The 54,900-nt window shown below is 48.8% G+C and carries 40 protein-coding genes and 13 pseudogenes; 3 read left to right on the forward strand and 50 right to left on the reverse strand.

Features of this window, described 5'->3' with window-relative positions; all coding sequences use genetic code 11:
- Positions 1 to 316: 316 nt before the first annotated feature.
- The 11 genes and pseudogenes from P378_RS21090 to P378_RS05540 form a co-directional block, all read right to left on the reverse strand.
- Complete coding sequence (locus tag P378_RS21090) at positions 317 to 616, reverse strand: translation initiation factor IF-2 N-terminal domain-containing protein (RefSeq protein ID WP_238472922.1); 300 nt, start codon at positions 614 to 616, stop codon at positions 317 to 319.
- A 69-nt stretch (positions 617 to 685) separates the two neighbouring features.
- Complete coding sequence (locus P378_RS05510) at positions 686 to 913, reverse strand: L7Ae/L30e/S12e/Gadd45 family ribosomal protein (RefSeq protein ID WP_238472923.1); 228 nt, start codon at positions 911 to 913, stop codon at positions 686 to 688.
- A 56-nt stretch (positions 914 to 969) separates the two neighbouring features.
- On the reverse strand, positions 970 to 1,086 hold the full coding sequence (locus tag P378_RS24020; RefSeq protein WP_420795974.1) for a YlxR family protein: 117 nt from the start codon (positions 1,084 to 1,086) through the stop codon (positions 970 to 972).
- A pseudogene (gene rnpM / locus P378_RS24025) lies at positions 1,059 to 1,205 on the reverse strand (RNase P modulator RnpM); the annotation flags it as partial. The pseudogene rnpM and the gene P378_RS24020, both read right to left, overlap by 28 nt.
- A 42-nt stretch (positions 1,206 to 1,247) precedes the next feature.
- On the reverse strand, positions 1,248 to 2,411 hold the full coding sequence (nusA, locus tag P378_RS05520; RefSeq protein ID WP_099082551.1) for a transcription termination factor NusA: 1,164 nt from the start codon (positions 2,409 to 2,411) through the stop codon (positions 1,248 to 1,250).
- 22 nt (positions 2,412 to 2,433) lie between these two features.
- A complete protein-coding gene (rimP, locus tag P378_RS05525) occupies positions 2,434 to 2,895 on the reverse strand; it encodes a ribosome maturation factor RimP (RefSeq protein WP_099082552.1) in 462 nt (153 codons plus the stop codon).
- 222 nt (positions 2,896 to 3,117) lie between these two features.
- Positions 3,118 to 3,423 carry a LapA family protein gene (locus tag P378_RS05530; protein ID WP_099082553.1) on the reverse strand — a complete coding sequence of 102 codons (306 nt, stop codon included), beginning with the start codon at positions 3,421 to 3,423 and terminating at the stop codon, positions 3,118 to 3,120.
- An 87-nt stretch (positions 3,424 to 3,510) separates the two neighbouring features.
- Positions 3,511 to 4,545: a CehA/McbA family metallohydrolase domain-containing protein gene (locus tag P378_RS05535; protein ID WP_099082554.1), complete on the reverse strand. Its 1,035-nt coding sequence runs from the start codon at positions 4,543 to 4,545 to the stop codon at positions 3,511 to 3,513.
- A 383-nt stretch (positions 4,546 to 4,928) separates the two neighbouring features.
- On the reverse strand, positions 4,929 to 5,159 hold the full coding sequence (locus tag P378_RS18900; RefSeq protein WP_143338419.1) for a hypothetical protein: 231 nt from the start codon (positions 5,157 to 5,159) through the stop codon (positions 4,929 to 4,931).
- A 314-nt stretch (positions 5,160 to 5,473) separates the two neighbouring features.
- Positions 5,474 to 5,734 carry a polysaccharide deacetylase family protein gene (locus P378_RS21095; protein ID WP_238472924.1) on the reverse strand — a complete coding sequence of 87 codons (261 nt, stop codon included), beginning with the start codon at positions 5,732 to 5,734 and terminating at the stop codon, positions 5,474 to 5,476.
- A complete protein-coding gene (locus P378_RS05540) occupies positions 5,707 to 6,423 on the reverse strand; it encodes a polysaccharide deacetylase family protein (protein ID WP_238472925.1) in 717 nt (238 codons plus the stop codon). The genes P378_RS21095 and P378_RS05540 overlap by 28 nt, the downstream gene beginning before the upstream one ends.
- Before the next feature lie 184 nt (positions 6,424 to 6,607).
- Between P378_RS05540 and P378_RS05545 the strand changes: the two genes are divergently transcribed.
- Positions 6,608 to 7,909, forward strand: a complete 1,302-nt coding sequence (locus P378_RS05545; protein WP_099082555.1) for a hypothetical protein — start codon at positions 6,608 to 6,610, stop codon at positions 7,907 to 7,909.
- A gap of 70 nt (positions 7,910 to 7,979) precedes the next feature.
- On the opposite strand, the pseudogene P378_RS05550 reads toward P378_RS05545, so the two are convergent.
- The 36 genes and pseudogenes from P378_RS05550 to P378_RS05725 all read right to left on the reverse strand — a co-directional run bounded on the left by P378_RS05550 (position 7,980) and on the right by P378_RS05725 (position 47,970).
- A pseudogene (locus P378_RS05550) lies at positions 7,980 to 12,245 on the reverse strand (PolC-type DNA polymerase III).
- A 122-nt stretch (positions 12,246 to 12,367) separates the two neighbouring features.
- Positions 12,368 to 13,536, reverse strand: a pseudogene (locus tag P378_RS21100) (MGDG synthase family glycosyltransferase).
- 9 nt (positions 13,537 to 13,545) lie between these two features.
- On the reverse strand, positions 13,546 to 15,255 hold the full coding sequence (locus P378_RS05560) for a proline--tRNA ligase (RefSeq protein ID WP_099082556.1): 1,710 nt from the start codon (positions 15,253 to 15,255) through the stop codon (positions 13,546 to 13,548).
- A 116-nt stretch (positions 15,256 to 15,371) separates the two neighbouring features.
- Positions 15,372 to 16,420 (reverse strand): annotated as a pseudogene (gene ispG, locus P378_RS05565) (flavodoxin-dependent (E)-4-hydroxy-3-methylbut-2-enyl-diphosphate synthase).
- Positions 16,421 to 16,431: 11 nt separating this feature from the next.
- A pseudogene (gene rseP, locus P378_RS05570) lies at positions 16,432 to 17,468 on the reverse strand (RIP metalloprotease RseP).
- Between the two features lie 10 nt (positions 17,469 to 17,478).
- Positions 17,479 to 18,638: pseudogene (locus P378_RS05575) on the reverse strand (1-deoxy-D-xylulose-5-phosphate reductoisomerase).
- A 20-nt stretch (positions 18,639 to 18,658) separates the two neighbouring features.
- Positions 18,659 to 19,689, reverse strand: a pseudogene (gene ytvI, locus P378_RS05580) (sporulation integral membrane protein YtvI).
- An 82-nt stretch (positions 19,690 to 19,771) separates the two neighbouring features.
- Positions 19,772 to 20,566: a phosphatidate cytidylyltransferase gene (locus tag P378_RS05585; protein ID WP_338013845.1), complete on the reverse strand. Its 795-nt coding sequence runs from the start codon at positions 20,564 to 20,566 to the stop codon at positions 19,772 to 19,774.
- Positions 20,567 to 20,570: 4 nt separating this feature from the next.
- On the reverse strand, positions 20,571 to 21,359 hold the full coding sequence (locus P378_RS05590; RefSeq protein ID WP_099082557.1) for an isoprenyl transferase: 789 nt from the start codon (positions 21,357 to 21,359) through the stop codon (positions 20,571 to 20,573).
- Positions 21,360 to 21,414: 55 nt separating this feature from the next.
- Positions 21,415 to 21,579 carry a 4Fe-4S binding protein gene (locus tag P378_RS05595; protein WP_099082558.1) on the reverse strand — a complete coding sequence of 55 codons (165 nt, stop codon included), beginning with the start codon at positions 21,577 to 21,579 and terminating at the stop codon, positions 21,415 to 21,417.
- Positions 21,569 to 21,784 carry a hypothetical protein gene (locus P378_RS05600; RefSeq protein WP_099082559.1) on the reverse strand — a complete coding sequence of 72 codons (216 nt, stop codon included), beginning with the start codon at positions 21,782 to 21,784 and terminating at the stop codon, positions 21,569 to 21,571. The genes P378_RS05595 and P378_RS05600 overlap by 11 nt, the downstream gene beginning before the upstream one ends.
- Complete coding sequence (gene frr / locus P378_RS05605; protein ID WP_099082560.1) at positions 21,785 to 22,339, reverse strand: ribosome recycling factor; 555 nt, start codon at positions 22,337 to 22,339, stop codon at positions 21,785 to 21,787.
- Positions 22,332 to 23,060 carry a UMP kinase gene (gene pyrH, locus P378_RS05610; RefSeq protein WP_099082561.1) on the reverse strand — a complete coding sequence of 243 codons (729 nt, stop codon included), beginning with the start codon at positions 23,058 to 23,060 and terminating at the stop codon, positions 22,332 to 22,334. Before pyrH ends, frr begins: the two co-directional genes overlap by 8 nt.
- Positions 23,061 to 23,140: 80 nt before the next feature.
- On the reverse strand, positions 23,141 to 23,794 hold the full coding sequence (tsf, locus tag P378_RS05615) for a translation elongation factor Ts (RefSeq protein WP_099082562.1): 654 nt from the start codon (positions 23,792 to 23,794) through the stop codon (positions 23,141 to 23,143).
- A gap of 162 nt (positions 23,795 to 23,956) precedes the next feature.
- The gene (gene rpsB, locus P378_RS05620) at positions 23,957 to 24,655 is read right to left on the reverse strand and encodes a 30S ribosomal protein S2 (protein ID WP_099082563.1); all 699 of its coding nucleotides are present in this window, start codon (positions 24,653 to 24,655) and stop codon (positions 23,957 to 23,959) included.
- Between the two features lie 770 nt (positions 24,656 to 25,425).
- Positions 25,426 to 26,211 (reverse strand): GTP-sensing pleiotropic transcriptional regulator CodY, encoded by a 786-nt coding sequence (gene codY / locus P378_RS05625; RefSeq protein WP_099082564.1) that lies wholly within the window; start codon positions 26,209 to 26,211, stop codon positions 25,426 to 25,428.
- Positions 26,212 to 26,233: 22 nt separating this feature from the next.
- Positions 26,234 to 27,633: pseudogene (hslU, locus tag P378_RS05630) on the reverse strand (ATP-dependent protease ATPase subunit HslU).
- Positions 27,634 to 27,659: 26 nt separating this feature from the next.
- Positions 27,660 to 28,189: pseudogene (hslV, locus tag P378_RS05635) on the reverse strand (ATP-dependent protease subunit HslV).
- A gap of 24 nt (positions 28,190 to 28,213) precedes the next feature.
- A pseudogene (gene xerC, locus P378_RS21115) lies at positions 28,214 to 29,108 on the reverse strand (tyrosine recombinase XerC).
- A 116-nt stretch (positions 29,109 to 29,224) separates the two neighbouring features.
- The gene (trmFO, locus tag P378_RS05645; protein ID WP_099082565.1) at positions 29,225 to 30,550 is read right to left on the reverse strand and encodes an FADH(2)-oxidizing methylenetetrahydrofolate--tRNA-(uracil(54)-C(5))-methyltransferase TrmFO; all 1,326 of its coding nucleotides are present in this window, start codon (positions 30,548 to 30,550) and stop codon (positions 29,225 to 29,227) included.
- A gap of 107 nt (positions 30,551 to 30,657) precedes the next feature.
- Entirely contained in the window at positions 30,658 to 32,793 is a 2,136-nt protein-coding gene (gene topA / locus P378_RS05650) for a type I DNA topoisomerase (RefSeq protein ID WP_099082566.1), read from the reverse strand.
- Positions 32,794 to 32,924: 131 nt separating this feature from the next.
- Positions 32,925 to 34,022 carry a DNA-processing protein DprA gene (gene dprA, locus P378_RS05655; RefSeq protein WP_099082567.1) on the reverse strand — a complete coding sequence of 366 codons (1,098 nt, stop codon included), beginning with the start codon at positions 34,020 to 34,022 and terminating at the stop codon, positions 32,925 to 32,927.
- Positions 34,023 to 34,109: 87 nt separating this feature from the next.
- Complete coding sequence (gene ligD / locus P378_RS05660; RefSeq protein WP_099082568.1) at positions 34,110 to 35,018, reverse strand: non-homologous end-joining DNA ligase; 909 nt, start codon at positions 35,016 to 35,018, stop codon at positions 34,110 to 34,112.
- A 102-nt stretch (positions 35,019 to 35,120) separates the two neighbouring features.
- Positions 35,121 to 36,404, reverse strand: coding sequence for an ArsB/NhaD family transporter (locus P378_RS05665; RefSeq protein WP_099082582.1), 1,284 nt, complete (start codon positions 36,402 to 36,404; stop codon positions 35,121 to 35,123).
- A gap of 147 nt (positions 36,405 to 36,551) precedes the next feature.
- Positions 36,552 to 38,000, reverse strand: coding sequence for an SLC13 family permease (locus P378_RS05670; RefSeq protein WP_099082583.1), 1,449 nt, complete (start codon positions 37,998 to 38,000; stop codon positions 36,552 to 36,554).
- Positions 38,001 to 38,296: 296 nt separating this feature from the next.
- Complete coding sequence (locus P378_RS05675) at positions 38,297 to 38,665, reverse strand: Na-translocating system protein MpsC family protein (protein ID WP_099082569.1); 369 nt, start codon at positions 38,663 to 38,665, stop codon at positions 38,297 to 38,299.
- A 416-nt stretch (positions 38,666 to 39,081) separates the two neighbouring features.
- A complete protein-coding gene (locus P378_RS05680) occupies positions 39,082 to 39,525 on the reverse strand; it encodes an HTH domain-containing protein (protein WP_099082570.1) in 444 nt (147 codons plus the stop codon).
- Between the two features lie 39 nt (positions 39,526 to 39,564).
- On the reverse strand, positions 39,565 to 40,848 hold the full coding sequence (locus P378_RS05685) for an ArsB/NhaD family transporter (protein WP_099082571.1): 1,284 nt from the start codon (positions 40,846 to 40,848) through the stop codon (positions 39,565 to 39,567).
- An 81-nt stretch (positions 40,849 to 40,929) separates the two neighbouring features.
- On the reverse strand, positions 40,930 to 42,381 hold the full coding sequence (locus P378_RS05690; protein ID WP_099082572.1) for an SLC13 family permease: 1,452 nt from the start codon (positions 42,379 to 42,381) through the stop codon (positions 40,930 to 40,932).
- Positions 42,382 to 42,585: 204 nt separating this feature from the next.
- On the reverse strand, positions 42,586 to 43,017 hold the full coding sequence (locus P378_RS05695; RefSeq protein ID WP_099082573.1) for a Na-translocating system protein MpsC family protein: 432 nt from the start codon (positions 43,015 to 43,017) through the stop codon (positions 42,586 to 42,588).
- Between the two features lie 299 nt (positions 43,018 to 43,316).
- Positions 43,317 to 43,592, reverse strand: a complete 276-nt coding sequence (locus P378_RS05700; protein WP_099082574.1) for a hypothetical protein — start codon at positions 43,590 to 43,592, stop codon at positions 43,317 to 43,319.
- 455 nt (positions 43,593 to 44,047) lie between these two features.
- Complete coding sequence (locus tag P378_RS05705; protein WP_099082575.1) at positions 44,048 to 45,769, reverse strand: SulP family inorganic anion transporter; 1,722 nt, start codon at positions 45,767 to 45,769, stop codon at positions 44,048 to 44,050.
- 301 nt (positions 45,770 to 46,070) lie between these two features.
- The gene (locus P378_RS05710; RefSeq protein WP_099082584.1) at positions 46,071 to 46,859 is read right to left on the reverse strand and encodes a WYL domain-containing transcriptional regulator; all 789 of its coding nucleotides are present in this window, start codon (positions 46,857 to 46,859) and stop codon (positions 46,071 to 46,073) included.
- Between the two features lie 20 nt (positions 46,860 to 46,879).
- Positions 46,880 to 47,257, reverse strand: a complete 378-nt coding sequence (locus tag P378_RS05715) for a hypothetical protein (RefSeq protein WP_099082576.1) — start codon at positions 47,255 to 47,257, stop codon at positions 46,880 to 46,882.
- A gap of 15 nt (positions 47,258 to 47,272) precedes the next feature.
- A complete protein-coding gene (locus P378_RS05720; RefSeq protein WP_099082577.1) occupies positions 47,273 to 47,770 on the reverse strand; it encodes a CBS domain-containing protein in 498 nt (165 codons plus the stop codon).
- Positions 47,743 to 47,970 (reverse strand): hypothetical protein, encoded by a 228-nt coding sequence (locus P378_RS05725; RefSeq protein ID WP_099082578.1) that lies wholly within the window; start codon positions 47,968 to 47,970, stop codon positions 47,743 to 47,745. The genes P378_RS05720 and P378_RS05725 overlap by 28 nt, the downstream gene beginning before the upstream one ends.
- A gap of 443 nt (positions 47,971 to 48,413) precedes the next feature.
- Between P378_RS05725 and P378_RS05730 the strand changes: the two genes are divergently transcribed.
- Complete coding sequence (locus P378_RS05730) at positions 48,414 to 49,943, forward strand: ATP-binding protein (RefSeq protein WP_099082579.1); 1,530 nt, start codon at positions 48,414 to 48,416, stop codon at positions 49,941 to 49,943.
- A pseudogene (locus tag P378_RS05735) lies at positions 49,940 to 51,294 on the forward strand (sigma-54-dependent transcriptional regulator). Before P378_RS05730 ends, P378_RS05735 begins: the two are co-directional and overlap by 4 nt.
- Before the next feature lie 40 nt (positions 51,295 to 51,334).
- On the opposite strand, the gene ligD (P378_RS05740) reads toward P378_RS05735, so the two are convergent.
- From ligD (P378_RS05740) to P378_RS05750, 3 genes and pseudogenes are all read right to left on the reverse strand, one after another.
- The gene (gene ligD / locus P378_RS05740; RefSeq protein ID WP_099082580.1) at positions 51,335 to 52,249 is read right to left on the reverse strand and encodes a non-homologous end-joining DNA ligase; all 915 of its coding nucleotides are present in this window, start codon (positions 52,247 to 52,249) and stop codon (positions 51,335 to 51,337) included.
- A 60-nt stretch (positions 52,250 to 52,309) separates the two neighbouring features.
- A pseudogene (ku, locus tag P378_RS05745) lies at positions 52,310 to 53,151 on the reverse strand (non-homologous end joining protein Ku).
- A gap of 222 nt (positions 53,152 to 53,373) precedes the next feature.
- Positions 53,374 to 54,602, reverse strand: a pseudogene (locus tag P378_RS05750) (SpoVR family protein); the annotation flags it as partial.
- Positions 54,603 to 54,900: the final 298 nt, after the last annotated feature.

Below are 54,900 nucleotides of genomic sequence, written 5' to 3' on the forward strand. Positions count from 1 at the left end.
CCCTGGGGCGGTCTGCCACCACCGGTGCGGTCGCCATAAGGCGGTCTGCCACCGCCGGCAGGACGGTCTCCCTGGGGCTGGTTGGTACGATCACGCTGGTCGGGTCTCCCCTGTTGACCTTGATAGGGTCGCTCGCCCTGGGGAGGCCTGCCGCCTCCCTGCGGTCTCTGGGGCCGCTGTCCGGCTTCCTTTACTTCTGTTTTGGCAGCGTCCCTGTTGGCTGCCGGTTTCGCTCCCCGTGTATCCTGAGGCGGACGCAGGGGTGCCTTTGGTTTGTCTTCATATCTTCGATCGGGTGGGCGGTTGGGAACCCTGTCTACCAGTCCCGGACCTTGGCATTGTCGGGTCTGAATAATTGATCTCTTTCCTTTTTGCCTTCCATTCCTTGCCCCCTACCCCGTTCATTCGGATTTTGTTTGGTCATCGGCTCCGTTTTATTTTCTCGGACGGGATTTTTCTTTTTCCCGTATTCCATGACGACCTTTTGGATATCATTATCTTCTAAAGCACTCATGTGCGATTTTACGGATATTCCCATTTCAACCAGTTTATTGATAAGATCCTTATTTTCTATGTTAAGCTCTTTAGCCAGTTCATGGACCCGTTTTTTTGCCATATATTCACCTCCATAATTTCAACAAACGCAACCAAATCTTTTATCCCTCTCCCTTCTCCAGCAGGCGTCCTATCCCCTGAGCAAAGTTTGCATCCAAAATCGCCACTGCGGCACGGGGGATTTACCCAGTGCGGACCCCAATTCTTCCTTTGTAAAGGCCAATACCGTAGGGATGTTCTTTGACTGGCCCATGCGAACAAAGTCCTGTTTAATTCTCTCGGAAGTATTGGTGGCAATGATCAGCATCTTTACTTTGCCCCTGGCAATATTTTCCCGTACAGCAAAATCACCCGACACGGCCTTGCCAGCCCGCTGGCTCAAACCCAATAGATGAAAAATTGGCCCATGCACTCCTATTTCACCATTCCCTGCTTAAGAGTTTCAATAATTTCCGGTGAGATGGGACATTCCAACGACCGTTCCAATCTTTTCCCTTTAACGGCCTTTTGCAGGCAGTCAGGTTGGGACAAATATAGGCTCCCCGGCCGGACTTTTTACCGGTGGGGTCAATTTCAACCGTTTCCTGGGGGGTTCGCACCACCCGTGTCAGTTCACGCTTGGGCTTCATTTCCTGACAACCGATACACATCCTGAGCGGAACTTTTTTGACCTTGGGCACTGCAAAACCTCCTTACTTCTCGTCCTTATCGACTGCAGCATCTTCCGCAGGGTATTCATCGTATTTTTCCAAGTACGCTTCCGATGAATAACCCGCCGGGTCTTCCGGCACATCTTCTATCGTATCATATTCAGGATAAAGTTCAGCCATCTGGGACTCACTCTTGATATCAATCTTCCAGCCGGTCAGTTTGGCGGCTAAACGGGCATTTTGCCCCTCTTTGCCGATGGCCAGGGAAAGCTGGTAATCGGGTACAATCACCCTTGCCACCTTCTCATCCTCCCAAACTTCAACGGCCACAACCTTGGCCGGGCTGAGGGAGGAGGCTACATATTTGGAGGGATCCTGATTCCACTTCACAATATCAATTTTTTCCCCGTTCAACTCATTGACAATGTTTTGCACACGCATTCCCTTGGGTCCCACGCAGGCGCCCACCGGGTCAACATTTTCATCCTTTGAATAGACTGCGATCTTCGAGCGGTAGCCCGCTTCCCGGGCAATGGATTTCAATTCAACCACGCCGTCCTGCAGTTCCGGAACTTCCATTTCAAACAGGCGTTTCAGCAGTCCCGGGTGCGTGCGGGAAACCAGAATTTGCGGACCCTTGGTGGTTTTGCGCACCTCAACGATATAAGTTTTTAACCGGTCACCCTGACGGTAGTCTTCATTGGGCATTTGCTCGGAGGGTGTTAAAATGGCCTCGGTTTTACCCAGTTCAATGAATACATTTTTGTTTTCAATGCGCTGGACGATGCCGGTAAGAATATCGCCTTCCCGGTTGGAAAATTCTTCAAAGATAATGTTTCTTTCCGCTTCACGGATGCGCTGGACCACCACCTGTTTGGCAGTTTGGGCTGCAATCCGTCCAAAATTCCGTGGTGTAACCTCGTTTTCCACTACATCTCCCAGGTTGAACCGGGGATCAATTTTTCTTGCCTCCTCCAGGGAGATTTCTACCCGGTCGTCTTCTACCTCTTCCACCACCGTACGCTGGGAATATACTTTATAATCGCCGGTATCCCTGTCGATATGCACCCTGGCGTTTTGCAGAGAGCCGAAGTTCCGCTTGTAAGCCGACAACAGCGCTGCTTCAATGGCTTCCAGAAGTACATCCACGGCAATACCTTTCTCTTTTTCAAGGTCCCTTAAAGCTTCTAAAAACTCACTATTCACTTTTTGCTCCTCCCGTTAAAAATCAAAATTCCACTGCCAGGCGTGATGCTGCAACCTGCTTATGGGGTAAAAGTACCTGCTTCCCTTTCACATCCAGTTGAATCCCTTCATCAGTGTAATCCAGCAATTTGCCGGTAAAGGATTTGGACCCGTCAACCGGGGCAAAGGTGGTAATATGAACCAGCTGGCCTTTAAACCGGTGGAAATCTTCGGGTTTTTTCAACGGCCGTTCCAGTCCCGGTGAGGATACCTCTAAAAAATAGGCCTGGGGAACCGGATCCAAATCATCCAGGATTGTGTCAATCTTTTCCGACACAGCCTGGCAATCATCCAGATCTACACCCCCAAGCTTATCAATGAAGACCCTCAGGTACCAGTTACCGCCTTCTTTGACATACTCAACGTCAACCAGTTCTAAATTTTCTTCTTCAATGGCGGGTTTGATGGCAGCTGTTACTTTTTCTACGACTGTATTTTTAGCCAAAGAACATCCTCCTTACCGTTTCTGCCCAATGTAATACGAAAGAGTGGGAATGACCCACTCCTCTCCTAGCAAAAAAGGTTGAAAACCACAATAACAATCAAAAAGCATAATAAGTATACCATAGAAACCATTTCTTGACAAGGCCTCTGGTTTCTAGTGCTAATCTTTAGTACTATCGTATCTCTTTCCTATTAAATCTATGCACGGGAAATATGAAAAACCTTATGATGGTTGATTGTTTTTCTCCTTTCCGTCGCACCCGGGTTTATATTTGACTAATTCCTGCTCCAACAGCCGGGCATATTCCTTTAGCTCATTCAACTGCCTGGATAATTGATAGCGGCGGGAAAAACCAAAGAAGAAGGCAATAATCATTCCCCCCAGGGCTGCCCCTAAAATGACCATCACCTGGGGAACGCTGGGAAGCTGCCAGAATAAAAAGCGAATGGTCACCAACTCGGAATTTTGTATAGCGAATGCGGCAACGGCCAGGGACAACAGGGTGGCTAGGACAAAATAAACCTGCATTTTCCAACACCTCCGGTTGTTTAATTCGATAACAAACAGCAAATCCCTTCAAAAAACAATGCCAGGGATTTTTCCTTATCCCTGGCATTACGAAGCCCTTAAATAAATATGATTGGAGAAAATCCATGGACGGGGCCAGAATTTACCTTTATATACCTCCACTCTGTAAACGCCGGGTCCCGGGTTGGGCAGTCTCAAGGAGCGGGTGGTGCTCTGGGAAAACAGCCTGCCGTCTTTGATGATCCTGACATGGGCTTTCTCAGGCAATTCAATTTTAAAAATCATGCCCGGGCAGTGTTGGGCTTCCTCTCCCATATGCCAGCAGCGTTCTTGATCCTGCAGGTAAAAAGAAAATTGTTCCACTTTACCGGCAAAGTGGTTCACCAGGTAGCTGCGCCCCTTTTTGATAGCAGATAAAATCATTCGCCGGTCCCTTTGCAGATCCCCCTGTAGGGGTTCCCTGGTCAGCACATGGGTGCGCAGGGTCTTAAACTGGTGTATATAACTGCTGACAATGGTGGGCAGCCAGTTAAACTGCCTGCCACCGTGGGCGTCCACGCCGGCGATGGCGGGGACCGGCCTCACACTTCCCAACCGGTCCCACCGCAGCAGGGTTTCCGGATGAGGAGGCTTCAGCAGGGCCTTGGGAAAGAAAATGCTCTTTAAGAGTCCCTTTACGGTCTTAAAACTTCCCATCCACTGAGAAAAGAAGTTCCATATCTCCACCCCGAAGGGCATGTCCAAATCCCAGTTTTCCCAGTGCATCCGGCCGGGAAACAGGGGATTTTCCTTTTGGTCGGGATGGGCCAGGAAACCAAAACCTCCCTGCCGGTACACTTCCCTTACGTATTGTTCCGGCTTTAAGTCTCTGCTGGGCACCGTGTCAATATCGTAACATAAAAAATGGTTGCGCCTGGGGGTCACCTCCGACCCCACCAGCAACAGAACGCCGTGCATGTAGCATTCCCCTTCAAGGTACAGGCCCTTGAGGGTATCATGGTCGTTGATTAAAACAAAATTGGCGCCGGTTTTATAGGCTGCCCTGGCAATGCCCTTTAAATCCGCCGACCCGTCGGAGTATTTTGTATGAATATGCACAACGCCGGAATAGTTGTAGAGCATGGGACATACCTCAATCAGTCAGTTATGTTAGGAAACACAATTATTTTACAGGAATTTTGCGAAAAAGTATAAAGGTAATATCTTGAAAATATACAAATTTACTCCCAACAACAGTGTCGAAGTTTGTCATTATTTATATATAAATAATTGTTGTAATTTTTTAAAAAAGTAGTATAAAGAAAAAACACTTAGTTCTTAAACTTAATAACTGTAACGTAAAGATCGAGAATTATGGTTATTAGGGAAAGAACCATAATAATACTTTATAAAAAAATATACATTTTCTTAGAGAATAACTTTAAGCTTTTACAATAAAATAAATAAATTTTTTAAGGAGGTTTTTTCTAATGGCTTCATCAGTATATAGACCGGGATTTGGAGACTTAAAAATGATCGAAAGGCGTCAAAAATAAGAGTACTACATTAAATAGGGAGATTTCTAAACAGGTCGGTAATGGATCATCAATATTAAAGAGTGCAAAAGAACAAGCTCTTAAAGAGGCTTCAAAAAATGCAATAACAGGTGCAGCTGTTGGAAGTGTTTTAGGGGGAGCAGCAACTGTTTCAAAGGGGTTTAAAGGGGCTGCTGCTGGGGCTGCTGTCGGGTATTCCATTGGTTTTGCATCTGGTGCTGTAACTGGATACACCAAAGCGGTTGTAAAAGGAACATATAATTATTTTAGGGGCGGAAATCGATAATGTTAGAACGTCTTTACGATACCTCTGTATTTACAGCACTTTCGATAATTGCACTATACATTTTCTATAAATATTACCATAAAGTAAATTTATCACGGAGGAAGCTATTCACTATGGCCGGAATGATAGCAATATTATACTTTATAGTGGATAGTTTATTTGATACCTTTTTATGGAAATGAAAATTGTAAGTTTCTTATTTTGTAAAGATGTTACCAAAGATATGCACCTAAATTTCATCCAGACTCCTAAACTGGTACCCCTTCTCTTTGCACTCTTTTATCAAATCCCCCAGCATATCCGCATTGGCCTTGTTAACGGCGTGCAACAGAACCACCGCCCCGTTATGCAACCGCTCCATGACGGTATTCTTATTTTGCTCCGGGCTGCCGGCATCCGGGCGCCAGTCCACCAGGGCCACACTCCAAAAAACATTGCGATAGCCCATCTCATGGGTTAATTTTAAGGTCCGTTCGCTGTATTCTCCCATGGGGGGCGCAGGTACTTCATTTTAGCCCCGGTTAATTTCTCGAAGCCCTCACTGAGGGACTCAATTTCTTTTTGCACCGTAGCGTCACTTACCTGGGGTAAGCTGGGATGATTATAGGTGTGGTTCCCCACAATATGCCCTTCATTGACCATGCGTTTTACCAGATCCGGGTGCCTGCGCAGGTAATCTCCGGTAATGAAGAAAGCGGCCTTGACATTGGTTTCCTTTAAGGCATCCAGAATTTTTGGCGTATATCCGTTTTCATACCCCTCATCAAAGGTGAGGTAGATATTCTTACCACTGGTATCCCCGTGATAAATGCCGTTATACTTTTCCAACAAAGCCCTTCCCCTGGGGTTTACCTCGGGCAGTTTATGCTGCTTGTTGGGTTTGTAATACCAGCCCATTTTTTCGTTGGCAGAGGTCTGTGCACCGGAACCGGCCTGGTTGTGGGAATTGGTTTGGGTCTGCTCTTTGGCCGGAGAATTATTCTCTACCTTTTCTGCCCCCTGTTTGCCCACTTTCTCCTGGGTTGCCGGCGGTACTGCCGGTGATGGCATGGACTCTGTGGTAACGGACGGCAGTCGGGCCGCCTGTTCCTGAGTATTTTTACTGTACATCAGGGCCCCGGTGCCGAGGGTCAAAGCGGCAGATAAAATGATAGCAGCGGCCATCTTGCCTTTTTTCATATGGATAAACCTCCCAAAGTTTTGCCTGCTTCTATTATTTCCTTTCTTTCGGAATATAGTCATATTCGACCATCATTGGAAATATATAACTTACGAAACAATTCGTAACGTTATCGGTGATTTCTAACGAATCAGGCTCCTCGCAAGTGGTGGACAAAACTTAAACGGTTGGAGGAACGTTTTCATGATTGTCCAAATCAGTCGGACCCGTATTATTCAATACGCAGTCATTTTCTTCGTTACACTGGCCCTCTGGATCGCCATCGGATTTTTTGTCACCCAGCGTATCGAGGACAGTGCTGAAGGGGAAGTGATCGTTACTTTTAAATTTCTGGCGCCTATGAAACCTTTGGCTGCCCGGGACCTTGTTGTAGAACGGGTGGACAACGGCCTGCAGGTCCCCTTTACCTACAATTGGATCACCGCCAGTACCCTGCAGGTTAAGATCCCCGAAAAAAGCTATCCCCGGGGACAGCGATACCATTACAAATTTAAGTCTGCCCCGGCCATGATTTGGCCCTTTTACGTTTGGGCCTCCGGAGAATTTCAATCCCAGGTAAAACTAAGATTTGTAGGGATCGAAGCCAGCGACACCGTCCCCTCCCGGGGACCGGTTATATTACAGTTTAACACCAATGTCAGCCCCCGGGAAATACATAATTATGTAAAGGGGCCAGTACCGGGGAAATTGGAGCCTGTTAAGGCCCATATAGAGGGAAAAGGTTCTATCTTTGATTACAGCCGCTGGCTGTACTGGCCCGGCAAAAAGTTAAGAAACCTGCACCGGTATTCTATAGAGATTAAAAAAGGCCTGCCCGGCGAAAGCGGCACTGTGCTGGAGGAATCCGTAAAGGCAAATTTTAAGACCACACCGGAGTTCTTAATCCAGCAGGTTTTTCCCAAACCCGGTTCGGACAGTGTATGGTTGACCCGGGACATCCTGATCGAGGCCAATCAACAGCTAAAGTCCGGTACTCTTTCAATTAATGGGTTACCCGGCCGGGGCGAGATTAAAAACAACCAGATCAGATTTATTTCCCACCGGGTGCTAATGCCCGGAAAGACCTACAAAGTGAAGGTACATCTTATTTCCACCAGTAATGAAACCCTGGACTATGAGTATTCCTTTACAACCACCAACCTGGGGAACAGCAAATGGCTGGAATTAAAATTGGATAACTCTCCCGCCCTGTGGTTGTTGGAAGGAAATAAAACCGTTAAAAAGATGGAGATCGCTTTAAAGTCCAATCAACTTCCTATAGGAACCCTCTATGAACAAAGCCGTCAAACAGGCACCAGTAAAACAACACCCGGCTGGATGCGGCTCAATGCCGATATCCTGCTGCACAGCGTACCTGATAACATGTCCGATAATCACCAGGCACTGGGCCTCCCGAAAACCTACAGCTGCATTTACCTCAAGGAAGAGGACCTGGCCCTACTTATAAACACGCTTCCCCAGGGATTTATGCTAATTTGCCATTAGTGTAGGATACAAAAAGAGACCCTGCAGTTAAAAAAACAGCAGGGTCCTTTTTCTATTCATTCAATGGTGATTAAAACAGAGCCATTTGATCGGAAGCCTGCAGATTCGCCAGGCAGCCGTGGTTTTGTAACACCTCAATGACGGTTTTCGAGATTTTAGCCCGGTTCCGCAGATCATCGATAGAAGTAAAGGGGGCTTCCTCCCTGGCGGCCACGATGTTTTGGGCTGCGGCTGCGCCTACTCCCTGCAGTCCCCCAAAGGGGGAAAGCAAGCCTTCGGGGGTAATGATAAATTTGGCGGCGTCGGATTTTTCCAAATGCACGGGCAGCAGTTTGATCCCCCGGCAGTTGGCCTCCAGGGCTACTTCTAAAATGGTGAGCATGTTCTTTTCTTTCTGGGAGGCACCGTTTCCCTTCTCTTCGATCTCTTCAATCACCTGCCGGATTTTCTTGGGGCCCTGCACCATGAGCTCCGCATCAAAATCATCGGCCCGCACTGTGAAGTAAGCGGCGTAGAAGGCCTCGGGACGGAAAACCTTAAACCAGGCGATGCGGAATGCCATCATCACATAGGCCGTGGCGTGGGCCTTGGGGAACATGTATTTAATCCTGCGGCAGGACTCGATATACCATTCCGGTACCTTGTGGGCCCGCATGATCTCGGCATCCTCTTCCTTGACGCCCTTTCCTTTGCGCACACCCTCCATAATTTTAAAGGCCTGTTTGGGCTGCAGTCCTTTATAAATCAAGTAAACCATGATATCGTCCCGGGCCGAGATGGCCTCGGACAGTTTGCAGGTGCCGGCCCTGATTAAGTCCTGGGCGTTGTTCAGCCAAACATCGGTGCCGTGGGAAAAGCCTGAAATACGGACCAGTTCCGAAAAAGTCTTGGGCTTGGTATCCACCAGCATCTGGCGCACAAATTTGGTGCCAAATTCAGGAATGGCATAGGTCCCAACCGGGGACCTGATCTCTTCCGGCGTTACCCCCAGGGCTTCGGTGGAGGAAAACAGGCTCATGGTTTTCTGGTCATCCAGGGGAATTTCCCGGGCATTGATCCCCGTTAAATCCTCCAGCATGCGGATGACCGTCGGGTCGTCGTGACCCAGAATATCCAGTTTCACCAAACTGTCGTGAATGGAGTGGTAATCAAAATGGGTGGTGGTGGTATCGGATTTTACATCGTCGGCCGGTCGCTGCACCGGTGTAAACATGTGCACATCCAGATTGTTGGGCACCACCATCAGTCCCCCGGGGTGCTGACCAGTGGTCCTTTTCACACCGGCACAGCCCAAAACCAGCCTTTTCAGCTCGGCATTTCGCTTCTTGATGTTTCTTTCCTCAAAATAGTTTTTCACGAAACCAAAGGCTGTTTTTTCCGCAATGGTGCCAATGGTGCCGGCCCGAAACACGAATTCTTTGCCAAACAGCTCTTCGGTGTATTTATGGGCCCGGGGCTGGTATTCCCCGGAGAAGTTCAAATCAATATCAGGCACCTTGTCCCCGTCAAAGCCAAGGAACACCTCAAAGGGAATGTCGTGGCCCTCTTTCATATAGTTTGTCCCGCAGCGGGGCAGGTTTTATCCGGCATATCCGCGCCGCAGCCGGCGGAACCGTCGGTAATAAACTCACTGTGGCGGCATTGCGGGCACCGGTAATGGGGCGGCAGCGGGTTGACTTCCGTGATGTTGGTAAAGGTTGCCACCAGGGAAGAACCCACCGAACCCCGGGAACCCACCAAGTAGCCGTCATCTAAGGATTTCTTCACCAATTTATGAGCGATCAGGTAAAGCACCGCAAAGCCGTTGCCAATGATGGACTTCAGTTCCTTGTCAACCCTTTGCTGCACCACTTCCGGCAGCGGGTCGCCGTATAACTCCCGGGCCTTCTGTAAAGTCATGTCGGTAATTTGCTGCTCCGCCCCTTCGATATAGGGGGATGCAGTGTATCCGGGATGGGCTTAAAGGACTTTACCCGGGAAGCGATCTGCCGGGGATTTTCTATGACCACCCGGTACGCGGTTTCCTCTCCCAGGTAGGAAAATTCCTGCAGCATTTCGTCGGTGGTTTTAAAGTAAAGGGGGGCCTGGTTGTCGGCATCCTCAAAGCCTTTGCCCGCCATCAAAATTCGCCGGTAAACCTCATCTTCCGGGTCCAGGAAGTGCACGTCGCCGGTTGCCACCACCGGAATGCCCAGCCGATCCCCCAGGTTGACGATCTTGCGGTTCAGTTCTTTTAAATCCTCCAGTGAATTGACCTGGCCGGACCGCACCAGAAATTCATTGTTGCCCAGGGGTTGGATTTCCAGGTAGTCATAAAAGGAAGCGATCGCCTCCAGTTCCTCCCGGGAGGCGCCGGACAGCAGGGCCTGGTAGAGTTCACCAGCCTCGCAGGCGGAGCCCACCAGCAGACCTTCCCTGCGTTTGATCAACTCCCGCCTGGGAATTCGCGGCTGGCGGTGAAAATATTCCAGGTGGGATAAGGTAATAAGCTGGTAGAGATTCTTCAGCCCCACTTCATCTTTCACTAAAATCGTCACGTGCTTGGACCTGAGCTTTTCCTGCTGGACGCCCCTGCCCATTTCAGCGAGGGTTTCTAAATCTCTTACCCCTTGTTCCAGAACCTTTTTCATCAGGATCTGCCACAGTTTGCCCGTGGCAGCCGCATCATCCACCGCCCGGTGGTGATTGGCCAGTTCAATTTTAAATTCTTTGACCAGAGTATCCAGCTTGTGGTTTTTCAGCTGCGGCAGCGCCACCCGGGCGACACCCAATGTATCAATGACCCGGTTCTGTACCTCTTGCTGCAGGTGTTTGCGAAAACCTACTTTAAGGAATCCCAAGTCAAAGGCAGCATTATGGGCCACCAGCACGGTGTCTCCGATAAAATCCCTCAAGGCGGCCAGAGCCTGGGGGCCTGCCGGGGCCTCTCTGAGCATCTCAGACGTAATGCCGGTCAGTTTGGTGACTTCAAAGGGAATCTCCTTTTCAGGCTTCACCAGGGTCCCGTAACGATCCACTTCTTCGCCATTCCTGTACTTTACTGCGCCGATTTCGATGATTTCATCGGTCTGGGGAGAGAATCCGGTGGTTTCAAAATCCAGCACAACGTACTCTAAATCGGTTAAAAACCCGTTATCTTTTAGATTCAATACAGTGGCAATGCCGTCATCGATAAGGTAGCTTCAACGCCGTAAATCAAATGGATGCCTGCTTTTTTGGCTGCGGCATAGGCCTCCGGGAAGGCCTGAACAACTCCGTGGTCGGTGACCGCCACTGCCGGATGACCCCAGGCCGCCGCTTGTTTTATGATGTCAGCGGCGCTGCACACACTGTCCATGGTGCTCATCTTGGTGTGCAAATGAAGCTCTACCCGTTTTTCTTCCGCCTGATCTTGCCGGACGGTTGTCTCAGCCAGGTTGATATCATAGGCCATCAAAGTCAGTTCCTGGGAAAATTTATCGTACTGCACCGGCCCCCGAATGACCACCCACTGGCCGTTTTTTACCCGCTCAGGGGTTTTGGTGTCATCCTCGTCGAGAAACTTTTTCACCTCAATGGAGTCGGTGTAGTCTGTTATATTAAAGGTCAGGATTTGCCTGCCGGATTTCAGCTGCTTTAGCTCAAGATCAAAGACTTTTCCCCGTAGTACAACGGTCCGTTCTTCTTCCTGAATTTCTTTGATGGGTTTGGCATCCCCTTTGATGGCCCGCCCGAGGATAATATTCTCATCGCCGGAGTTGCCGGATGCAGCCCCGGAATTTTCTTTTTGGGCAGGCGCTTGTTCGGCCGCCAGTTTTTCCCACAGTGCCCGTTCCAACTGGTCTTGCATTTCACACCAGGAAGGTTCCGCAGCCGCCTCCTGCTTTATCTCTAAATGAACGGTATAATCAAGTCCAAAGTTGGACTTGATGCAGTTCTGTAAAAACAATTCACACTCCCTGCCCTTTAACAGTTCCAGACTCACCTCGTCCGGCAGGTAAATGGTTAAACAGCCTTCCTCACACTGCCACTGTGTATTGTTTAACCAGCCACGGACCACCGGAAACCTGTGCGCCAGCTCCGCCTTGAGAAACTCGGTATCCGGCTGTTCAAAGGGCATCCTGGATGACTGCAGGTCAATCTCTAACAAAACCGGCCCCGGTGTCAGGGCAGCCAGGGCCGACTTCAGCTTAATAATTTCTTCACTGGTTAGTTGTCGATGATTTTTTAACTGTAATTTCCACTGCCTTCTGGCAACACTGACAACAACACGAACCACCTGGGCATGTTTGAAGATTTCTTGCAAGTCGTTGTTGAATTTGTGTTTATACAGCACATCAAATAACGATACAGCCAAGGTAAACCCTCCAAAGGAAACTTGGCCTGGCAGGCCCTGCGTGCCAGGCGGCAACTTCGGTTGCCCTCAAAAATCCTGGCAAAGGGGTTCAACTCCCGGGGTCCCGACCTGAGTTGACACCCCTAGTTAATCGAACGAAGCGATTCACCGGTATTTTTTTCGATAAGCTCTTCTATCACATCCACCGCGGCGGCGGCGGATTTGGGCCGTCCGATGGCTCTGGCCGCTTCGGTCATCGATTTTTGCAGAGACGGTTGGTTAAGATAGTATTTAACTTGCTGCAGAAGATCCTTCTGACCCCTTACCAACCTGGCCGCGCCCACGCTTTCCAGGAACTCCGCATTGCGTTCCTCCTGCCCGGGAATGGGATCGGTAATAAACATGGGCAGCCCGCTTGCCATGGCTTCCGAAGAAGTAAGCCCGCCGGCCTTGCCGACCATTAAGTCGCAGACGGCCATCAGATCCTGAATGTTGGTGACGTAACCCAATACCTCTACCCTGCCGGGCAATCCGGGCAGCATTTTAAGCAGTTTATTTCTTAATTGTTCATTGCGACCGCAGACCACCACCAGCTGGCAGGGTAAGCCTGCGGAAGCCAATTCTTTTACCACTTCTCCCAGAGGCCCCATGCCCAGGCCACCCCCCATAATCAAGATGGCGGGCAGTTTGGGGTTCAGGTTCCATTGCCGGCGCAGCAAATCCCGGTCTTTGGGAACAGCAAAGCTCGGGTCAATGGGTATGCCGGTGGCTTTGATTTTGCTTAATTTGATGCCATGATCCGCAAAGGCCTTCACCAGGGACTCCGCAGCCACCAAATAGCAGTCCACATCATCGAACAGCCAGAAGGGATGAACCGTAAAGTCGGTAATGGCAGCGATAATGGGCACCTCACATTTTCCCATGTCCGCAAATGGGTTAAGATACCCAGGGGAAAAGGGTGGGTGCAGACAATGGCCTGGGGCTGCATCTGCTCGATAAAAGAGATCAGCTTTGGTGCTGCCAACCGGTTAATAATCCGGTTAAATTCATTCTTGGCAAAACCGGATATGGGTTTTTCCTTCTCTGCCTGCCGGTAAAGATAGCCGTAGATAACCGGAGACATCTTGATAATTTCCATGTAGGTGCCCAGTACCACCTTCTCAATGAAAGGACTGGCATAACGAAAGGTATCAAGAACAATCACTGCGGCATGGGGGTTTCGCTGCAGGACCTCCTGTTTGATGGCCGCCGCTGCCCTCATATGACCGTCTCCGGCCGAGACTGACAGTACCAGAACTTTATTTACAATCATAATTTACTCCTACAGGGTGGGTAAAATTTCTCGTACCTTTTCCACTGCTTCGGATAGGGAAATCAAATCCGTTTGACCGGAACGCCGCCGGCGGATCTCAACTACGCCTTCCTCAACGGCTTTATTTCCCACAACAATTCTCAGCGGGTAACCGATTAAATCGGCATCCTTAAATTTAACACCGGGACGTTCCAGACGGTCATCCAGCACGCTTTCCACCCCTGCCCGGTTAAGTTCCTGATACAGGGTTTCAGCCAGCTTCATCTGGTTTTCATCCTTGGGGGACACCGGAATCACCACTGCATGATAGGGGGCAATGCTGGCAGGCCAGATGATGCCGTCTTGATCGTGGTTCTGCTCAATGGCCGCGGCCATGGTCCGGGTGACCCCGATGCCGTAGCAGCCCATGACAATGGGTTTTTCCTTGCCGTTTTCATCCAGGAAGTTTGCTCCCAGGACCTTGCTGTACTTGGTGCCCAGCTTGAAGATCTGACCCACTTCAATCCCCCGGGCTTCCTGCAGCTGGGCGCCGCATTTCGGGCAGGGCTCCCCTGCCCTGACCATACGGATATCTTCTACCAGATCGGGCTTAAAGTCCCGGTTGGCATTGACGTTGATAAGGTGAGTATCCCGTTTGTTGGCCCCGGCCACTGCATTGGTGAGAGCCATCACTTCGGGGTCCGCCACAATGCGGATGTTCTTTAAGCCAACCGGACCCACGTAACCGGCGGGTGTGCCGGTGGCCTGCTGCACCGTGGCTTCGTCAGCCAGTTCAAGGGTCAGCGCGCCCAGGGTATTTAACAGTTTGATTTCGTTGACATCCCGGTCACCGCGCACCAGTGCCGCCACAACTTCTTGATCGGTTTTATACAACATGGTTTTAATCACATGGAAGGGTTCAATCCCAAAAAAGGCGGCAACCTCCTCGGCGGATTTCTTGCCGGGGGTGCTTGCTTCCTGCAGATCCAATGGTTGAATGCCGGGATCAAGACCGGCCGCCGGCAGGGTTGTGGCTTTTTCCACATTGGCGGCGTAATCGCAAACAGAACAATACAGGATGGCCGCTTCGCCTGATTCCGCCAGCACCATAAATTCATGGGTGGTGCTGCCGCCAATGGCACCGGAATCGGCCTCCACCGGGCGGAACTGCAGCCCGCAGCGACTGAAAACATTGGTGTAAGCTTCATGCATTTTCCGGTAGCTGATCTCCAAACCTTCCTCATCCCGGTCAAAGGAGTAGAGGTCCTTCATGATAAATTCCCTGCCCCGCATAAGACCAAACCTGGGGCGGCGCTCGTCACGGTATTTGTTGGTAATATGATACAAGAGCTGCGGCAGCTGCTTATAGGATTTTACTTCACCACGCACCACCAGGGTAATAACCTCTTCGTGGGTGGGCGCCAAACAAAAATCACGATTGTGCCGGTCCTTCAAACGGAACAGTTCAGGACCATAGACATGCCAGCGCCCTGACTCCAGCCATATTTCAGCCGGTTGGATAATGGGCATTAGCATTTCCTGCCCGCCCTGCCTGTCCATCTCTTCCCTGACAATTTGCATGATTTTCTTAAGCACCCGCTGGGCGAAGGGTAAATATGTATAAATGCCGGAAGCGGTTTTCCGAATAAAACCGGCCCGTAATAATAGCTGGTGGCTGACGACTTCCGCCTCAGCCGGAACCTCTCGTAAAGTAGGTATTAACATTTGAGTGGCACGCATGTTAGATCCTCCTGGTATGCTATTGGGTATTTCTCTGGGGTCTGGCCATTGGCTATTGGCTATTGGAATTGTATCTTTTTACCTTCTTTGTAAGTATAGACTTCTTTTTTGTAGATTTATAACTTCTCTATTTCTTTCAGCAGTTCCGCCAGCAGGTTTTCCTCGGGGACTTGGCGGATGATTTCGCCTTTGCGGAAGATGAGGCCGATGCCTCTGCCGCCGGCGATGCCGACATCGGCCTCCCTGGCCTCGCCGGGTCCGTTGACCGCGCATCCCATGACCGCCACTTTGATAGGCTTGTCTACATTGGCCAGTCTCTCTTCCACCTGCTCGGCAATTTGAATCAGGTTTATCTGGGTTCTGCCGCAGGTGGGGCAGGAAATCAGTTCCACCCCCCGCCGGCGCAAACCCAGCGCCTTGAGGATCTCCCAGGCCACATGTACTTCATGTTTTGGATGGCCCGTCAGGGAAACCCGGATGGTGTCCCCGATCCCTTGGGCCAGCAGGGCACCGATGCCCACGGCGGATTTAATGGTGCCGCTTCTTATTGTACCGGCTTCGGTGACCCCCACATGCATGGGGTAATCCACCCTGGCCGACAGTTTCCGGTATGCTTCCAGCATTAAAGGAATGTTGGAGGCTTTAAGGGAAACCTTAATTTCCGGGTAGTTGAGTTCCTCCAACAGTTGAATGTGGTTTAAAGCGCTTTCCAGCAGGCCATCGGCAGTGACCCCGCCGTATTTTTTTAACAGTTCCTTTTCCAGGGAACCGGCATTTACCCCGATACGGATGGGCACCCTGCGCTCAGCGGCAGCGGCTACAACCTCCCGCACCTTGGCTTTGCCGCCAATATTGCCGGGGTTGATCCTCAACCCGTCCACGCCGGCCTGTAAAGCAGCCAGGGCCAAACGATAATCGAAGTGAATGTCTGCGATAAGGGGAAGGGTAATTCCCGCTTTGATGGCCGGCAAAGCCGCCGCGGCTTCTTGATCCGGCACTGCAACCCGGATCACTTCACAGCCAACCTGAGCCAGTTCATTAATCTGGTGGATGGTAGCGGGAGCATCCCGGGTATCGGTGTTGGTCATGGATTGGACCACAACGGGGCGCCCCCGCCGATCTGTACAGGACCCACCATGACCGGGCGTGTTTTCTTAAAGTTCATACTATCCTCCGTCACCGGTTGTCAAACATGAGAGAAACAATATCGTTGTAAGTGATAACGACCATGAGAAGCAGTAACAACCCAAAGCCCACCATGTGAATGAAGCTTTCCTTGGAGGGTTCCACCGGCCTGCCGGTTATCTTTTCCCAGAGTAAAAACAACACCCGGCTGCCGTCCAGGGCAGGGATGGGCAGCATGTTAAACAGACCCAGGTTAATGCTTAAGAAGGCGGCCAGCTGCATCACCTGAAAGATTCCGAACTCTGCCGCCTTGCCGATTTCACTGACGACTCTGACCGGACCGCCCAAATCCATGGGGGCCTGTTGGGTAAAGATTTGACCAAGGAAAGAAAGAATTAAGCCTGAAATCTGAACTGTAAAGGCGGTGCCTTTGGCCAGCGCCGAGAAAGGATCCATTTTTTTCAATGTCGGCCTGATCCCCATTTTATGTTGGCCGGATTCATCTTTAACGGTGGCGACCGTCAGGTTAAGCTCCTGTGCGTCCCTTAACACTTTTATCCGCAAAGGTTGTCCCGGGTTTTTGTTGGTTTCCGCAACCAGTTGATCCCAGTTTTCAACAGGGCTGTTATTTACGGCAGTGATTACGTCCCCTACTTTTAGGCCGGCCCTTTGGGCAGGAGAGCCAGCGATAATTTCTCCCACTTTCGTGGTTGTGGGGTCGGGAACTCCCTGTAACATTAAGATAAGCGCAAAGAGAACTGCAGCCAGGACAAAGTTCATCAGCGGACCGGCAACAATCACCGCCGCCTCTGCAGGGCGGTTTTATAATTGAAGGTTTTTTCAATGGGGATTCCTTTATCTTCTTCCTCATTGGGGTCCATGCCGGCCATGCGGACAAAACCACCCAGTGGTAACAGGCGAAGATTATACCTGGTTTCGCCCCGGTGGATGCCAAAAATTTTAGGCCCAAACCCCAGTGAAAACTCGTGCACCATAATCCCAACCCTTTTAGCAACCAGGAAATGGCCTAATTCATGGAAGAAAATCAGTAAACCAAAAACAACCACCGAAGCGATAAATGTCTGCATAACTTCACCTCTATAAGTTCCTTATAATTTTATTGGCTGCCGTTCTGGCCCAGCCGTCGATTTCGATGATTTCCTCCAGGCTGGACGGTGTGATTGCCCTGTGTTGATCAAGGGTTCTTTCCACCACTGCAGGAATCTCTAAAAAATTGATTTGGCCTGACAGAAACGCATGTACAGCAATTTCATTGGCGGCGTTCAGCACCGCCGGTGCTGTTCCTCCCTGTCGTCCGGCCTGGTAGCCAGGCCCAGAGAAGGAAACCGCCCGGTATCCGGTTCTTCAAAGGTTAACCCCTTTAGTTCGGTTAAATTCAACCGCGGCAGTTGGTTAAACCAGCGCTCCGGATAACTGAGGGCATATTGAATGGGGGTCCGCATATCCGGCATGCCCAGGTGGGCCAGGATGGAACCGTCACCGTACTCCACCATGGAGTGAATAATGCTCTGGGGATGAATCACCACGTTAATATCATTGAAGTCAAGGTTGAACAGCCACCGGGCTTCGATAACCTCCAGGCCTTTATTCATCAAGGTGGCGGAGTCAATGGTGATCTTTTGTCCCATGGACCAGTTGGGGTGTTTAAGGGCCGCCTGGGGAGTCACTTGTGCCAGGGCGTCCCGGTCATATTGCCGGAAAGGACCGCCGGAGGCGGTTAACAGGATTCTTTTTACGGATTGCCTGTCTTCCCCGTGTAAACACTGCCAGATGGCGGAATGCTCACTGTCCACCGGCAGGATTTGTACCTTATTTTGTTCCGCCAGCCTGGTTACATAATCTCCTGCGGCCACCAGGGTTTCTTTATTGGCCAGGGCAATTTGTTTTTTGGCCTTGATGGCAGCACAGGTGGGGATTAAACCTATGGCGCCGCTTAAAGCGGTTACCACTGTGGAAGCTTCCTGACAGGTGGCTACAGCCACCAAACCATTGACCCCGTGGTAAATATCCGGAAAAAAACCTTCAGCGGCCAAATGTTCTTGCAGCCATTTTGCATCTTCCTCCCCTTCCAGGGACACCACCAGAGGCTTGTATTGAAGGCATTGTCGCAAAAACGCCTGGCGGTTTCGGCCTGCCGCCAGTCCAACCACTTTCAGTTTATCGGGAAAAGAATCCACAACCTCCAGGGTTTGTCTGCCAATGGAGCCTGTACTTCCCAGGATTGCAATCTGCTTCATGCTTTGGCACCTCAGTTATTTTATTTCACCCTTGGAGTTGGAATTCCTGCTTTTATAACGGCTTGAACCGCAATTAACAAGATCGGTCCGGCAATCATCCCCACAAAGCCCAGTACTTTGAAGCCAACGAACAAAGCAACCAGCGTGGCCAGAGGGTGAAGTCCCAGGTTGGTTGCTACCACCTTGGTTTCCAATAATTGCCTGGATACTAAAACTATCAGATACAAAACAAAGAGTTTTATGCCAAAGGCGGCGTTCCCGGAAACAAAGGACCAGCCCACCCAGGGCAAAATGATCGTGCCGGGCCCCAGGACGGGAATGATATCAAAAAACCGATGAGCAGCCCCATGGTCAGGGCATAGTCCGCCCCAATCACGTATAAACCGATAATGCTGATCATCGTACTGATACTTACCAAAATTCCCTGGGCTTTAATATATGAAATAAAGGCCCCAAACACTTCTTTTATAACATGCAGGCTTTGTTCGCCATAGGGAGCCGGCATCAGGCGGACCCACTGCCTGGCTAAACTTCTCCTGTCTTTACTGATAAAATAGGTCGCTAGAAAACTGACAACAATTAGGGTTATGATACCTGGAATAACCGAAAATATATTTAACAAGGAGTCTAATGTAATACTAAGGAAATTTTGCAGGGTTTGCGCAACAGATCTGAAAGATTGCTGGATGTAATCAGTGATACCCGGGGGTAACTCGCCGTAAAGACGCTGAAATTTGGGCAAAGATATTTCAACCCAGCTTTGGATATCGAAAATAATGTAGGGCACCGTTTTGGACAAATGAATTAATTCGGTAATTAACCGCAACAACAACAGGGTAATAATGGTCCCCAAAAAAGAAAACAACGTCAGCATGGATAACGCCACCGCCGATCCCCTGGACAGGCGGGCCTTATTCTGAAGCACACATACCATCGGTTCCAGTAAAAAACTGATGAAAACAGCGATGATAAAAGGAATAATCAGCGGCAGTACAAAGGAAAAACCTCTGATAAAGTACTCCGAAATTTTATCAATGAGAAAGAAAGCCACTAAAAGAAGTAGCCCGGCCAATACATAATTCAGGGCTGTCTTAAGCCAGGATGGCAAACTTTATCACCTCTATGAATTATACTCAAATTATAAACAGTTTAACAGAGTAGTATACCAAAGGCGCCGTAAACAACAGGCTGTCGAAACGGTCCAGCACACCCCCGTGGCCGGGGATCATATGTCCGGAATCTTTGATGTCGGCCTGCCTTTTTAAGGCCGATTCAACCAGGTCTCCCAGTAAAGAAGCAATTCCGATCAGGACTCCTAAAAGTAAAACCGGCAGCAAAGGCAGGGAAGGAACCCACTGTACGAAAAGGAAGGAGACCAGTGCAGAACCAAAGAGTCCTCCCACAGCCCCTTCGACAGTTTTCTTCGGGCTGAGAACCGGCGCCAGCTTGTGCCTGCCAATGGACCGCCCCACAAAATAAGCAAAGGTGTCACTGGCCCAAGTAGCACTTAGTAACAGGAGTATCCAGACGAAACCGTTTTCCAACCCCCGGGTCAGGTAAAAGAAAATGAAGTTGCTTAAATAAAAGATGGCAAACAAATTGCCAAAAATGTCTACAGGCATGGTACGGGGATATAGCAAGGCCATCATTAAAAGATTGGCAATGACCAGGGAGACAAAGGCAAGGCCCAAGGTTTCATCATTATATAGGTATGCGCCCGCAAAGGTAATTAATCCTCCGATTTGGATGATCCATCTAGCGGGTTTCAGGCCCAACCCTTTAAGAATGACAGTGATTTCCCGTGCGGCAAAGAAGAAGAACATAAAGGTTAACAACCAGAGTACCCAACTGCCATACCATGCGGCAACAATGATCACCGGTATTCCTACGATCGCGCTCAGCACTCGTAAGTGCAGCAATTCGTCCACCAACCTACTTTTTGATTAATCCTCCAAAACGTCGTTCCCGACGTTGAAAATCCAGAATGGCTTGCAACAGGTGAATCCTTTTAAAATCCGGCCACATCACATCCGACAGCCAAAATTCCGTATAGGCAAGCTGCCATAGAAGAAAATTGCTGATTCTAAAATCACCGGAGGGTCTGATCAACAGGTCGGGATCCGGCATCCCCGCCGTGTAAAGATGTTCTTTGATCAGGTTTTCGTTAATGTCGCTGACTTCGATCTGGTTGTTTTTTACCAAACGGGCAATCTTAACAACGGCATCGGTCAGTTCCGTGCGGCCTCCGTAATTAAGCGCAAGGTTCAGAAGCAATCCTGAATTATTTTCGGTCTTACGGAAGGCCCTGGCAAGTGCTTCCCGGGCTGGTTGAGGCAGTTCCTCCAGGTGCCCGATGGCATTTATTTTTACCTGATTGCGGTGTAGTTCCTGTATTTCTTTATCCAGGTATTCGATCAGCAAATCCATTAAAAAAGATACTTCTTCCTTTGGGCGTTTCCAGTTCTCGGTTGAGAAGGCATAACAGGTTAAAACTTTAACGCCTAGTTCCGAGCATAATTCAACAATGCTGCGCAGGGACTCTACCCCGGCCCGGTGGCCCAGGGACCTGGGCATACCCCTTCGCAGGGCCCAGCGGCCGTTACCGTCCATAATAATGGCGATATGTTTAGGAAGCCTGTTCCGGTCTATGGATTGCAGAAGCGTGTTCTCGTCCTCCGTAACCTTTTGTCTGTTTAACAGACCGGTTATCTTTTTTAACATCGCATAAGCCTCCAATATAACAACCCCCTTCCGGATCTGAAGGGGGTTTACTGCATTAGTCTTCAATAATGGCTCCGGTAGGGCATATATCCACGCATGCGCCGCAATTTTCGCAGTCCATGGTTATCTTAAAAATGTCACCCTCCTCAATGGCATTGTTGGGACAGGTTTCCAAGCAGGTGCCGCAGGCCATACACTCGTCCGTGATTTTATAGGCCATTGTGTACACCTCCTTTCCCCTTCTCCTCACATACCACTGTCAGCACCAAATTATCAGAGTCCTTTGCTTCCAATTTTACCACTCGCTCGGGTCCGCCGGGGTTGCCCTTGGGCGGCCCGGTGGTGACAACCGTTACCTGATAGCCTGAACTCTCAAGCAGGGAAACTGCATCGTTTAGCCTGTAACCCAGCACACCTGGTATCATCTAAACTTGCATAATCTCCTGTTCTTTGGATTTCACCATTTCATCAATCTCTTTAATAAATTTATCGGTGATTTTTTGCATATCATCCTGTCCCCGTTTTACTTCATCCTCGGGAACACCTTCTTTTTGCTTGGCCTTGAGGTTATCGTTGACATCCCGGCGGATGTTCCGGATTGCCACACGGCCTTCCTCCGCTTTTTTCTTCACAACCTTAACCAGTTCTGTCCGGCGTTCCTGGGTTAACTGGGGAATCACCAGACGAATAACCGTACCGTCACTGGTCGGGGTAATGCCCAAATCAGACTTCATGAGAGATCTTTCAATTTCAGGAATGGCACTCTTATCCCAGGGCTGAATGACCAGCATACGGGCTTCCGGCACAGAAATATTGGCAAGCTGGTTTAGCGGGGTAGGAGTTCCGTAATATGAAACTGTCACCTTATCCAGCAAAGCAGGGGTTGCACGACCAGCCCGTAAAGAAGCGAATTCTTTACGAACAACTTCCACAGTCTTTTTCATATTTTGTTCTGCAGAAGCAATGATTTCTTTAACCATTTAATTCCCCCCCAACAAATGTACCTATCCGTTCCCCTAAAATTGCTCTCTTAATATTGCCCTCTACATTTAAGTTGAAAACTAACAGCGGTATTTTATTATCCATACAAAGCGAAACGGCGGTAGAATCCATCACCTGCAGCCCGCGGTTAAGAACTTCAATATAAGAAAGTTCATCAAATTTCTTGGCATCCGGGTTTTTCAAAGGATCGGCTTCGTAGACCCCGTCCACCTGTTTGGCCATCAGAATAATTTCCGCCTCAACTTCCGCAGCACGCAGGGCTGAGGTTGTGTCGGTGGAGAAATAGGGGTTGCCGGTACCGGCGGCAAAAATAACCACACGGCCCTTTTCCATATGTCTGATGGCCCGGCGACGGATATAGGACTCGGCTACAGCTCTCATTTCAATGGCTGTTTGTACCCGGGTGTCCACGTCAATATTTTCCAGGGCATCTTGCAAAGCCAGGGAATTTATGATGGTGGCGAGCATGCCCATATAATCGGCAGTGGCCCTGTCCATCCCCTTGGTGCTGCCGGAAATGCCCCGCCAGATATTACCGCCGCCGACCACAATGGCCAATTGTACTCTCAGCTCAATAATGTCTTTTATTTGCTTGGCGATTGAGTACACCACTTCAGGGTCGATACCATATCCTTTTTGACCTGCCAGGGCTTCGCCGCTCAGTTTAAGGATGACCCGCCTGAACTTGGGAGTTACCATTAAGGGTGTCCTCCAGTCTGGTAGTTCTGTAATTCTACAATATTTTAAAAAATCCTTTTAGATCTCTGCTTAAAAAGTGCTTAGCACTTAATTTGGGCGGCCACTTCAGCGGCAAAATCTTCTTGACGTTTTTGTAACCCTTCACCCATTTCATAACGGGTAAAACGACGAACGTCAATCTTTTCGCCGATCTTGGCAATGATTTCGTTAACAACCTGCTGGACGCTCTTATCGCTGTCCTTAATAAAGGGCTGTTCAAGCAGGCAAACTTCTTTAAAGTACTTTTCAATGCGGCCTTCCACCATTTTATCAACGATTTTTTCGGGTTTGCCTTCATTTAATGCCTGGGCCCGTAAAATCTCACGCTCTTTTTCAATGGCTTCGGCAGGTACTTCCTCACGGCGTACATACTCTGGTTTTGCAGCGGCAATCTGCATAGCAATGTCCCTGGCCAGGGCACGGAAATCTTCGTTTTTGGCTACGAAGTCGGTCTCACAGTTGATTTCCACCAGAACACCGATACGGCCGCCACCATGTATGTAAGCTTCTACAATGCCTTCAGCGGCAATTCTGCCGGCCTTCTTGGCTGCTGCAGCCAGACCCTTTTCACGCAGAAACTCAATGGCTTTTTCCATATCCCCGGCCACTTCGGCCAGGGCTTTTTTGCAGTCCATCATACCGGCTCCGGTACGTTCTCTTAACTCTTTAACCATGCTTGCAGAGATCTCTGCCATGATCAAATCCTCCTTTATTTAACGATCAGAATAGGTAAATTTTAAGAATGGACAGAATAAGGTACCCTGTTAATCTTGTGGTATTATAACCATAATCTTCCCCTAACAAACATAAAAAAAGGTAGGGGCCTCCCGTGTTGCAAGACGCCCTCTACCTACATTCTACTCTGCGACTTGTTCGCCCTGTTTACCTTCCAAAACAGCGTCAGCCATCTTGGCGGTAAGCAGTTTTACTGCCCGAATAGCGTCATCGTTACCGGGAATTACGTAATCAACCTCGTCAGGATCGCAGTTTGTATCAACAATGGCTACAATTGGAATACCGAGCTTACGAGCTTCTGCCACCGCGATGCGTTCCTTCCGGGGATCGATCACAAACAGAGCCCCCGGCAGACGGCGCATATTCTTAATTCCACCAAGGAACTTATCCAGTTTCTCTTTTTCATGCAGAAGCTGAGCAACTTCCTTTTTGGGCAGAACCTCAAAGGTACCGTCTTCTTCCATACGCTCCAGTTCATGCAGTCGATCGATACGATGACGGATGGTTTGGAAGTTGGTCAGCATACCACCCAGCCAGCGCTGATTGACATAGAACATCCCGCAGCGTTCGGCTTCTTCCTTAACGGCTTCCTGGGCCTGCTTCTTGGTACCAACAAACAGTATGGTACCGCCATCCGCAGCCAGTTGCTTCACAAAGTCATAACACTCTTCCACTTTCTTAACGGTTTTTTGCAGATCAATAATGTAGATACCGTTACGATCGGTGAAGATATAGGGAGCCATTTTGGGGTTCCAGCGACGGGTCTGGTGTCCAAAATGAACGCCTGCTTCCAGTAACTGTTTCATGGAGATAACTGCCATAGCTAGTTACACCTCCTCCCTGCCTTGTTTTTAGTCCTCCGTTACCCTCATCTCCGGCAAGACCTTAAAGATAAGGCAACCTTGCCCGAATCCGACAACGTGTGTAATTAACACCAAGGCATATTTTAGCATAATAAGCCCTATGGTGCAAGTCCCAAGTGCTTATTCTGCATTCCTTTCGGGTCAGGCCGTCGGCCATCAGCCATCGGCCTTTGGCTTTTAGATTTGCGACAAGTGCTACAAGGGAACGGTCCTTAATTCAAGTTGGGACGGTTCTTGACTTGAATTTGACAGGTTGGAATTCAAGTCAAGAAGAACGAAATCGCTCCGCGATGGCCTTCATAATATAAAGTCTAGTGAAATTCCCTTACAAGTGTGTTAAAATGAACATATAGCAAGGAAAAGAGTGCTGATTGAAACCCCGTTTTTTTCGACATAAATCCAAAAAGTCCTTCTTTTTAGAAAAATATTTTCCAGAGAGTACAGAAACGAATAAACCCCATAGCCCGGGAAAGTCGCGACTTCGTTCTTCTGGGGCAATCAAAAATTTTGCGCTTAGTTTTTTGCGTAAGTATTATTAAAGGCTCAACAATCAGCTAATATCTGACGGTTGAGCCTTTTTGCATGCAAAACTTCCGATTGCCCCCTTCAAGAACCGTCCCCGTTTGAATACTTTTTAAATTATTCCTTACAACCTCTCATAAGTTTTACTATAACCAAGCTAAATGCGAATAAACCACAGCATCCTATACTGTGGTTTCTCTTTCATATTAATTATGCTTGAGTCTTTGCAGTTCTTCCAGCAAGCGGTCGTTCAGTACGCGGATGTAGGTGCCCTTCATGCCGAGGGATTTGGATTCGATGACACCGGCGCTCTCGAATTTGCGCAAGGCGTTTACGATGACGGAGCGGGTGATGCCCACACGGTCGGCAATTTTGCTGGCCACCAGGACCCCTTCATCCCCTTCAAGTTGTTCAAAGATATGCTGCACAGCATCCAGTTCGGAGTAGGACAAGGTCCCCAGGGCAATCTGCACGGCTGCCTTTTTGCGGGCTTCTTCTTCCATACGGCCTGCCCGGGCCCGCAGAACTTCCATGGCCACAACGGTGGCGCCGTATTCGGCTAAGATTAGATCTTCGTCGGTGAAGTTCTGGTTAAACTTGGCCAAAACCAGGGTACCCAAGCGGGAACCGGCGCCCACAATGGGAACCACCGTGGTTACTTTGTTTTGACCCTTGCATTTTTCTTCATCGAAGAAAACGCAGGCATCATAGGTTTGGCAGAAATTGGCGTGGGTCTCGTTGATGCTCAATAAGCTTTCATTATACTCTTCCGGGAAACGATTGGAACCTTCAACAATGTCTCTCATGATGTCACAGGTAAATTGGGGCATAAACTTGTAACCAAGGGCACGTCCACGGCGATCGATAATGTAGCAGTTGCAATCAATATTTTCAGACAGCACTTCTGCGATTTCACCGAAATCAACCGGGTATCCTGCGGATTTCTGCAGCAGCTTATTAATTGTGCGAGTTCTTTCCAATAAGCTTCTCAATTCTGTCACTCTCCCCTACTTATTAAAGAATGTAACGACTTAAGTCACGGTTTGCTACGACGTCCTTTAGCTTCTCTTGAACATATTCACTGTCGATAGTGAGTGACTGTCCTTTGAGTTCGGGAGCCTCGAAAGAAATGTCCTCCAGTAGTTTTTCCAGGATGGTGTGTAGACGCCTTGCACCAATATTCTCATTTTGCTCATTTACAGTATAAGCAATATCAGCGATTTGTACAAGTGAATTTTTTGAAAATTCTATCCTAACTCCTTCGGTAAGCAAGAGTTCTGTATACTGTTTTATAAGAGAGTTTTGTGGCTCTATTAAGATTTGCTCAAAATCACTTCTGCTCAGGCTCTCCAGTTCCACACGGATGGGAAAACGTCCCTGCAGTTCGGGAATTAAATCAGAAGGTTTTGAGATATGAAAAGCACCGGCTGCGATAAATAGTATATGGTCTGTCTTGACCGGGCCGTATTTGGTTACCACTGTGGAGCCTTCTACGATGGGCAGGATATCTCTTTGTACCCCGCCCCGGGAGACATCCGCTCCCGCGTGGTTCCCCTCCCGGGTGGCGATTTTGTCTATTTCGTCCAGGAAGATGATCCCGTGGTCCTCTGCCCGTTTTACTGCCTGGGTGGTCAATTCATCCATGTCGATAAGCTTCTGGGCTTCCTGCTGGGTCAGGATTTTACGGGCCTCGCTGACAGTGACTTTGCGCTTGCGTTTTTTCTCGGGAAGATGCTTCCCAAAACGTCCTGCATATTGACGCCCATCTCTTCCACGCCGCTGTTGCTGAATACCTCAAGCATGGGTGGATGATGATCTTCCACCTCAATTTCCAAATACTCATTTTCCAACTCACCGCGGGCCAGCTTTTCCCTTAAGGTTTCCCTTTCAAATTTAATTCGGCTGTTTTGCTGCTCCCAGACCTTGTTGTCTTCCTGGTTGTCTTGTACGCCGCCAAACAGCATTTCAAAGGGGTTCTTTGCCTGCACCGGCCGGCTGGGCAGAGGGGACAAGAGTTCCACAATGCGCTCGTCGGCCATACGCTTGGCCCTTTCCTCAACCTCCTCGATCTTCTCCTGCTTCATCATGCGGATGGAGGTTTCTACCAGATCCCTCACCATGGACTCAACATCGCGTCCCACATAACCCACTTCGGTAAACTTGGTGGCCTCTACCTTGACAAAGGGCGCCTTGACCAGTTTGGCCAGCCGGCGTGCAATTTCAGTCTTCCCAACGCCGGTGGGACCAATCATCAATATATTCTTGGGAACAACTTCGTCGATTAAATCTTCCGGCAGTTTACCGCGGCGGTACCTGTTTCGCAAAGCCACAGCCACTGCTTTTTTCGCTTTGTTCTGTCCGACAATATATTTATCAAGCTCAGCTACGATTTCCCGGGGTGTTAGGGCCTCCATAGGCTCCACTCCTTTAAATCCTGAATTTAAATTTCCTCCACCGAGATATTGTTATTAGTATAAACACAAATATCTGCTGCCAGACTAAGGGCCTCCTGTGCCACTTCTTTGGGCGACAGGTCGGTGTGTTTGACTAAGGCCCTGGCAGCCGCCAGTGCATAGGGTCCCCCGGAACCGATGGCTGTAACTCCTTCGTCTGGTTCAATAACTTCGCCGTTGCCGGACAAGACTAAGAGGTGTTCCTTATTTGCTACAATCAACATGGCTTCCAGGGTCCGCAGGTACTTGTCAGTTCGCCAGTCTTTGGCCAATTCAACCGCAGCCTCATTAAATTGCCATGATATTCTTCCAATTTGCCTTCAAATTTTTCAAACAGGGTAAATGCATCCGCCACCGAACCTGCAAACCCGGCCACCACTTGACCCTGGTGCAGGCGTCTGACCTTGCGGGCGGTATGTTTCATAATGGTATTCTGACCAAAGGTTACCTGCCCGTCACCGGCTACAGCCACTTTGGTTCCTTTTTTCACGGCAACGATGGTTGTCGCATGAAACATAGACATCCCTTCCCTCTAACCAACCTATGCCCTCGGGTGGTTCATCTTGTAAACCTTCTTCAGTTTCTGCTTGGTAACGTGTGTATAAATCTGAGTGGTAGATAACGAAACATGCCCCAACAATTCCTGGACACTGCGCAAATCCGCGCCGTTATCCAGCAGGTGTGTGGCAAAGGAATGACGGATCGCATGGGGACTGATGTTATTTTTAAGCCCCACCTGCCGGCAGTATTTATCGATGATTTTTCGAATGCCCCGGTCACTGAGTCGGGTCCCTGATAATTGACAAATACTGCGGGACAATCCTGTTTAACCAGGCCGGGTCTGACATTTCGTAAATAGTGTTCCAGGGCCGCCACCGCCCGGTCATGAATCGGGACCATTCGTTCCTTGGCCCCCTTGCCCATCACCCTTACGTAACCCCGGTTCAGTTCAAGGTTATTCAGGTCCAGGGAAACTAACTCGGATACCGGGTTCCTGTGGCATAAAGAAACTCCAGCAGCGCCCGGTCCCGGAGGCCCAGGGGAGTGGCATCCGGCGCCTCCACAAGTTGTTTCGCCTCTTCCTGGTGCAGGAATTTGGGCAGCCTTTTTTCCTGCTTCGGGTTGGCCATCCTCAGCATGGGATTGGCTTTGATCAGCCTGTCGTTGTATAAAAACCGGAAAAAGGACCGCCAGGAGGCCAATTTTCTGGCCACCGTGGCCCTGCTCAATTTCCTTTGCTGTAAATTCGCCAAAAAGCCTCGCAGCAGCCTGCCATCAATAACAGACGGCTCGATCTGTTCCACCGGGGTGGAAAGAACGGAAGAAAAAAAGTCCAAGCCGTCAAATAGATCTTTCTGGTAGGCTTCTACGGTACGGTCGGAAAAATTCTTTTGTAGTTTTAAATAACCGATAAAATGATCGATCAGAATATACATAACAACCCGTCGGAGTGTCGAAATATGGCACTTAATAAAGCATATCACAAGCCCACTTTAAATTGCAACTACCTTTCGACAATTTAAAGAAGAAATTGTTATCACATTTTGAAAATTTAAAGATCATTGATTCTTTCCGCTTCTGACCATTCTTTAAGCATGTTCAAAGCCCTTACCGCATGGGCTTGACCCCGTTCCCTTTTCCCTTTGATTCGTACGGGAAGCTCTGGAAACAGCCCGAAGGTAACGTTCATCGGTTGGAAGTTCCCACCGGGGGCGGTGGTAATATAATGGACGAGAGCTCCGTGGGCAGTCTCCACGGGAAATTCTAGCAATTTCCGGCCCGTTGCCAGCCTGGCCGCGTTAAGCCCCGCCATCAACCCTGCCGCGGCGGATTCCACATAGCCTTCCACCCCGGTGATCTGACCGGCGAAAAAGATTGATTCATGTTCTTTCATCTGCAGTGTCGGCTTTAATAAAGCCGGGGAGTTGATATAGGTATTCCGGTGCATAACTCCGTAGCGGACAAATTCTGCATTTTTCAACCCCGGGATCAAACTAAAAACTCTCTTTTGCTCTCCCCATTTGAGGTTTGTTTGAAAACCAACCAGGTTGTAAAGGGTTCCTTCCGCATTGTCCTGCCTTAGCTGGACAACCCCGTGGGGTCTTTTTCCCGTGCGGGGATCTGTCAGGCCCACAGGCTTGAGCGGTCCGTAAAGCAGTGTGTCTTTCCCCCGGGAAGCCAAAACCTCAACGGGCATGCACCCTTCAAAGTGAACTTGTTTCTCGAATTCCTTTAAAGGTGCCCTTTCTGCATGAAGCAGCGCTTCGTAAAAGGTTTCATATTCTTCCCGGTTCATGGGGCAATTTAAATAGGCCTCTTCGCCCTTCCCATACCGGGAAGCCCGAAAAACCTTTGTTATATCCAGGGACTCCAGGGTTACAATGGGAGCGGCCGCATCATAAAAGTATAGGTACTGTTCCCCTGTCAGCCTGGCGATTTCCTGTGACAACGCCTCTGAGGTAAGGGGGCCTGACGCAATGATGACAACTCCCTGCCCAGGCAATTTTGTTACCTCATCCCGGTGCACATCAATCAGCGGGTGCCGCTCCAGGGTGTGGGTAATGAATCTGGCAAACCCTTCCCGGTCCACCGCAAGTGCGCCCCCGGCCGGTACCCTGTGGGCATCTGCGGCAGAAATAATTAAAGAGCCCAGCTGCCGCATTTCTTCTTTCAGCAAACCTACGGCGTTTTCAATGGCAGCGGCTCTCAGGGAATTACTGCAAACCAGTTCTGAAAAGTAAGGAGTGTGGTGGGCCGGCGGGTATTTCCGTGGCCTCATTTCATAAAGATCGACCTTGACTCCCCGGCGGGCCAACTGCCAGGCCGCCTCGGACCCTGCCAACCCGGCGCCGATTACCATAACCCTGGTTTCTGACATTTCTGATTAGCCTCCTGTTTGAGAGGTGAGAAGTGGGAGGTTAGAAGTGAGAAAACCCGGGTCCTTGCTTCGTTACCCCGATCATCTCACCTCCATTTTCTCACATCTTACTTCTTCTTGCTGACAGCCTTTTTCTTCTTTACGGCACCCTTCTTTTCAGAAGTACCGGTTTCTCCTCTAGTTGGACAGTGTTCGTTCACACATTGCAGCAGTTTTTCTCGACTGCGGTTCATTTTTTCTACCATCATTTCGCCGCATTGGGGACACTTCTCCTGTGTGGGCGTATCCCAGGTAACAAATTCACATTCAGGATAACGGCTGCAGCCGTAAAACTTGCGCCCTTTTTTGCTGCGTCTCAATACCATTTCGCCTTCACACCTGGGACAGTTTACTCCCGTTGGCTCCAGCAGCGGCCTGGTGTTGCGGCATTCGGGGAAACCGGGGCAGGCCAGAAATTTTCCGTACCGTCCCAGTTTTATAACCATATTTCTGCCGCACTGTTCGCAGACCTCTTCCGTCACTTCATCGGCAACTTCAACTTTGCCGATTTTTTCCTCGGCCGCTTCCAGGGTCTTGGAGAAGGGTTCGTAGAATTCTTTTAAGACACCCGCCCACCATTGTTCGCCTTCGGCAATCTGGTCCAATTTTTCTTCCATATCGGCCGTAAACTCTATGTTTATGATTTCCGGGAAATGGTGTTTCAGCAGATCCACCACAATCATGCCCAGTTCCGTGGGATAGAATTGTTTGTTTTCCCTCACCACATAGCCGCGCTTTTGAATGGTTTCCACAATGGGCGCATAGGTGCTGGGGCGCCCGATGCCTTTTTCTTCCAATACTTTCACCAGGGTGGCATCGGTATAGCGGGGCGGTGGCTGGGTAAAGTGCTGCTTGGGTGTTAACGACTTGGCCTGTACCTTATCCCCTTCTGCCAGTTCCGGCAGCAGTTTTTCTTCTTCTTTGGTGCCGTCATCATTTCCTTCAATATAGACCTGCATAAATCCTGGAAACTTGACGATGGAGCCGCTGGCCCGGAAAATATAGTCTCCTGCGGCGATGTCCATGCTGGTGGTATCAATGACCGCCGGCGCCATCTGGCTGGCCACAAATCTTGACCAGATCAGTTTATAAAGCTTGTATTGATCGTTGGTTAAAAACTCTTTGATGCTTTCCGGATCACGGTTCACCGATGTGGGGCGGATGGCCTCGTGGGCATCCTGCACCTTGCCCTTGGACGCCACCTGCCTTGGCTGCTTGGGAAGATAAGCCGGTCCAAATCTTTCCAAAATGAATTTTCTGGCCTCTTCCACAGCCGTTTCCGAAACCCTGGTGGAATCGGTGCGAATATACGTGACCAAGCCCACCGGGCCTTCTTTGCCCAGGTCCAGACCTTCGTAGAGCTGCTGGGCCACCACCATGGTTTTGCGGGAAGTAAAATTCAGCTTTCTGGAAGCTTCCTGCTGCAGCGAACTGGTGGTAAAGGGCGCCGCTGGGTGGCGCAGTTTCTCCTTTCTGGTCACGCTGGCAACAACGTAAGAAACTCCCTTGAGGTCAGCCAGAATTTTATCCATGGTCTCCTGGTTGAGTATTTCGATCTTTTTGTTTTGATATTTATGAAGCTTCGCCTCAAAGGGAGATTTTCCAGACTTGACTAATTTAGCCGTAAGGCTCCAGTACTCTTCAGGAGTAAAGGCCTGAATTTCCTCTTCCCGGTCACAAATCAGCCTGACGGCAACGGATTGAACTCTGCCTGCCGACAGTCCCTTTTTTACCTTTCGCCAGAGAAGGGGACTTAGATTATATCCTACCAGGCGATCCAAAATCCTTCTGGCCTGTTGTGCATGCACCCTGTCCAGGTCAATGGGGCGCGGGTGTTTTACTGCCTGTTCAATGGCCTTTGGCGTAATTTCGTTAAACTCAATGCGACAGTGGCTGTCTTCATTAATATCCAGTAACTTGGTCAAGTGCCAGGCAATGGCTTCCCCTTCCCGGTCAGGGTCGGAGGCCAGCAGGACCCGGTCCGCCTTTTTGACGGCGGTGCGAAGTTCCTTGATAATATCCCCTTTGCCCCGGATGGCGATGTACTTGGGAGAAAAATCATTTTCTACATCTACACCGAATTGACTTTTGGGCAGGTCCCGCACATGCCCCATGGAAGCCTTTACGGTATAATTTCTGCCTAGATATTTGCCGATGCTTTTAGCTTTGGCAGGTGATTCAACAATCACAAGTGTTTTACTCAATCGGTACACCCCATTTTACGAAAGCCTAGCAAGCTCTCATGTTAGTAAGGGTTTCCGTTCCTCTTGGAACTATTATTACCGTCCCTTACTTCTTTTACAATGTATCAAAATTCCTAATCTTTTAGAACACTCTATAGTCCGGCAGCCGCATACATCTTCCCCGGCAGTATTCGGGTGAAACCCTTTAGCTCTAAAACGGTCAACGCGGCGGCAACCTCTTTCGGTTCCAAACGGCATTCGTCAATAATCTGCTCCAGTGACATGGGCAGGTGTGTCAGGGCCTGCATGACTTTTTTCTCATTGCCGGTTAAACCGGCGCAATCCAATCCCTTGCCGCAACGATTATGCAGGGAGATGTCTCCCAGACCCAATTCCTCCAGAACATCGGCCGGTCTTGTGATAAGTCTGGCACCCTGCCGGATCAGTTTATTGGCGCCGGCACTTTTGCTACTGTTTATATTTCCCGGAATGGCCAGGACCTCCCGGCCCTGCTCAAGAGCAAAATCGGCGGTGATCAAGGCGCCGCTTTTTTCTGCTGCTTCCACCACCAGCACAGCGCTGCTCAACCCGCTGATGATTCGATTTCGACAGGGAAAATGCCAGGGTTTAGGTGCGGTGCCCGGGGGAAATTCCGTCAGTACAGCTCCCTTTTCCAGGATTTGTTTCATTAATCGCTCATTTTCCCTGGGGTAAACAACATCGGGGCCGCAACCTAAAACAGCGACGGTGCTGCCGTTCACCTTTAAAGCCCCCCGGTGTGCCGCACTGTCAATTCCCCTGGCCATGCCGCTGATGATGGTAAGCCCCGCCCCGGCCAATTCACCGGCCAAGGATTCGGCCGCGGCCAAGCCGTAAGGGGTCGGCTGCCTGGAACCCACCATGGCTAAAGCAGCGTTTTCACCGGAGGGCAATGCGCCCCTGACAAAAATGGCCGGCGGCGGGTCATAAATGGTTTTCAGCAGAGAAGGGTATGCCTCGTCTTCAATGGTGAAGACGGCACAGTTCAACTTCTTCAGGTATTCAACCAGCTTACCGTACTGTAAGCTTTCCCTCCGCTTAACCAATTTTTTTGCGTCGTCCCTTCCGATAAAAGGGATTTCCGACAATTCGGACTCGGCAGCCTCCCAGGCCTGCTTCGGGGAGCCAAAATAATTCACCAAATCCCAGACCCGGCGACCGGCGCCGGGCATCAGCATTTGCCAGTATATCCAATATTGACGGTTCTGCAAACCGACCACCCCTGCAGTTGGATTTCTACCACTTTCGGGATGGCAATTGGTTTTTCCTTCCAAAGTGTTAAATTTTATCGAAATGAATTATGTCATGCTCAGGATTTCTGATAAATCCTGGGGGTTCTTGGCCATGTCCCGGTGCAAGTCCCCAAACAACTGCAGGCGTCGAAAGATGGTGGCCATGTTAAAATCCGCCGGGTTAAGGGCCAGGTGTTCAATTTCTTCCCAAGGAACGGGGGTTGAAACGGGCGCACCGGGCAGCGGCCTTAGGCTGTAGGTCCAGGCCATGCTTTTACCCCGGGTATTTTGCAGGTAGTCCACATACACCTTGTTCTGTTCCCGCTTTTCCAGTGATCTTTCAACGGTTGCCTTGTCCGGCAAGGTGCCGGCCACCAGTCTGGCCACCAAACCCATGGCCCTGGTGACTTCCTGGAACGTATGGACGGGCTGCAACGGAATGAAGATATGAATGCCGCTGGCTCCGGAAGTTTTGGGATAGCCTTTTAAACGGAGGTGATTTAAGGCCTGGTGCACCACCAGGGCCACTTCCATGACATCCTTAAAACTGGCCTGATCCCCTGGGTCCAGGTCAATGATGGCGATATCAGGGTGTTCCACATTGGATTTCTGTGACAACCATGCATGAATTTCAATACATCCCTGGTTGGCCAGCCAAACCAACGTGGCAGCATCCTCACACACGATGTAATTGACCCTTTTGTCTGTATGAGGGACGCTTACGGTTTGCACCCAATCCGGCGCGTAGTCGGGGCACTCCTTCTGGTAAAAATACTCTCCCTCAATGCCATGGGGGTATCGCTTCATGACCAGGGGACGACCTTTAATGTAGGGAAGCAAGTAGGGCGCAATGTCCGTATAATACTTTACCAAATGGGCTTTGGTCAAGCCCTCAGGCCACATTAGCTTGTTTAAATTGGTAAGTTTGATCTTTTTTCCTTCTAAGGTGACTTCGGTGGCGACAGCAGTAGCCAAATTTATTCCCTCCCTCGTTTCTGTTACTATTTGTCCCCCGGACGGTGAGAAATATAATAGCCCGGCGATATTTGCATATCACCGGGCCAACAGCCGGTAAAATTAAGTTAAGTAGAAGAAGTACAAATACACCGTGGACATAACGATGGATACCAGCATGAGCGGGAAGGCAACCTTCATAAAGCCTAAGAAGGTAAAGTGAATACCCTGTTTCTCGGCCATACCGGCAACAACTACGTTCGCAGAAGCGCCGATAATGGTACCGTTACCGCCCAGGCAAGCACCCAGGGAAAGGGACCACCACAGGGGCATCAGATCGGTAATGCCACCTAAACGTCCCATATCTTGAATAAGAGGGATCATGGTCGCAACAAAGGGGATGTTATCAACAAAGGCAGATGCAATGGCTGACAGCCAGAGGATTAACATCCCTGTGGTCAGCAATTCGCCCCCGGTTAATTCAAGGGCTTGCACCGCAATCCACTCAATGACCCCAACTTCTACCAGACCGCCCACCAGGATGAACAGGCCGGCAAAAAAGAAGATCACAGGCCATTCCACCGCTTCTAAAGCATGCTCGGGTTCCTGGCGCGTCACTAACAGCAGCAGAGCCGCTCCCGCCAGAGCAATGGTAGCAGACTCCAAGTGGACATACTGGTGTAATAAGAAGCCTAGCACGGTCAGAGCAAGCACGATGAGAGACTGCTTGAGAAGTTTGGGATCTTTAATTTCGTCATTTTCATTCATGGCCAAAATATTTTTCTTTAACTCTTCCCGAACCACAAACTGCTTCCTGTAGATCCATTTTAGCAGGTAAATTGTAACAATCATAATGGGAGCTACAATGGGAGTCAGATTGATAACAAAGTCCATAAAACCGATGCCGACGGCCGAACCAATCATAATATTCGGCGGGTCACCAACCAGGGTGGCAGTACCGCCAATGTTGGACGCCAGAATTTCAGCAATTAAAATGGGCATGGGGTTAATTTCCAGCTGCCGGGCAATGGAAAAAGTAACCGGAACAATCAAAAGAACCGTGGTAACATTGTCCAGCAGTGCAGATAAAACGGCAGTAACAATGGACAAGGACACCATGATGGCCAGTGGTTCGCCTTTGCTTTGCTTGGCAGCTTTCACGGCCAAATACTCAAATACCCCTGAACGTCTGGTAATTCCCACGATAATCATCATACCTACCAGCAACCCGATGGTATTAAAGTCAATATGATGGATCGCCTCGTCCTGGTGCAGCACACCGGCAATAATCAGAATCATCGCCCCAAAAAGGGCGACAACGGTACGGTGAATCTTTTCTGAAATGATAATGGCATAGGCTACCAAAAATATGGTAGTCGCTAAAATGACCTGGCTGTTTCCTTCCACATACATCACCTCTGCAAATAAATTAAAGGTATTACCACGCATGTCACCAATGAGTATTATAATGCCATTCCCTTGTCATTACAATGAGAGAATTAAAAACATTTTATTTTAAGAACCCCTGGTTTTGTAACCAGGGGTTCACGGGTATTAGTGAAGAACAGCAGGAATGCCGATAATGGGCCAGAAGGTTAAGGAGAAGATTGCCACCATGGCGAGAATGGCTAAACTTGCCGGGATACCGGTGACAAAGAACTCACCGGTGGTAAATTGCCTGGACTCGTAAGCAATGGCATTGGGAGCGGCGCCGATCAACAGCAGGAAAGGCATCCCAGACATGGCTACGGAAGAGTACAGAACGATTTCCGGGTTTACGCCCAGGTATTTGGCAATAACCAGAGCGACGGGCAGACAAATGGAAATGGCCGCTACGTTCATAATAAAGTTTGTTAAAATAAGTACCAGGAAGGAAATACCTAGCAGGAACACCAACCAGGGGGCATCTTTAATGAGGGATAGCCAGCTGACAGCCATCCATTCGGCAGCCCCGGTTTGCCATAGAGCAAAACCGATACTCATAGCCCCGGAGAACAGCAGCATGATGTTCCAGGGGATGGATTTTTCCAGTTCTTTTACAGTAAGCACCTTCGTAATAAAGAAGATTAAGCCTGCTGCCAGCAAAGGCACGGACCGGTCCATACCCTTCAGTGCCGGGATAAACTTTTGGAAAATTAAGGTGCACAGGGCAATGGTAACCACGCTAAGTACAAAAATTTCCTGTTTGGTAATGGGACCTAATTTATCCAATTCGTTCTGGGCGCGCTGGCGTAGACCGGGCACCTGTAGTTTCTCAGGCTTAAAAAGGGTAATCATTAAGAAGAACACCATAAAAACGCTGGCCCAGCCAAAGGGCGCCAGGGCTGCGGAAAATTCTAAAAAGCTGACATCCTGTCCTGTAAATTCTTTAAAGAAGCCGACAGCTGCAGGGTTCCGGGCCCCGCCCATCAACGTGCAAATACTGCCCGCACCGGCGGCAAAGGCCATGCCGATAAACAGTGCTTTACCGAATTTACTGGGCTTCCCCGCTTCAGCGCCATACAGCGCCAAAATGGACATCAAGATGGGAAACATGGTGCCTGCTACAGCGGTATGAGCCATGACGTGAGTTAACAGCGCTGTCAGGACAAAAACACCCAGCAAAATCTTTCTGGTGTCTTCGCCGACAATCACCAGCATCTTATAGGCGATCCTTTTGGTAATGCCGCACTGGGTAAAGGCAAGCCCTACCAGCAGTGAACCTAAAATAAACATGACTGTGGGGTCCATAAAATCCCGAAACGCTTCTTTTGCAGGACGAATGCCAAATACAGGTTGTAAAATGCCGATGGCAATACTGGTTACACCAATGGGAACCACTTCAAAAACCCACCAGATCCCTGCTAACAGGAACAGCCCCAGACCGGCTTTACCGGCCTGTGTAAGTTCAAAGCTTTTGCCCATGGGGTCCACCGCAGGGTCCAGGGACGGCATAAAATAAAATAATAACAATGCAGCAAATCCGAGAACCACAAAGAAATACCGTTTTACTTCACTACTCATAGCAATCACCTCGACTAAAATAATAAAGGTGCTTAACGTTATAACACTCATTTATTTTTTCTTCCAACTCACGAAGCGGTAAAAGGTGCTGTATGTAAAGCTGTTACTGATGCTGCGTGCGACTGAGCCCGGGTACAGCCCTCCCCTCCCTCAAAAAATAAAACCAACGCTATTTTGGCCATCATGAACCAAGATAACGTTGGTTTACTTTATACCAAGCCTTACGGCTTCGCATCCGGTCTACCAACATTCCACCCTATTAACTCGCCTGCGACCTTATCCAAGTCTCAGGCCAGTTAGTTTGTTTTTATTTTTCTTTCTAAGTCTGTGTTTAAGATAAAAACTTCTATTTGCTCCCCTGTTCGGATACTGATGTCCCCGTGACTGCTGACAACCTGGCATTTGGTTAGGTCAGCAACCATGTTTTCAATTTGCTCCAGGTAAGACTCTCGAAGCTCCATTCTTAGCTGCTTCACCAGGGATCTGCCTTTCCGGGTGCTGCTGACATGTTTTTCTTCTTTGGTCAGGACCCCTTTGGAACGGACAATCACCATATCCCGGCAAATCATGGCCTTTGTGGTTTCCGGTCCCCGCCCCACCAGTTCCCGTTGGAATTTTATAAAGGCCTCGCATATTTGTTTTTCCAGTAATGTCTGCTGGCTCAAGTACCCTCCCCCTTTTCAGTTTGAATTCCAAATACAGGCTTATCGGTCAGGTGCTTTGTGTCAAAAGGGTGCTCGGAGTTGCAGGCAAAAGTTTGTTACGATAAACACAAACCTCCTCATGGTATGTCAAAAAATTTCTCCATTTATCTCAACGCACAACTGAATAAGGTCTTGTCTTTTGTGACAAAAATCTAATGTCGTGTAATGACAAACTTTTGTGTCTCTAAAGTACAGATTTAAATTAATTCTGTACAGCCCGATATATTTACTTGCACCTGTGTTTCTTGTAAAATAACTCAGTCTTTCTTCATATTAATGTTTGTTTCGCAACTTTAAGATTTTCTTAACAAAAACAAACCCTTTCTCAGCAATCCGAGAAAGGGTTCCGTTCTAACACTTTCATTAAATTTTTGAGATTACTGTTCCCCCTGCATCATCAGATGCGGTGGCAGCTTAAATCCGTAACGGATGGCCATGCTCTGAACAATGACACCCTTTAAAAACACCATCTGATTGTGGTAAATATGGCACCGTTCCAGCATTTGATTTAAAGCCGCCAGCAGCATGGTCTCACCCATCGCTTCATTGGCCTGACTGTCCTTTAATTTATAGCGCCCCACGCCCAACTTGCCCGGTTGGATAATCTGCGGCCTTTCTATGGGTACACCCATCTCCTCCAATTCTTTCAAATAACGGTAAATGTGGCGCTTACTGACTCCACATACATTTACCAGGTGCTGGAGAGTTACCCCTCCTGCCTGAGTGCTGTCCCTCAGTTCCCTTAGTACAATCCCCAGGTTGGCCTCATGATTATGCTTGCCGCGTTTCGCCGGCGCATTTAGAATATCCGGTACTTCCAAGAGGACATCACTCCCCTAATACCTGAGATTGCCAGATGATTAGGTTAAAAAGAAGAAATACAGGTAGACAGTTGAAATAACGACAGAAACAAGCATAAGAGGAAAGGCCACTTTCATAAAACCGACGAAAGTCCACTTAACGCCACGCTTCTCTGCCATGCCGGCCACCACAACGTTGGCAGATGCGCCGATAATGGTGCCGTTGCCGCCCAGGCAAGCACCCAGGGATAAAGACCACCAGAGCGGGTTCAGGTCGGCAATGCCGCCCAACCTGCCCATTTCCTGAATTAACGGGATCATGGTGGCCACAAAGGGAATGTTATCCACAAAGGCCGAGGCAATGGCTGATAACCACAGGATTAACATGCCGGTGGGCAGCAATTCGCCCCCGGTCAGTTTCAGCGACTCCCTGGCAATCCATTCAATGACCCCCACTTCCTCCAGACCGCCCACCAGGATAAACAGTCCGGCGAAGAAGAAGATGACGGGCCACTCAACGGCTGCCAGGGCATGCTCCGGATCATCACCGGTAATTAAAAGTAAAAGGGCCGCCCCCCCCAGGGCGATGGTAGCCGATTCCAGGTGAACGTACTGGTGCAGTAAAAAGCCACCAATGGTTAAAGCGATGACAAACAAAGATTTCTTTAACAATACCGGGTCTTTAATTTCGTTTTCCGGGTTTAAATCCATAATGTTTTGCTTTAATTCTTCCCGTACAATCAACTGTTTTCGATAAATCATCTTAAGGAGAACGACTGTAACTGCCATAATCACAATAATGACCGGTGTAAGATTAATCACAAAGTCCATAAACCCCAAGCCGGTGGCAGAACCAATCATAATATTCGGGGGATCACCAATGAGTGTTGCGGTTCCGCCGATGTTGGATGCCAAAACTTCTGAGATCAAAATGGGGCTGGGGTTAATTTCCAGTGCCCTGGCAATGGAAAAGGTTACGGGCACAATCAACAAAACGGTTGTTACGTTATCAAGAAGAGCGGACAAACAGGCTGTAATGACGGATAAAGATACCAAAATGGCCAGCGGCTCACCCTTACTCCTTTTAGCAGCCCAGACCGCAAGATACTCGAAGACACCGGAATTTCTGGCAACACCTACGATAATCATCATGCCTACCAGCAGGCCAATGGTGTTGAAATCAACCGCTTCTACCGCTTTTTCCTGATGGAGTACGCCTCCCAGGATAATGACCATGGCCCCCAGGAGCGCAATCACCGCCCGGTGAATCTTTTCCGAAATAATAACGGCATAGGTGATTAAAAACACCGCTGTGGCAAAAATAACCTGGCTGTTTGCTTCCACAATGTATCCCCTCGCTCGTTAAATGAAATAGGACAAATTTCTGATACACCTGGCAGCTCCAGGTGTATCAGAGATGGGGTGCTATTTAATCAGCGCTGACATGCCGATCAAAGGCCAGTAGGTAAAGGTCATCAAGACCAGGAGGCAGAGAATCATGGCACTGGCGGGAATACCGGTCATAAAGAATTCACCGGTGGTAAATTGTTTGGACTCGTAGGCCATGGCGTTTGGAGCGGCGCCGATCAGCAGCAGGAAGGGCATCCCGGCCATAGCGGTAGCGCCGTACAAAATCAATTCAGGGTTGACTCCTAAGTATTTGGCAATGACCAGGGCCACGGGCAAGGTGATGGCAATGGCCGCCACGTTCATGATAAAGTTGGTCATGATCAGCACCAGGAAACAGATCCCCAGTACAAATACCAGCCAGTGAGCATTTACCAGCATCGCCAGCCACTTAACGGCAATCCATTGAGCAGCGCCGGTTTTCCACAGGCAGAAACCAATACTCATGGCGCCGGAGAACAGCAGGACGATGTTCCAGGGAATTTTCTTCTCCAAGTCTTCCACTGTCAGTATATTCGAGAGGAAGAACAGTAATCCTGCAGCCAGCAGCGGAACAGAACGGTCCATGGTTTTTAAGGCGGGAATAATTGCCTGCAGCACAAGCATGGTCAAAGCACAGAAGACGACAATGCCAACGAAAATCTCTTGCTTGCTGACAGGTCCCAGTTTGGCATATTCGGCACGAGCCTTTTCCCGTAAGCCGGGAATCTTGGTTTTTTCAGGTTTGTAGATAACCAGCAGTAAAGCCCAGACCAGTAAAACCGCTGCCCAGCCAAAAGGGGCCAGGTGGGTGGTGAATTCAATAAAGGATACGTCAATCCCGGTAAATTCCTTATAGAAACCAACCGCCGCGGGGTTACGGGCGCCGCCCAGCAGGGTACAGATACTGCCCGCACCAGCCGTATAGGCCATCCCGATAAACAAAGCCTTACCGAACTTGGTGGGCCTGCCGTCGGAGTTTTCGCCGTAAAGGGCCAGGATGGCGACCAAAATCGGGAACATGGTGGCGGCTACCGCCGTATGGGCCATAATGTGGGTTAATAATGCCGTTACGACAAATACCCCTAATAAAATCTTCCGGGTATCTTCACCGACCACATCCAACATTTTATAGGCGATTCTCTTGGTGACGCCGGCCTTGGTAAATGCTAAACCGATCAATAGGGAACCTAAAATAAACATGACCGTGGGATCCATAAAATCACGGAAAGCATCCTTGGCCGGACGAATGAAAAATAAGGCCTGGAAAACACCGATGGCAATACTGGTGACACCGATGGGGGTCACTTCAAAGACCCACCAAATACCTGCCAGCAGGAATAAGCCAATGGCTGCCTTACCTTCCTGAGACAATTCAAAGGCTTTTCCGGACGGGTCCACAGCAGGACCGAATTGGGGAGCAAAATAAAGCGCTAAAAACAAACCTAACCCCAATAATATAAAGAAAATACGCTTACTGTTTTTGTTCATCCTACCACACCTCTCTCTTTCTTTTTTCACTAAGGTGCTTGCTTATGTTTATAGTAGTGTAAACAAGGCAGTTCTTGAAAAATCAATCCTGCCGGTAACCCACCCCCTTCCGGTGAAAATAAAAAGACCAGCGACCAATCAAGCAGTTTCCTGCCCATTGATAACGCTGGTCTACCAACACCAAGGTTCAGCTTTGTGTAAGGCCTACCAACCTTTCAGAGATCCGACAACGCGAACCCTTGCAGCTTCATCAAACAAGAATTCAACCTGCCGGTTATCTTCTAAACTTTTTTCCAAATCGGCATCCAGGATAAAGACTTCGATATGTTCACCGGTTCTGATACTGATATCCCCATGGCTGCTCATGACTTTGCACTGTGTAATCTCCCGGATAACGTCTTCGATTCGTTCAATGTACGTTTCTCTTAACTCCATTCTTAATTGCTTTACCAGAGATCTGCCCTTGCGAGTTCCGCTCACATGTTTTTCCTCCTTGGTCAGGACGCCGGTTGACCGGATGATCACCATATCCCGGCAGATCATTACCCTGGTACACTCCGGTCCCCGCCCAACGAGTTCTCTCTGGAACTTGATAAATTCATCGCATATGCGTTTTTCCATTGCGGACTGTGACATAAACCAGCCCCCTGTCTTTTATGACAACCGTTAAACTCCCTTATTGACAAATTGTTCTGTCATTGTGCTATTAGCGTAATAAAACAAGAAATTATTGTACAGGGCGATATTTCCTTGTTTTTGTGATTTTCAGCACTTGTACTCTCACAATTGCCCTTCTGCTCATGTTTCCACGGGAATAAATTTTTTTGTCACTACTGACTACTCCTGATAGCATTGAAATTGGCGGTTTAAAGAGTCCCTTTGTCAAATAAAAAGCCCCTGATTTGTCAGGAGCGTTGACATCTTTCTTGTATTTTTTATATGGCCGTAGGCGCCAGGGATCTGCCCAGGAAAAACAAACTTTCCCTTTCACTTTGTTCTTCTTTCAAACCGTCCAGACTTACATAGTTCTCGCAGCGGGTGGGAATCACCGAAATGTCCGTCAAAATCATATAGTCAATTTCCTTGGGCGCCAGGCGTTTTACTTCCGTTTCCGCATTCTTGATGGCTTCTTGGATGATGCTGCCGAGGTGCAACCGAATTTCACAGGTTTCCTTGTTGGCACATTTGCCGCACTTAGAGGTTCCGTACATTTTTCTACCCCCTTAATCTATACTGTGGCCGAAACGAAAAGGCCAGCACACGCGCGCGGAAAAATCTCCGTACACTGTGCCGGCCTACCCAATGCCAAGTCTTCCTTCGCACCTTGTCTGCCCAACATTTTTAAACATTGCAAAACGAGGTGACATTTTGCTTTGTCTTAAAATAACTGTTACGTGAAATTTTGTACAGCTTCATTCAAGTAAGATATTTCTATTTATCTCCTGCTATCTATATCATACAATTACTTATCTCAATTTTATGAAGCATTAAAAAAGCGGTCCGCCAGGCCGCTTTTTTGTTACGAACTCTTTACTTATTTTATTTTCGTACTTGTAATGACGAAAAATAATTCAAAAAGATTTTTTAACCTTCTGGATTGTTATAATTAATTAAAAAATGTATAATATTTTTTTATTTTATTACCATGTTACTCCCGGGTCTCGAATTATGCCTGGACAGCTCTTTCCTGCGAGCTGTAGCTGACATTACGTACAAAGGAACTGGCTTCGTCCAGGGCTTTGCCGGAAGTGGCGAATACTTCATCATCTTCCATAAAGATATTGTCTTTGCCCACGTGATCAACAATGTGCATTTTCTCCAGCATTTTATAGATTTTCGGTGTAACACCTGACATCATGACTCTCTTGTTACCACCCAGGGCCCTGTTAATGAAGGCCTCAATAACCTCCAGGGCAGTAATGTCGATCACCGAAACACCTTTAAAACGGATCAGAAATACCTGGGAATCCGAATAATTATCCGTTAGCTTCTTTTCCAAATCGGAAGCAGAGCCGAAATAAAGGTTGCCTTCCAGTTGGAAAATGGCAATGGAGGGACTCTCGCCGTTAATGGTCTGCTCCACAAATCTCCCGTCACTGGCTCTGACGGGAGCCAGGGTTTTCACGCTGGCCACGCCGGAGTCTTTCAGATAGAGGATCAGAGAAATGGCCACACCGGCGTAAATGGCCTGTTCCAGTTCAGGCGCAAAGATGGTGGTTAGCATGGTTACCAGCAATACAACGGCATCATTGCGGTTGGTTTTCAACACTTTCACCAGGGCCTTCTTGTCAATCATGGAATAAGCCACCACCATGATGACCCCGGCCAGACTAGCATTGGGGATATACCTGGCAAAGGGTGCAAAGAAGATTAATACCAGCAGAATGATGAAACCCACCAGCACCCCGGACAGCCTGGTTCTGCCCCCGTTCTGGTAGGTGATGGCCGAACGGGTGAAGGAACCGGAACCCGCAATACTGCTTAGGAAGGCGCCGCCCATGTTGGCCATGCCCTGGCCGATAAACTCCTGGTTGGGGTCGATTTTTTGCAGTGTTTTGGAGGCAATGGCCTTGGAGATGGATACCGCCTCCACCAGCCCGATAATGGCAATGACCAGCGCCCCGGTGCCTAAATCAGCAATGGCTGAAGGATTAAAATTGGGCATGCTGAAAGGTGGAACGGCCTGGGGAATTTTCCCGACCACTTTTACACCGTATTTTTCCAGCCCCAGGACCATCACCAAAATGACCGAGAAAATGACCCCCAATAACGCACCGGGCAGGTTTTTATTAATCCTTCTGCAGATCAGGATGATCGCAATGGTAAAGAGTCCGATGCCAAAGGCAACGTAGTTCATTTTATCAATGTTTTGGAAACAGGCGACCACTTTATCGATACTGGAAAGATGCCCCTGGGGCAGCTTGATCCCCATCAGGTTGTTGAGCTGTCCCATGGCAATGATAATACCGGCGCCGGCGGTAAAGCCTACGATAACTGCGTGGGATACATAGTTGACCAGGGAACCCAGCCGTAACACACCCATTAAAAACTGGATGGCGCCCACCAGAAAGGTCAGTAAGAACAGGTTGGCAAAGAAATTATCCTGCCCCACAAAGGGCACCATGTAAGCTGCAATGAGCAGAGAAATGGCGTTGGTGGGCCCGGTGGCCAGTTGGTGGGAACTGCCGAAGGAAGATGCGATGATGGTAAGGACAATCCCCGAATACAGGCCGTAAGCCGGGTGGACACCGGCAATCATGGCGTAGGCCATGGTTTGCGGCAGAGCGACCACTGCTACGGTAAGCGCAGCGATTAAATCAAATCGAAAGTCCCGCTTATCGTAGTTCTTTAAGGTATCCAAGATCGGTACGTACTTTAAAATGTTCATAACGATAGCCCCCAAAGATCAATTTAGTTAAAGACAAGGTGCTGTAAAGAATACGCTGCTTCGTTTGCTTGTTTGTGAAACAAAGTGCTTCCCAAGTTAGTTTTATACCAAATGTGCTTGAACATTTCATGATCAACCGGTTAACTTGTTGGAATAAGTCTTCTGTAAATCCTTCAGCAGGTACATGTCATGCATAATCGCGTCTCTGAAAACAGTTCAAACGTACATTTCTTCCGAAAAACAACCAAGGTTCATCTTCCTGAACTTCTTTTCGCCACCCCCTCTCTCATCAATGAATTCTTTAATAACTAACTAGAAATTTACTACCCTGAACACAAAGATTGGTTTTATCCAGTTTTCTCAACCAGTTGGCATGAAGAAGGGCTTTGCAATTCTCCAACATCCTGTGCCTGAGCCAACCGGGTTCGACAACCTCAATTTCGCTGCCCCATTGCGTCAGTAAACCGGTCATTTCCCGGATCCTTTTGGTCTTTAATTGAACGTTAAACCAGCCGTCTTTTTGTTTTTGTTTGGCAATAATCTCAGCGGCCAAACTTTGTGTAACATTGCTGATTACCCTGGCGGATACCCTGATCCTCACATCCTCGTAGACCCCCACCGACGGATCAGAGATAACCAGTGTCTGCCGGCTCACAGTAACCGCATCATCATGATCAAATGCCAGGATGGGAAGGGTTAAGGGTAAAACCACGCCCAGCTTGTTCATCCATAAACGAATTAACAATTCTTTGATAAAGGTTTTTGCAAGCAGGATTTGATTTTTTTGTTTTTCCAAGTCATCCAGCAGATTAAGCAGCGGCAATTCTTCGTGATGTTCCGAATCAGGTTCCTTCAGGGTGTAACCGCCGGAACATTCTGAATCATGAGAAACCGTCTTTAGAATTTCGTATCCCAAGCTTTGCAGTTCTCTGAGATAGCGGTAGATCTGCCTGGTGCTTACCCCGCATGCCAGGGCCAGGTACTCCAGCGAGACACCGCCTTGATCGCTGTGCTGCCGTAATTCTTTTAATACGATTTCCAGATTCCAGGAATGATTGTGTTTTGCTTTTTTAAAACGATTTTTATCCAATACCATCACTCCATTCACCGTCAATGGTAGAAATATCGGACTATCTTTGCCTCGCCCCGGGCAAAATCCGTTTGCGCAGACACGAGAACTTGCAGGATCTTAAATCTCTCCTCCACTTCCATACCCCCAAGAACCCCCATAGCCCCCTGCAGGCCGCCCGGAAGGTATCCTTCCCTGATCAGAGGGAACAGCAGCATGCCGGCCATGACCACATCCCTGTTAAGGTGAGGATAGCCGGTACACAAATCGCCGGCTGCAACCGCCCTTTGCACAACCCCTTTCAATTTTGCCGACCTTTGAATGCCGGCATGGTTTGTCAGATGGCTTATTAATTGCCGGAAAAACTCGTTGTTTGCTGTACCTGCTCCTGTGCCCTCCGGGTAAGACAAAAAGCTCATTTCTCTCGCCCCCTGTTACGACAAGGCATTGGCCTCAACCAGTTCGCTAACTTCCTTAAAGATTTCAACCGTCCTGACCATGCCAACGATATGACCCTTTTCCTCCACCGGGATCAGTTCCAAATCCTGGTCCATCAGCAAGTCAATGGCGTCCAGAATACCGTCCTCTACATTGACCCTGATCTCCCCCAGCGGCCTCATAACCTCTTTCACTTTCTTGCCGGCCTGGAAAAGACATAAGCGAGTAAAGGTACTTTCCCAGTAGTTGGGTCCTTCGCCGTGTGTTTTTAATGAAGCGATAACATCTCGAAAACTTAAGGTTCCAACCAATTTTTTATGATTGTCAAACACCAAGACCGACCGGTGAGCCTGCGACCCGGCTGTACACCCCGCAAAGAAAGTGCTTTTTAAAACAAACATGGCATCTCTCAGGGAGTTTTCCAAAAAAACGGTTGCATAATCCTGGATGGGCACCATAATGTGTTTTACTTTTTTTTCTGCATGTTCGGGCATCCAGTACTCTCACCCCTTGTTGAAACCACCATACGACCTTGCTTACTGTGTAACCGTTTAATGGTTCTCTTCCTCTTCTTTTGCCAGGGAAAAAATTTTTTCATTACTTCCACGATCACTTTACTGGTCTCAATTTCATTATGAATATTGCAGGAATCAAATTTCTCCTGAACCCATGCCGCAAATTGAGCGCTGGTCATGCCCCATTCCTCCCTTTGAGAATTAAAAATTGACTTGTTCCATAGCTCTCCGGAATAATTGCTTGATTACAAACAAATACAAGGACCAGAAACAAAAATTTTGCTGAACTATGTATAAAATCAACCATTGCTCATTTAACACTTTTAGCCATTATGGTATAATGAATTGAATTTTTCTTAAGAAGTATCCTTTTTATTCTCTCTTACCCCCACTTACAAGCAAAAACCATGCCACTTATTTTTGGGGTTTTTCCTAGCTAAACAATAAACTAACTGTATGTTTCATACACATACACTTCGGGATCTGTTGTGATACTCCGTTATCATTCGCAATCTCTTATTCTACGTACATTTGTGCTTGTTGTAACAAACCAACTGTTCTGTATGATTTTATACACAGCAACCTGCAGCTGTTTGTTAACATGCATTAGGAGGTGATTGCTATGTTAAGGATCTTTAAAAATACATCCTTTGCCACTCAAATTATGGTCACTGTTTCGGCCATCTTATTAATTCCGATCCTGGTCATGGTTTATGACATCTTTTTTTCCGGGGCCAAGGATGAAATACTGTTAAAAACAAAAGAAGAACGACTGGGAACCATGGTGAAAACCACTGTCCGGGAATTAAATGAGTATCTCAACCAGGCACAGGGCGACAGGTTTGCGGCCTCATCCAACAACGTGCATGTGCTGGCCGGCGCCTTTAAAAAGTCTGCCAAGCCGTTGGCCGATGCCAACCCGGGAGTCCGCCTGGGTCTCTATATTCCTGAAACCAAAGACCTTTACGTTTATGGTTTTTTACACCAGTACCGGCCCCAAACACCGGAGGAGAAAAAAGCAAGGGAGCAGCGAATTTTAAACGAGGCTTCCTCCGGCATTACAGCCGTTACCGCTACCAAGGAACCCTTATCCCGAATCACCGGTTCCCTTGGAGATCAGACCTTTGAATACCTGATGCCGGTCATGCATAAGGGCCGACTGGTTGCCATTGCCTGGGCGGACGAACAGGTGCACCCGGTCTTTGCCCAGAGCAGGCAGTTCAGCCTGGTCGCCAGGTACCTTACACTTTTTGGTTTGATCTTCGGTCTGGGAGCGGCCCTTTATGTCATTCACAATTTGGCTTCCGAAGTACAGGTGATAAAAAAAGGCCTGCTTGGTATGGAGGAAGATATTGAAAAAAGACTGCCGGCCATGCCCGGCGAAATTGGTGAAGTGGTACAGGCCATCAATAACATGGCGGATTCTCTCAAGGAAAAGAAAAGACTGGAAGAGGAATTGATGCGTTCGGAGAGGTTGGTTGCCCTGGGCCGCCTGGTGACCGGTGTTGCCCATGAGCTAAGAAACCCCCTGGGAATCGTGAAAGCAACGGTGCAGGTTATGGAAGGTGAGTTTAAATCCCTGCAGGAAATAAAGGAATATACCCGGGTTATTTGTGAACAAATCGACCGGGGAAACAAAGTGGTTCAGGAATTATTGGATTTTGGACGTCCCAGTAAACCGATTGTCAGTCCCACAGATTTAAACGTGCTTTTGGAGTCGGTATTAACCTTTACCTATCCCATGCTAAGACAAAATAAGATTGAGCTGGAGAAAAGTTTTGCCTCTGCATTACCCCCGGCAGCCATCGATGCGGACAGAATCAAGCAGGTCTTTGTTAACTTGATCTTAAACGCCATCCAAGCCATGCCGGGGGGCGGCAAACTGACGATACAAACAAGGACGGATAAGGATACCGTACAGGTCTGCTTCACAGACACCGGGAAAGGAATTGAACCCCAGGACCTGGCCCGTATTTTTGATCCCTTTTACAGCACGAAGGAAGACGGTTCCGGTTTGGGCCTGGCCATCAGTCACCAGATCGTTCACCTGCACGGGGGGAAAATCTGGGTCACCGAAACCTCTTCGGCCGGCACCACCTTTACCGTAAGTCTACCCCAAATCCAACCCGAAGGAAGGGAGTGCTTTCAATGAACAAAATACTTGTAATTGACGATGAAGAGCATATGTGTTGGGCCTTGGAAAAGGGGTTGCGTCAGGAGGGCTACCAGGTGCTCACCGCCACCAGGGGCAAACAAGGATTGGAACTGCTCCGAAAAGAGATCCCTTCCCTGGTGATTCTGGATTTAAAAATGCCGGAGATGGATGGTTTGGAGGTGCTGGTGAAGGCAAAGGACTTGATGCCAAAGCTGCCGGTCATCATGATAACAGCCCACGGCACCATTGACACAGCCATTGAGGCCATGAAACTGGGGGCAGCGGACTACATCACCAAGCCCTTTGATTTGGACGAGTTGAAATTGGTGGTCAGACAGGCCTTAATGGTCAGCCGGCTGCAGGAGGAAGTTACCTTTCTGCGTTCCGAACTGAGCAAAAAATACGGTCGTATTGTTGGGAACAGCCAGGCCATCCAGGATGTATGTACACTGATGGAAAAGGTGGCAGACAGCAACGCCACCGTATTAATCACCGGTGAAAGCGGTACCGGCAAGGAGGTAACCGCCCTGTCCATCCACCAGCTCAGTTCCCGCCGGGACAAACCCTTTGTACCCATTAACTGTGCCGCTTTGCCGGAGTCTTTGCTGGAAAGCGAGCTGTTTGGACATGAAAAGGGGGCCTTTACCGGCGCCGTAGCCCGTAAATTGGGACGCTTTGAACTGGCCAACCACGGGACATTGTTCCTTGATGAGATCACCGAGATGCCCCTTTCCATGCAGGTTAAACTGCTGCGGGTTTTGCAGGAAAAGCAGTTTGAACGGGTGGGGGAACCGAAAGCATTAAGGTGGATGTGCGGGTTATCGCCGCCACCAACCGGGACCCCATGGAGTGCATCCGAAAAGGAACTTTCCGGGAGGATTTATATTACCGGCTGAACGTCTTGCCCATCCACCTGCCTCCCTTGCGGGAAAGAGCGGAGGATATTCCTTTGCTGGTCATGCATTTCCTGCAAAAATTTAATCCTTCCCAGGAACAATTTATGTCTCCGGAAGCGATGGGACTTCTTACATCGTACGAGTGGCCCGGCAACATCCGGGAATTGCAAAATGTTATTGAAAGGGCCGTTATCCTGTCCCAGGGGCATGAGATTAAAGCCCATCATTTACCTAAAGAAATACAAAAGACCGACACCGGTAAGAGTGAAGCCAGTCAGGGTCTGATTATAAATTTCCCCGATCAGGGCATTTCCTTTGATGAAGTGGAAAAGGAATTGATTCTTAAAGCATTGGAAAAAAGCGGCGGCAATCAAACAAAGGCCGCCCAACTTCTTGGCATCACCCGTTCGGCTCTGCTTTACAGGGCTCAAAAATATCAAATTAAACTTTAAAGCAAAAGCACAACCCTGAATGGCAAGGGGTTGTGCTTTTTTACTGCGGTGCACACTCCTGCGGCAGTTTGTCATGGCGGATTCCTTTGTAGCTGGGGTGCCGTAACCTGCCGTCAGGGCTGATTTCACTGAAGGTCACTTCGCAGACCAATGCCGGTTGAACCCAGGTGGGCTGCCTGATTTCCCCCCTGGGCGGCGCAAAAACAGGGGACGGGAGCTCCAACGGTTTCAGCAGTTTTAACAGCCTGTCCTCTTCGTCCCTGGTAAAACCGGTACCTACCTTTCCCATATAAATCCACTTTCCGTCCTGATACCCTGCCAGGATGAGGGCGCCCAGGCTTCTTTTGCCCTCCCCCTTTTCCCAACCGCAAATGGCCCACTCCGCGGACTGCACCAGCCGAACCTTTTTCCAGGCAGGGGATCTTTTGCCCGGCAGATAAGGGCTGTCCAGGCGCTTAGCCACCATGCCTTCCAAGCCGGCGGCAGTCACTGCCCGGTAAAAGTCAACGCCGGATCCCACCACATACTGGGAAATGATAAGATCCGGACCTTGCTCAACGATCTCCTCCAATAGTTGTTTTCTTTCCCGGGTGGTCATGCCCATCACATTTTCTCCCGCTTTGTACAGCACATCAAAGGCGATAAATGTGGCCGGGATTTGCCGGGACAGCCTTTTAACTTTAAGAGCATCAGAAATCTTACCCCGGGTCTGCAGCGCGCTGAAGGACGGTTTGCCGTCCTGGAGGATGACAATTTCCCCGTCCAAAACCGTTGGTTTCTCCTTTGCCCTCAAATGCAGTCCCTGCAGCTCCGGAAATCGCGGGGTCAAATCCAGTTGGTTGCGGGAGAGCAGCGTGGTCTGATGGTCCAGATAGGCCAGTCCCCGGTAACCGTCCCACTTTATTTCATACAAATAGTCAGAGCTGTCAAAGGGATGAGTTTGCACTGCCAGCATGGGTTTCAGTTTAGGCAGTTGTTTATTTATTTTTTCCGCCCCCTTTCCATACCGACTGTTTTAAGATGCCGTTGCCTTTCTGCCTCTGGTGCCTTTCCTGGTGCCCGCCTCTTTTTTCTTTTTGTCCCCTCTGTCCTGTTTCACCAGGTCAATGCTGGCCTTCAGGGCGGACATCAGGTCAACCACTTTGTCCGTCTGCGGTACAGGGGCCACCTCCCCCCCTTCTCCTGCCACTTTGGCTGAATGACTTCCATCAGTTGCTCCCGGTAGTCGTCGGTATACTTCTCCGGCTGAAACTCCGCAGACAGGTTGTTGATTAGATTTACCGCCATTTTAAGCTCGTTATCGTGGACATCCACTTTATAATCCAGTTCCGGAATGGCGGCCGGTTTTCTTACTTCATCGGGATAAAACATAGTGCTCATGGTCAAGACTCCGTCTGCCACCCGTAGAGCCGCCAGGGATTCTTTGTTCCGAATGACCACCTTGGCCACCGCCACTTTACCGGTTTCCTGCATGGACTTTTTGAGCAGTTCATAAACCTTTTGTCCACCTTCACCCGGCGACAAGTAATAACCCTTATCATAAAAAAGGGGATCGATGTCTTTTAAATCCACAAAATCAACAATGTTGATGCTGCGGGTGTTCTCGCCGGGTAAATGCTCTAAATCCTCTTCCTTCATGATGACATATTTACCTTTTTCGTACTCATAGCCCCTGACGATTTCCTCATTGGCCACCTCTGTATCACAATAGGGACAGTAACGACGGTATTGAATGGGTGTCTTGCATTTTTCGTGCAGGTAATTAAATTTAATATTTTTCTTTTCCGTGGCGGCATACATTTTCACCGGCACATATACCAGCCCGAAGCTTACGGCACCTTTCCACAGGGGTCTCATGCTGACTTCACTCCAGTGTTTTTTTGTTGTAGTATGCCCGTTCTTTATTGATCAAATTTACCGGCCGGTGTCCAAAAAGAACAACCACCTTTGACAAATGTCCTGCTAAAGACCAGCTTGTCTTCTTTCAACAAAAAAGCTCACGCCGATAACCCCAACAAGGTTATAAACGCGAGCCTGACGGCCTTTTTAGTTGAATCAGCAACACAAAGAACCCGAAATTTAAAGAAACTTCCTGTTTCCTTTTTCTCCGTCAAAGGTAAACAGGGCAGGTTTGTTGTCAATCCTGGTTTCCAGATGGACCGGCCTGTTCCAAAGTTTATGCACATGGACCAGCGTCTTCTCCAAATATTTGATGTCCAGTTCCCTATCCTCAAAGACGTGACGCAGATACAGTTCCCCCCGTTTGCCATAATCCCCGTCTTCCACCATAATTACCGGGAAACCGCAGTTGGTCATGCTGTGAACCAGGTGATCCCGTACCTTTTCCCAGTTTTTTTCGATGATTTTCCAGTCGTGCCCGATTTTGCGGTATAAATATAAATCCAGTTCCTCCACCAGTTCCTTTGTCAGGTAATTGCGGAGGAAGGAGATATCATTATCCATTTCCCGGATCTCAAATATTTTTTCCCGGCCGGCCCCTTCACCAAATTTCTGGTCCCAGCGTTTCTCGATATCCTCAAACATTTTAAGGCCCAACAAATACGGGTTGATGTTGTTGCGGGAAGACACGATGACTCCTGCGTGCATTTTGGCAAACTCAATGGCTTCTGCCTCCGTTAGCTCCATTTCCCGCATGATTCTTAAATGCCAGTAAGTGGCCCAGCCTTCGTTCATAATTTTCGTCTGCATCTGGGGCCAGAAATAAAACATTTCGTCCCGTAAGGTGGAAATAATATCCAGGTGCCATTCTTCCAGCTCTTTGGCATTCTCCATGATAAACAGCAGGAGATCCTTTTCCGGCTGCTCCGGCAGTTTGGCACGTTTGTTTTTGCATCCTCCCTGGCAGCCGCAGGCATGGGCCGGTTTATCCAATTCCCACAGGTCGTCATAGGGTGTTTCGGGTTTTTCTCCACAGCAGCTTTCTTGCTTGCCGCAGTTTTTCTGCTGCCGTTTAATCATCCGATGGGGGTCGATGTGCTCCTGGACGGACATCACTGCATCCAGAAATGCTTCTACCTTATCCTGACCGTGCACCATTTCATATTTGCGAAATCGGTCAGCGGCAACCGCCATGGATTCTATGATATCCTTAGGGTTGGTATGGCTGAAATACACATTGTTCTTAAAAAATCGCAGTGGGCCAGCACATGGGCTGCCACCATCTTGTTCTGGATGATGGTATTGCCCTCCAGCAGGAAAGCATAACAGGGGTTTGAGTTTATCACCATTTCATAAATTCTGGTCAAGTTGTAGTCATACTGCGTTTTCATCCGGTGGTATGATTTGCCTAACCATTCGTAAAGTATAAAATCAGTATAGTTTTCCTCGAAGCCGGGTGTATTTGCTAAAATAAAAATTGACCACTAGGAGGGTGTTGAAAAAACCCCTTTAAAACCCTAATTTTACTTCTTTCAAAAAATAAAATTTACATTAATTAACAGTAGCGACCCACTTTTTTAGATTTTAAGACGAAAACTAATATTTTTTGGGTATATTACCTCCCATTTTCCAGTATTTGTCATGCAATTGGGCGCACTTATCTTATAATCGCAGGTAATGGCTCTTTGGCAATTTGTTCCATTGTTA

The organism is Desulforamulus profundi, from assembly GCF_002607855.1.

Excerpts from the sequence above, each read along its gene's own strand:
- rpsB (WP_099082563.1), bottom strand. The coding sequence starts at position 24,655 with ATGGCAGTTATCTCCATGAAACAGTTACTGGAAGCAGGCGTTCATTTT.
- P378_RS05535 (WP_099082554.1), bottom strand. The coding sequence starts at position 4,545 with ATGCTCTACAACTATTCCGGCGTTGTGCATATTCATACAAAATACTCC.
- P378_RS05690 (WP_099082572.1), bottom strand. The coding sequence starts at position 42,381 with ATGAACAAAAACAGTAAGCGTATTTTCTTTATATTATTGGGGTTAGGT.
- P378_RS05700 (WP_099082574.1), bottom strand. The coding sequence starts at position 43,592 with ATGTACGGAACCTCTAAGTGCGGCAAATGTGCCAACAAGGAAACCTGT.
- P378_RS05530 (WP_099082553.1), bottom strand. The coding sequence starts at position 3,423 with ATGCAGGTTTATTTTGTCCTAGCCACCCTGTTGTCCCTGGCCGTTGCC.
- P378_RS18900 (WP_143338419.1), bottom strand. The coding sequence starts at position 5,159 with ATGGAATACCCGACAGCAGCCCCAGCAGCAGCCCCTTTAAACCCCTTT.
- P378_RS05705 (WP_099082575.1), bottom strand. The coding sequence starts at position 45,769 with ATGAACATTTTAAAGTACGTACCGATCTTGGATACCTTAAAGAACTAC.
- P378_RS05540 (WP_238472925.1), bottom strand. The coding sequence starts at position 6,423 with ATGAAAAAAGGCAAGATGGCCGCTGCTATCATTTTATCTGCCGCTTTG.
- P378_RS05595 (WP_099082558.1), bottom strand. The coding sequence starts at position 21,579 with ATGGCCTATAAAATCACGGACGAGTGTATGGCCTGCGGCACCTGCTTG.
- P378_RS05720 (WP_099082577.1), bottom strand. The coding sequence starts at position 47,770 with ATGCCCGAACATGCAGAAAAAAAAGTAAAACACATTATGGTGCCCATC.
- P378_RS21095 (WP_238472924.1), bottom strand. The coding sequence starts at position 5,734 with ATGGGAGAATACAGCGAACGGACCTTAAAATTAACCCATGAGATGGGC.
- pyrH (WP_099082561.1), bottom strand. The coding sequence starts at position 23,060 with ATGGTAACTCCCAAGTTCAGGCGGGTCATCCTTAAACTGAGCGGCGAA.
- P378_RS05730 (WP_099082579.1), top strand. The coding sequence starts at position 48,414 with ATGTTAAGGATCTTTAAAAATACATCCTTTGCCACTCAAATTATGGTC.
- P378_RS05670 (WP_099082583.1), bottom strand. The coding sequence starts at position 38,000 with ATGAGTAGTGAAGTAAAACGGTATTTCTTTGTGGTTCTCGGATTTGCT.
- P378_RS05725 (WP_099082578.1), bottom strand. The coding sequence starts at position 47,970 with ATGACCAGCGCTCAATTTGCGGCATGGGTTCAGGAGAAATTTGATTCC.
- P378_RS21090 (WP_238472922.1), bottom strand. The coding sequence starts at position 616 with ATGGCAAAAAAACGGGTCCATGAACTGGCTAAAGAGCTTAACATAGAA.
- P378_RS05545 (WP_099082555.1), top strand. The coding sequence starts at position 6,608 with ATGATTGTCCAAATCAGTCGGACCCGTATTATTCAATACGCAGTCATT.
- tsf (WP_099082562.1), bottom strand. The coding sequence starts at position 23,794 with ATGGCAGAGATCTCTGCAAGCATGGTTAAAGAGTTAAGAGAACGTACC.
- trmFO (WP_099082565.1), bottom strand. The coding sequence starts at position 30,550 with ATGTCAGAAACCAGGGTTATGGTAATCGGCGCCGGGTTGGCAGGGTCC.
- frr (WP_099082560.1), bottom strand. The coding sequence starts at position 22,339 with ATGGTTAAAGAAATCATTGCTTCTGCAGAACAAAATATGAAAAAGACT.
- P378_RS05600 (WP_099082559.1), bottom strand. The coding sequence starts at position 21,784 with ATGATACCAGGTGTGCTGGGTTACAGGCTAAACGATGCAGTTTCCCTG.
- P378_RS05560 (WP_099082556.1), bottom strand. The coding sequence starts at position 15,255 with ATGCGTGCCACTCAAATGTTAATACCTACTTTACGAGAGGTTCCGGCT.
- P378_RS05715 (WP_099082576.1), bottom strand. The coding sequence starts at position 47,257 with ATGAGCTTTTTGTCTTACCCGGAGGGCACAGGAGCAGGTACAGCAAAC.
- ligD (WP_099082580.1), bottom strand. The coding sequence starts at position 52,249 with ATGCTGGCAGTGCAAACTCATCCCTTTGACAGCTCTGACTATTTGTAT.
- P378_RS05695 (WP_099082573.1), bottom strand. The coding sequence starts at position 43,017 with ATGTCACAGTCCGCAATGGAAAAACGCATATGCGATGAATTTATCAAG.
- P378_RS05590 (WP_099082557.1), bottom strand. The coding sequence starts at position 21,359 with ATGTTAAAAAAGATAACCGGTCTGTTAAACAGACAAAAGGTTACGGAG.